Origin of the sequence: Halomonas sp. ANAO-440, assembly GCF_019915905.1 — a bacterium.
In the GTDB taxonomy this organism is placed as follows: domain Bacteria; phylum Pseudomonadota; class Gammaproteobacteria; order Pseudomonadales; family Halomonadaceae; genus Halomonas; species Halomonas chromatireducens.
Genome location: NZ_JAHXBV010000012.1, coordinates 57,672 through 115,342, shown reverse-complemented (window position 1 = coordinate 115,342; position 57,671 = coordinate 57,672). Strand labels below are relative to the sequence as shown.

At 60.5% G+C, this 57,671-nt stretch carries 49 protein-coding genes and 1 pseudogene (2 of these 50 cut by a window edge); 26 read left to right on the top strand and 24 right to left on the bottom strand.

All coding sequences use genetic code 11. The features are described 5' to 3' along the window. Positions 1-254, bottom strand: partial view of a glutathione S-transferase family protein gene (locus KZO25_RS10735; RefSeq protein WP_223136970.1) — the start only. The gene continues 751 nt to the left of window position 1, outside the view; 254 of the gene's 1,005 nt are visible here — the first part of the coding sequence; the start codon lies at positions 252-254; the stop codon falls past the left edge of the window. A gap of 89 nt (positions 255-343) precedes the next feature. Further along, entirely contained in the window at positions 344-1,261 is a 918-nt protein-coding gene (locus tag KZO25_RS10730; protein ID WP_223136957.1) for a LysR family transcriptional regulator, read from the bottom strand. Between the two features lie 97 nt (positions 1,262-1,358). On the opposite strand from KZO25_RS10730, the gene KZO25_RS10725 reads away from it, so the two are divergent. From KZO25_RS10725 to KZO25_RS10710, 4 genes are all read left to right on the top strand, one after another. Continuing rightward, positions 1,359-2,210, top strand: a complete 852-nt coding sequence (locus KZO25_RS10725) for a pirin family protein (RefSeq protein WP_223136956.1) — start codon at positions 1,359-1,361, stop codon at positions 2,208-2,210. A 256-nt stretch (positions 2,211-2,466) separates the two neighbouring features. After that, the gene (locus KZO25_RS10720) at positions 2,467-4,209 is read left to right on the top strand and encodes a peptidoglycan DD-metalloendopeptidase family protein (protein ID WP_223136955.1); all 1,743 of its coding nucleotides are present in this window, start codon (positions 2,467-2,469) and stop codon (positions 4,207-4,209) included. Positions 4,210-4,326: 117 nt separating this feature from the next. Then, complete coding sequence (locus KZO25_RS10715; protein ID WP_223136954.1) at positions 4,327-6,186, top strand: ABC transporter ATP-binding protein; 1,860 nt, start codon at positions 4,327-4,329, stop codon at positions 6,184-6,186. Between the two features lie 349 nt (positions 6,187-6,535). Next, positions 6,536-6,829, top strand: a complete 294-nt coding sequence (locus tag KZO25_RS10710) for a hypothetical protein (protein WP_223136953.1) — start codon at positions 6,536-6,538, stop codon at positions 6,827-6,829. Positions 6,830-6,882: 53 nt separating this feature from the next. Here KZO25_RS10710 and KZO25_RS10705 read toward each other — a convergent pair whose 3' ends face one another. Beyond that, entirely contained in the window at positions 6,883-8,532 is a 1,650-nt protein-coding gene (locus KZO25_RS10705; RefSeq protein ID WP_262488951.1) for a murein L,D-transpeptidase, read from the bottom strand. A 165-nt stretch (positions 8,533-8,697) separates the two neighbouring features. On the opposite strand from KZO25_RS10705, the gene KZO25_RS10700 reads away from it, so the two are divergent. The 6 genes and pseudogenes from KZO25_RS10700 (at position 8,698) to KZO25_RS10675 (ending at position 15,979) form a co-directional block, all read left to right on the top strand. After that, the gene (locus KZO25_RS10700; protein ID WP_223136952.1) at positions 8,698-9,426 is read left to right on the top strand and encodes a murein L,D-transpeptidase catalytic domain family protein; all 729 of its coding nucleotides are present in this window, start codon (positions 8,698-8,700) and stop codon (positions 9,424-9,426) included. A gap of 314 nt (positions 9,427-9,740) precedes the next feature. Continuing rightward, positions 9,741-11,093, top strand: a complete 1,353-nt coding sequence (locus KZO25_RS10695; RefSeq protein ID WP_223136951.1) for a NarK family nitrate/nitrite MFS transporter — start codon at positions 9,741-9,743, stop codon at positions 11,091-11,093. 218 nt (positions 11,094-11,311) lie between these two features. Beyond that, a complete protein-coding gene (locus tag KZO25_RS10690; RefSeq protein ID WP_223136950.1) occupies positions 11,312-12,589 on the top strand; it encodes a nitrate regulatory protein in 1,278 nt (425 codons plus the stop codon). A gap of 282 nt (positions 12,590-12,871) precedes the next feature. Beyond that, a pseudogene (locus KZO25_RS10685) lies at positions 12,872-14,191 on the top strand (CmpA/NrtA family ABC transporter substrate-binding protein). 68 nt (positions 14,192-14,259) lie between these two features. Beyond that, positions 14,260-15,114 carry a nitrate ABC transporter permease gene (gene ntrB / locus KZO25_RS10680; RefSeq protein ID WP_223136949.1) on the top strand — a complete coding sequence of 285 codons (855 nt, stop codon included), beginning with the start codon at positions 14,260-14,262 and terminating at the stop codon, positions 15,112-15,114. 13 nt (positions 15,115-15,127) lie between these two features. After that, positions 15,128-15,979: an ABC transporter ATP-binding protein gene (locus KZO25_RS10675; protein WP_223136948.1), complete on the top strand. Its 852-nt coding sequence runs from the start codon at positions 15,128-15,130 to the stop codon at positions 15,977-15,979. Between the two features lie 66 nt (positions 15,980-16,045). On the opposite strand, the gene KZO25_RS10670 is transcribed toward KZO25_RS10675, so the two are convergent. From KZO25_RS10670 to KZO25_RS10655, 4 genes are read right to left on the bottom strand one after another with little or no spacing between them, the layout of a single operon-like run. Continuing rightward, positions 16,046-16,444, bottom strand: a complete 399-nt coding sequence (locus tag KZO25_RS10670; RefSeq protein WP_262488950.1) for a hypothetical protein — start codon at positions 16,442-16,444, stop codon at positions 16,046-16,048. Then, complete coding sequence (locus KZO25_RS10665) at positions 16,431-17,819, bottom strand: acyclic terpene utilization AtuA family protein (RefSeq protein WP_223136947.1); 1,389 nt, start codon at positions 17,817-17,819, stop codon at positions 16,431-16,433. Before KZO25_RS10665 ends, KZO25_RS10670 begins: the two co-directional genes overlap by 14 nt. Further along, positions 17,816-19,735, bottom strand: a complete 1,920-nt coding sequence (locus KZO25_RS10660) for a TRAP transporter permease (protein WP_223136946.1) — start codon at positions 19,733-19,735, stop codon at positions 17,816-17,818. Before KZO25_RS10660 ends, KZO25_RS10665 begins: the two co-directional genes overlap by 4 nt. A 22-nt stretch (positions 19,736-19,757) precedes the next feature. Further along, entirely contained in the window at positions 19,758-20,738 is a 981-nt protein-coding gene (locus KZO25_RS10655) for a TAXI family TRAP transporter solute-binding subunit (RefSeq protein ID WP_066447824.1), read from the bottom strand. A gap of 202 nt (positions 20,739-20,940) precedes the next feature. Between KZO25_RS10655 and KZO25_RS10650 the strand changes: the two genes are divergently transcribed. The 9 genes from KZO25_RS10650 (at position 20,941) to KZO25_RS10610 (ending at position 33,021) form a co-directional block, all read left to right on the top strand. Next, entirely contained in the window at positions 20,941-21,852 is a 912-nt protein-coding gene (locus tag KZO25_RS10650) for a LysR family transcriptional regulator (RefSeq protein ID WP_223136945.1), read from the top strand. Between the two features lie 109 nt (positions 21,853-21,961). Next, entirely contained in the window at positions 21,962-23,068 is a 1,107-nt protein-coding gene (locus KZO25_RS10645) for a histone deacetylase (protein WP_316935683.1), read from the top strand. A 127-nt stretch (positions 23,069-23,195) separates the two neighbouring features. Next, complete coding sequence (locus KZO25_RS10640; RefSeq protein WP_262488949.1) at positions 23,196-23,615, top strand: GFA family protein; 420 nt, start codon at positions 23,196-23,198, stop codon at positions 23,613-23,615. Between the two features lie 62 nt (positions 23,616-23,677). Beyond that, positions 23,678-24,157 (top strand): peroxiredoxin, encoded by a 480-nt coding sequence (locus tag KZO25_RS10635; protein WP_223136943.1) that lies wholly within the window; start codon positions 23,678-23,680, stop codon positions 24,155-24,157. A gap of 31 nt (positions 24,158-24,188) precedes the next feature. Next, the gene (locus tag KZO25_RS10630) at positions 24,189-25,583 is read left to right on the top strand and encodes an HD domain-containing phosphohydrolase (protein ID WP_223136942.1); all 1,395 of its coding nucleotides are present in this window, start codon (positions 24,189-24,191) and stop codon (positions 25,581-25,583) included. A gap of 196 nt (positions 25,584-25,779) precedes the next feature. Next, positions 25,780-26,637: an ATP-binding protein gene (locus KZO25_RS10625; protein WP_223136941.1), complete on the top strand. Its 858-nt coding sequence runs from the start codon at positions 25,780-25,782 to the stop codon at positions 26,635-26,637. After that, positions 26,634-28,019 carry an HD domain-containing phosphohydrolase gene (locus KZO25_RS10620; protein ID WP_223136940.1) on the top strand — a complete coding sequence of 462 codons (1,386 nt, stop codon included), beginning with the start codon at positions 26,634-26,636 and terminating at the stop codon, positions 28,017-28,019. Before KZO25_RS10625 ends, KZO25_RS10620 begins: the two co-directional genes overlap by 4 nt. Next, positions 28,012-30,489, top strand: a complete 2,478-nt coding sequence (locus tag KZO25_RS10615) for an EAL domain-containing protein (protein ID WP_223136939.1) — start codon at positions 28,012-28,014, stop codon at positions 30,487-30,489. The genes KZO25_RS10620 and KZO25_RS10615 overlap by 8 nt, the downstream gene beginning before the upstream one ends. A gap of 204 nt (positions 30,490-30,693) precedes the next feature. Then, a complete protein-coding gene (locus tag KZO25_RS10610) occupies positions 30,694-33,021 on the top strand; it encodes a putative bifunctional diguanylate cyclase/phosphodiesterase (RefSeq protein WP_223136938.1) in 2,328 nt (775 codons plus the stop codon). 31 nt (positions 33,022-33,052) lie between these two features. Here the strand turns inward: KZO25_RS10610 and kynU are convergent, their stop codons facing one another. The 7 genes from kynU to KZO25_RS10575 all read right to left on the bottom strand — a co-directional run bounded on the left by kynU (position 33,053) and on the right by KZO25_RS10575 (position 40,993). Then, on the bottom strand, positions 33,053-34,270 hold the full coding sequence (kynU, locus tag KZO25_RS10605) for a kynureninase (protein ID WP_262488948.1): 1,218 nt from the start codon (positions 34,268-34,270) through the stop codon (positions 33,053-33,055). 47 nt (positions 34,271-34,317) lie between these two features. Continuing rightward, positions 34,318-35,175: a tryptophan 2,3-dioxygenase gene (gene kynA / locus KZO25_RS10600; RefSeq protein WP_066447805.1), complete on the bottom strand. Its 858-nt coding sequence runs from the start codon at positions 35,173-35,175 to the stop codon at positions 34,318-34,320. A 104-nt stretch (positions 35,176-35,279) separates the two neighbouring features. Next, the gene (locus KZO25_RS10595) at positions 35,280-35,867 is read right to left on the bottom strand and encodes an NAD(P)H-dependent oxidoreductase (RefSeq protein ID WP_066447802.1); all 588 of its coding nucleotides are present in this window, start codon (positions 35,865-35,867) and stop codon (positions 35,280-35,282) included. Positions 35,868-36,004: 137 nt separating this feature from the next. Next, positions 36,005-37,054 carry an AI-2E family transporter gene (locus tag KZO25_RS10590; RefSeq protein WP_066447800.1) on the bottom strand — a complete coding sequence of 350 codons (1,050 nt, stop codon included), beginning with the start codon at positions 37,052-37,054 and terminating at the stop codon, positions 36,005-36,007. Positions 37,055-37,116: 62 nt separating this feature from the next. Beyond that, complete coding sequence (arfA, locus tag KZO25_RS10585) at positions 37,117-37,254, bottom strand: alternative ribosome rescue factor ArfA (protein WP_223136936.1); 138 nt, start codon at positions 37,252-37,254, stop codon at positions 37,117-37,119. A gap of 84 nt (positions 37,255-37,338) precedes the next feature. Continuing rightward, positions 37,339-38,130 (bottom strand): uroporphyrinogen-III C-methyltransferase, encoded by a 792-nt coding sequence (gene cobA, locus KZO25_RS10580; protein ID WP_262488947.1) that lies wholly within the window; start codon positions 38,128-38,130, stop codon positions 37,339-37,341. A 79-nt stretch (positions 38,131-38,209) separates the two neighbouring features. Further along, positions 38,210-40,993 carry a nitrate reductase gene (locus KZO25_RS10575; RefSeq protein ID WP_223136934.1) on the bottom strand — a complete coding sequence of 928 codons (2,784 nt, stop codon included), beginning with the start codon at positions 40,991-40,993 and terminating at the stop codon, positions 38,210-38,212. A gap of 430 nt (positions 40,994-41,423) precedes the next feature. Between KZO25_RS10575 and KZO25_RS10570 the strand changes: the two genes are divergently transcribed. From KZO25_RS10570 to nirD, 5 genes are all read left to right on the top strand, one after another. Then, the gene (locus tag KZO25_RS10570) at positions 41,424-42,023 is read left to right on the top strand and encodes an ANTAR domain-containing response regulator (RefSeq protein WP_066447785.1); all 600 of its coding nucleotides are present in this window, start codon (positions 41,424-41,426) and stop codon (positions 42,021-42,023) included. A gap of 14 nt (positions 42,024-42,037) precedes the next feature. Beyond that, the gene (locus tag KZO25_RS10565; protein WP_262488946.1) at positions 42,038-43,075 is read left to right on the top strand and encodes a CmpA/NrtA family ABC transporter substrate-binding protein; all 1,038 of its coding nucleotides are present in this window, start codon (positions 42,038-42,040) and stop codon (positions 43,073-43,075) included. Between the two features lie 267 nt (positions 43,076-43,342). After that, the gene (locus KZO25_RS10560; RefSeq protein ID WP_223136933.1) at positions 43,343-44,659 is read left to right on the top strand and encodes an NAD(P)/FAD-dependent oxidoreductase; all 1,317 of its coding nucleotides are present in this window, start codon (positions 43,343-43,345) and stop codon (positions 44,657-44,659) included. Then, on the top strand, positions 44,656-47,187 hold the full coding sequence (gene nirB / locus KZO25_RS10555) for a nitrite reductase large subunit NirB (protein WP_223136932.1): 2,532 nt from the start codon (positions 44,656-44,658) through the stop codon (positions 47,185-47,187). Before KZO25_RS10560 ends, nirB begins: the two co-directional genes overlap by 4 nt. Positions 47,188-47,335: 148 nt before the next feature. Next, positions 47,336-47,707 carry a nitrite reductase small subunit NirD gene (gene nirD / locus KZO25_RS10550; RefSeq protein ID WP_223136931.1) on the top strand — a complete coding sequence of 124 codons (372 nt, stop codon included), beginning with the start codon at positions 47,336-47,338 and terminating at the stop codon, positions 47,705-47,707. Between the two features lie 103 nt (positions 47,708-47,810). On the opposite strand, the gene KZO25_RS10545 is transcribed toward nirD, so the two are convergent. From KZO25_RS10545 to KZO25_RS10505, 9 genes are all read right to left on the bottom strand, one after another. Further along, entirely contained in the window at positions 47,811-48,296 is a 486-nt protein-coding gene (locus tag KZO25_RS10545) for a VOC family protein (RefSeq protein ID WP_223136930.1), read from the bottom strand. Between the two features lie 112 nt (positions 48,297-48,408). Beyond that, positions 48,409-48,969, bottom strand: a complete 561-nt coding sequence (locus KZO25_RS10540; RefSeq protein ID WP_223136929.1) for a dihydrofolate reductase family protein — start codon at positions 48,967-48,969, stop codon at positions 48,409-48,411. Positions 48,970-49,048: 79 nt separating this feature from the next. Beyond that, positions 49,049-50,008, bottom strand: a complete 960-nt coding sequence (gene rho / locus KZO25_RS10535; RefSeq protein WP_223136928.1) for a transcription termination factor Rho — start codon at positions 50,006-50,008, stop codon at positions 49,049-49,051. 387 nt (positions 50,009-50,395) lie between these two features. Then, on the bottom strand, positions 50,396-50,626 hold the full coding sequence (locus KZO25_RS10530) for a hypothetical protein (protein ID WP_223136927.1): 231 nt from the start codon (positions 50,624-50,626) through the stop codon (positions 50,396-50,398). Between the two features lie 116 nt (positions 50,627-50,742). Beyond that, the gene (locus tag KZO25_RS10525; protein ID WP_223136926.1) at positions 50,743-52,062 is read right to left on the bottom strand and encodes a hypothetical protein; all 1,320 of its coding nucleotides are present in this window, start codon (positions 52,060-52,062) and stop codon (positions 50,743-50,745) included. Next, positions 52,055-53,077: a hypothetical protein gene (locus KZO25_RS10520; protein ID WP_223136925.1), complete on the bottom strand. Its 1,023-nt coding sequence runs from the start codon at positions 53,075-53,077 to the stop codon at positions 52,055-52,057. Before KZO25_RS10520 ends, KZO25_RS10525 begins: the two co-directional genes overlap by 8 nt. Positions 53,078-53,208: 131 nt before the next feature. Then, on the bottom strand, positions 53,209-53,556 hold the full coding sequence (locus KZO25_RS10515; RefSeq protein ID WP_223136924.1) for a hypothetical protein: 348 nt from the start codon (positions 53,554-53,556) through the stop codon (positions 53,209-53,211). Between the two features lie 2 nt (positions 53,557-53,558). Beyond that, entirely contained in the window at positions 53,559-53,963 is a 405-nt protein-coding gene (locus KZO25_RS10510; RefSeq protein WP_223136923.1) for a hypothetical protein, read from the bottom strand. Positions 53,964-53,972: 9 nt separating this feature from the next. Beyond that, positions 53,973-54,965: a hypothetical protein gene (locus KZO25_RS10505; RefSeq protein WP_223136922.1), complete on the bottom strand. Its 993-nt coding sequence runs from the start codon at positions 54,963-54,965 to the stop codon at positions 53,973-53,975. 611 nt (positions 54,966-55,576) lie between these two features. Here KZO25_RS10505 and KZO25_RS10500 point away from each other — a divergent pair. Further along, positions 55,577-55,738, top strand: coding sequence for a phage integrase N-terminal SAM-like domain-containing protein (locus tag KZO25_RS10500; protein WP_223136921.1), 162 nt, complete (start codon positions 55,577-55,579; stop codon positions 55,736-55,738). Between the two features lie 320 nt (positions 55,739-56,058). On the opposite strand, the gene KZO25_RS10495 is transcribed toward KZO25_RS10500, so the two are convergent. Continuing rightward, positions 56,059-56,829: an NERD domain-containing protein gene (locus KZO25_RS10495; RefSeq protein WP_223136920.1), complete on the bottom strand. Its 771-nt coding sequence runs from the start codon at positions 56,827-56,829 to the stop codon at positions 56,059-56,061. Between the two features lie 527 nt (positions 56,830-57,356). Between KZO25_RS10495 and KZO25_RS10490 the strand changes: the two genes are divergently transcribed. Then, on the top strand, positions 57,357-57,671 hold the start of the coding sequence (locus KZO25_RS10490) for an alpha/beta hydrolase family esterase (protein WP_223136919.1). Its footprint extends 588 nt past the window's final position; only the first 315 of its 903 coding nucleotides appear in the window; the start codon lies at positions 57,357-57,359; its stop codon lies beyond the right edge, outside the window.

The window sequence follows — 57,671 nt, the reverse complement described above, 5'->3', positions numbered from 1 at the left end:
GACATGCCGATCAGCGAATCCAGCCCCTTGAGCTTGCGCAGGATCAGGGTACGGTGAGCCCAGGGACAGGCCAGTGACACATAAAGATGATAGCGCCCTGCCTCGGCGGGAAGCCCCGGCTGCCCGTCGGGTCCCGCATCGCCATCCGCCGTGACCCAATCACGAAGCTTGGCGGATTCCCTGACGAACTCGCCGCCATGCTTCTTGGTGTCGTACCACTGGTCTTGCCACTTGCCGTCGATCAACAGCCCCATGATGAGCTCCCGGTCAGATGATGTGTCTGCCATCAGATTAAGCCGATTTCCTCGGCGCTCAAGTGCAGTTTTTGGCCGCATCAATACGACTAAATCGAATGAACCTCTCCTCTACTGCCGGGACATTCACTGGCAACCGCCCCATGAAGTACTTCGGCCATGGCATGGGTCGCCGGCCCGGCACGATCCCGGTCGCGAAAAATCAACTGAACGGGAATTTCTCGAACGCCACCGGCGGCCAGGGGCAGCGCCTTCACCTTGCCCGCCGCCATATCGTGCGTAATGCGTGTGTCGGGCAACCACGCGAAACCCAGGCCGCGCCGCACCATGTCGATCGAGGTTTCGAGATGACTAACGGTCCAGCGCTGCTCGGCCTTGAGCCAGCCGGCATCCATCGACTGGCGAAGCGCCGAGTCGCGCACCACCAGTTGGCGGTGGCGCAGCAGGTCACGCAGGTCGAGCTGTCGATCCAGCAAATGCAGTGGATGTTCCGGGTGGGCCACGGCGATGAAGCGCACCGGGGCAAGCAGTTCGCCAAGAAACCCCTGTGCGGCGAGTCCGGAAACCACCAGGTCAGCGCGGCCGTCGTAGAGCATCTCGATACCCCCGTTGAGTACCGTCTCATGCAATTGCACCCGCACATGGGGATAGGCGGCAGAGAAGCGGCGCAGCGCCACAGCCAGGGCCTGAGGAGGAAATATCTGGTCGACTGCCAGCACCACTTCCGCCTCAAGACCTTCCGCCAGCCGCCCTGCCACATCCTCCAGCGCCTCGGCGCTCTCGATCAGCTGTCGCGCTCGTCGCAGCAGCATTTCACCGGCTTCAGTGAGCCTCACTTGGCGCCCTACCGGCTCCAGAACCTGTACACCAAGCTGCTGCTCCAGCTTATGCACCGCATGATTGAGCGTCGACGGGCTCTTGTGTACCACTTCGGCAGCTCGCGCAAACCCACCGTGGTCCACTACCGCCGCCAGCATCTGCCATTGGGCCAGAGTAACGCGGGACATTTCGATATCCTCGAATGAATGCGGCAAAACTATGCGCTTAATTTTCGAAACAAGCGGCTTAAAATGCCAGCTATATACTGACACTGGAGCCACTTCCATGGCCGCTCCCCTCGAGAACCGTACCATCGCCAACCTGATTCACAGCCATCCCAGCCAGGACGGCGATGGGGTCAAGATACAGCGCATCCACGATTTCGGTGGCGGCATCGACCCTTTCCTCATGCTCGATGAACTGGGCTCCGACAGCCCAGACGACTATATTGGCGGCTTCCCCCCTCACCCCCATCGCGGCATCCAGACCCTGACCTATATCCTCCATGGGGGGCTGACCCATGGGGATCATCTCGACCATACGAGCACCATTCGCGCCGGCGATGCCCAGTGGATGCATACCGGGCGGGGTATCGTGCATTCAGAAATGCCACTGACCGACAGCCAGGGCCTGCACGGCTTCCAGCTCTGGCTCAACCTGGCCGCCAGGGACAAGCTCAGTCCGGCCACTTACCGGGACGTTCGTAGTGACGAAATGCCGCATCTCCAGGGCGACCGGGCTGAACTGATTGCGCTGGGAGGCCGCTGGCAAAACGAAGGCGGCAATGCCGTGGAAGGACCGCTTGACGCCCTGGCAGGCAAGGGTGCCGTGGGCCATGCCCGACTCTCTGCCGGAGGCACGCTGAGCCTGATCATGGCCGACGAAACCCTGGCAGTCTATGTCTTCGAGGGTGAGCTCATGATCGACGGAGAGGCCGTAGGGGCAGGACAACTGGCACGCCTCGGCAACGGGCAGCGGCTGGCTCTGCGCAGTCAGGAAGGCGCTCAGTGCCTGATCCTGGCCGGCACGCCCCACCGCGAACCCATCGTCCACTATGGTCCCTTCGTGATGAATCATCCCCACGAGATCGAGCAGGCCCTGGCGGACTACCGCGATGGCACCTTCACTGCATCCTGATGCAACAGGACCCTCCAGGTTCATTCGCTCAGCTTGAACGCTAGCCGGACAGGGGTTGTGTTTTCTGCCCCGTTACCGTTCAATGGAAATGTTGAGAAACGGTGTTTGAAAATAGAGACATGACCCGGGAGAACGTCAGAATTCTCCCGGGGTGGTCATAACTGTATATTCTTACAGTCTAGGCATGCCATATATCATGGGTTAAGGTTCCCATGCCTTTTTATATTCATGTCACTTATTTATATGGCCAAACACCATGTTGCGAATCCTTCATTCGCTGCCCCGCACGCATAAGCTATTACTGTTACCCGTTGCCACCATGGTCACAGTGCTGGGCGCACACAAGATTGTCACCCTCGTCGAGAACACACAGCGACAGGGCCAGATACCCGAAACCGTACTCTATCCGATGTCGCCCGAAGCCCAACCCGGCCTTCCCTCTCTCAGCAGCGACCGCTATTCGGTAGCCGATGCCATCGAAGTCGCTACCCAGGCCATCGACGCCACCCGCGGCTACATCCCCCTTTCCCAGTTGAAGCCCACCGAGATCATCGATCTCAACGGTGATGCACTGGCCGGCATCCCCAAAGCCCAGGCCGCCCCCGAGCTCATTGCCTCGCCGCCGAAAGCCGAACTGGACGAGGTGGTCGCCTCCACCGAGCAGGAAGCCCCCAGCGTCGAGCTGGTCACCGCCCTGGACTCCGGCGCACTGCACATGGCAATGGTCATCGGCACCCTGGCCAGCGGCATGCTGGACGATACCTACACCGATGACGAAGCGCTCGCCGCCGATGCCACCTCCTACGAGGAGTATGACGAAGCAGAGCTCGCGTTCTTCGAGGATGGCCCCATCGTCTTCGATCACGAAATGGCCGCCGACGAGCCCTTCGTGCCCGAGTGGCGGACCTATACCGTGCAGCAGGGCGACACCTTTGCCGTGCTGGCCCAGAATGAGCTGGGCCTCGGCTACAGCGAAGCAATCCGCCTGCTGGAAAGCCTGCCGGATCAGCGGATCTTGACCCATTGGCGCGTCGGCAACACCTTCGAATACCAGTTGGATGAACAGGACCGACTGCAGGCCATGCGCGTCATGCGCAACGCACGCGAAGGCTTCCTGCTGGAGCGTGAGGACGAGGGCTTCGACGTCGCCACCATTGAGCGTGCCGGCGAAGCCACGCAGCGACTGTTCGCCGGTAGCGTCAGCGGCAGCTTTGCCCGTTCGGCCCAGGCCACCGGCCTCTCCAGCACCGAAGTCGCTCAGATATCGCGACTGCTGGAGAAGAAACTCGACTTCCGGCGCGACACCCGCCGCGGTGACGAGTTCCAGGTGCTGATGGAGTCCGACATAATCGACGGTGCCAGCTTCGACTCCCGTATACTGGCGATCCAGTATGAGGGCGCGCGCATGGACCTCACTCTTGTACGCAACAGTGCCGACAACAATTACTATACCCCCGATGGGCAGAGCCTCGACCCCGCCTTCAGCCGCTACCCCTTCGAGGGCAGCTATCGCATGAGCTCCGGCTTCAACCCGCGACGCACTCACCCGGTCACCGGGCGGGTCAGCCCCCACCGCGGCACCGACTGGGCCATGCCGGTGGGTACGCCGATACAGGCGCCGGCCGACGGACGCGTCGAGAAGGTCGGCAATCATCCGGTGGCAGGTCGCTACCTGGTGGTTCGCCATGACAACGGCTACCGAACCCGCTACCTGCACCTGTCGCGCCCACTGGTAAGCCGCGGTGACCGGGTGACGATGGGCGAGCGCATCGCCCTGTCGGGCAACACCGGGCGCAGCACGGGCCCTCACCTGCACTATGAGGTCATCGTCAATAACACCGCCGTCGACGCCATGAAGGTGGAACTGCCGGAAAGTCAGAGCCTCGAGGGAGAGCGCCTGATGGCCTTCCAGCAGGAAGCCGAACCACTGCTTGCCGTCCTGCGCTCCGGGGAAACCGGCACCGTGGTCGCTCAGGCACAGGACAGCGACGCCGACTGAGGCGAAACGCCTCCGCCCTATCCGACGCCCCGCCGACCGGTGGGGCGTCGGCTCGTTCAGGATAGACCTGACTGACCAGAATGGACGCTGGCGCAGGCCCCCTTCCGGAGACGCCGCTTGTCCTCGTCATACTCGCGCAACCCAATTCCGGCCCCGCCCCCCGCAGGCAATCGCCTGAGCACCTTCTTTGGCGTGTTCCGCTACAGCCGCCGTGCGCTGGCCCTGGTGTGGCAGACCTCACGGCCGCTCACGGTGGGCCTGGCCGTCTGCACTCTGGTGGCGGGAATATTGCCGGCCGTTGCCGCCTGGATCGGCCAGCTTATCGTCGACTCGGTCGTCGACGCCATGGCCCACCACCGCGACACCGGCGAGGTCGAGTGGTGGCCGGTGCTGCGCTACGTACTGGCGGAAGCCGGCGTCATCGCCGCCATCGCCATGGCCCAGCGCGGGCTCTCGGGTCAGCAGTCGTTGCTGCGCGCCCTGCTTGGCCAGAAGGTCAATGTGATGATCCTGGAGAAGGCGGGCACCCTGTCGCTAGCCCAGTTCGAGGATTCCGAGTTCTACGACAAACTGACCCGTGCCCGGCGCGAGGCATCGATTCGTCCACTCGGCCTGGTCAACAAGACCTTTTCTTTGATGCAGAACGCCATCTCCCTGGTGAGTTTCGGCGTGCTGCTGGTGCAGTTTTCGCCCTGGGCAATATTGATCCTGTTGATCGGCGCTCTGCCGGTCTTCGCCTCGGAGGCCAAGTTTTCCGGCGACGCCTTCCGTTTGTTTCGCTGGCGCTCGCCGCAGACTCGCATGCAGATGTACCTCGAGACCGTGCTGGCCCGCGAGGACAGCATCAAGGAGGTCAAGCTCTTCGGGCTGGAGCCACTGCTGCTCGATCGCTACCGCAAGATCTTCGGCACGCTCTACGGCGAGGACCGCCGCCTGACGATTCGCCGCGAGACCTGGGGCTTTCTGCTCGGCCTGCTGGGCACGGCCGCCTTCTACGGCGCCTACGCCTGGGTGGTGGTGGAAACGGTCACCGGCCAGCTCACCCTGGGCGAGATGACCATGTACCTGATGGTCTTCAAGCAGGGCCAGGCGGCGCTGTCGGCCAGTCTCACCTCGATCAGCGGCATGTACGAGGACAATCTCTACCTGTCGAATCTCTACGAGTACCTGGAGCAGCCGGTGGCCGCCGAGCAAGGCGCCTTGACCGAGGGAGCGACTCCCGGCGACGGGATCCGCTTCGAGAGCGTCAGCTTCACCTACCCCGGCGCCGACAAGCCGGCGCTGACCCGCATCTCGCTGCACGTCACGCCCGGCGGCAGCCTGGCCCTGGTCGGCGCCAACGGTTCCGGCAAGACGACCCTGATCAAACTGCTGACCCGACTCTACGAACCCAGCGCAGGGCGAATCCTGCTCGACGGCAGCGACCTGCGCGACTGGGACGTCCAGACCCTGCGCCGGCGCATCGGCGTGATCTTCCAGGACTTCGTGCGCTACCAGATGAAGGTGGGCGAGAACCTGGGCGCCGGCGACGTGGCCTCCTTCGAGGACGAGGCCCGCTGGGAACAGGCGGCCCGACGCGGGCTTGCCGAGGGGTTCATCAATGAGATGCCGGCGGGATACCACACCCAGCTCGGGCGCTGGTTCAAGGGTGGCCAGGAGCTCTCCGGCGGCCAGTGGCAGAAGATCGCCCTCTCCAGGGCCTATATGCGCGAGAGCGCCGACATTCTGGTGCTGGACGAGCCCACCGCCGCCATGGATGCCGCCGCCGAGGCCGCCGTCTACGACGACTTCCGCGAACACAGCCGGGACAAGATGACCATTCTCATCTCTCACCGCTTCTCCACCGTGCGCGCCGCTGACCACATCCTGGTCATCGACGGTGGCGAGGTCATCGAGCAGGGCGACCACGAGTCGCTGATGGCCGCCAACGGCCGCTATGCCCGGCTGTTCCGCCTTCAGGCCAAGGGCTATCGCTGAGGCCGACGCTGCCCCAGCTACAGTTTGATACGCTCCATCAGTTGACGCTTGATCAGCGATTGGCTAAAAAGAAAGAGGTCGTCTCGAGACGACCTCTTTCCCTTTCACCAACGACACCCCTCAGGACGGATCCATCATGCGCTGGCAAGCCCGCATCGCCACAACGAGCTCACTACATTGCGTCAATGAAAACGCAATGCGAGTACGCCCGTTGCCGTGTGCCAGCCGTCGCAAGATCGACACCTGAAGGACCCTGGCCGCGGCACTTGTCGCGGCCAAGTATCACCGCCTCCGGTCATATCCTGTTCGCGCACAAGTCCCGGCCTCCTGCACCAAGGAGACCGAGATCATGGCACTACTACGTATTACCTATCGTCTGCTGCGCGCCGTGCGCACCCACTACGCCAACCGTCGTCGTGATGCCTCGCTGCGCGACTGCGACCCCCGCATGCTCAAGGACATCGGCCTGCGCTGGGAACGCGGCACGCTGGTACCGCTGCACCCGGAGCGCTCCACTGTCGAGCGAGCAGTAGATACCCTTGTTGATGCCAGAGTTGATGCCGAGGTTGATGCCGGCGCCAAGCCCGCCGCAGCCGAAAGCGCTCGTGATACCTGTCCCCGTTGTGGAGCACACCTGGCTTAGCTACGGCCCCGGTCACAGGATGTGACCGGGGCCTTTTTGCTCATCCATCGCGATTACAGCGCCAACGGCCGATCCAGCGCCTGGAGCAGCGCATCATCTCGCTCGTAGATATCGGGTCGAAAGGCCAGTTGGCCATCCTCGGACGGATGCACGGTCCAGTAGTGCAGGATCACCGGCATGCGCTCCGCAAGCCGCACGTTGCGGGTCTCCCCGCGGTCGATTTGCGCCCGCACATCGTGACCGCTGTCGGTGTCGTCGAACAGCAGCTGAGCGAACTCGCCGATATTCTCCACCCGAATGCAGCCGGAACTGGCGGCGCGCTGCTCCCGCGAAAAGAGGCCCTGGGATGGCGTGTCGTGCAGATAGACCATATGGTCATTGGGAAAACGGATCACCACCTGGCCCAACGCATTATGCGGCCCGGGAGCCTGGCGCAGCACCACATTACCAGGACGCGACCAGTCGATCTCCCAGGGATCCAGCGGTTCACCGGACGGGCTCAGTACCTGGATTCGCTCACGCCACAGGTAGCCCAGGTCTTGGCGAACGGCGGGCAGCACGTCTTCACGCAGGATCGTCGGGGGAATCGTCCAGGTCGGGTTGACCGTCATGTGGGTGATTTCGGAACGCAGCGACGGTGTGCGTCGATAGGGTCGCCCCACCACGATGCGCGAACGCCAGATTTCACCATTGGGGCGGATGTAGCTGAGCCGATAGCCGGCGATATCCACGAGCACGAAGGATTCCGGCAGGCCATGCAACAGCCAGCGGGCCCGCTCCATGTTCAGGCGAATCTGATCGATGCGGTCCTCCACCGGCACATTCAGAGCGGCCAGGGTCTGGGCACCGACGATGCCATCCACCTCCAGCAGATGGCGCCGCTGGAAGCGACGTACGGCCGCTTCGAGCTTGGCGTCATAGCGCCGTGGGTCGGCCCCATCCAGCACGGCCCCCGGGAAGGCCTCGATGGCAGCAGCCATGAGCTCGACCTCGCCCATGATGGCCAGGCGCTCCCGCAGCAGTACGACATCGTCGTCGATATCGCCCGGGCGCAGCGCCCGCTCGCGTGCAGGCAGGCTTTCCCAGCCGCCCAGCCGCTCCAGCGTTCGATACCGGGCCAGGCCGGCGCGAAGGCGCTCATAGGGCGCGTAGGCGGGACGCGCCTCGGAAAAGGCCTGCTCGAAGCGCTGGGCATCCACCGCACGGGAGATGGCCGCAGGGTCCAGCTCGGCATCCACGATGGGAATCTCCCAGTCGGGATCAATACTGTGTGGATCCACCTTGCCCCGCTGCAGATGCGTGAGTGCCGTCAGCAGCATCTGGCTGGCATGCAGGTCGAATCGCGCCTGTCTCTCGATGCCCCCATCGTTGCCCCCATCGCTATCCCCTTCGGCATAGGCCTGGCGATGGGCAGCCACCAGGTTATCGGCCTGATAGTCCTGGGGCGTGAGGCCATCGCTATCCAGCGTATGCAGCGCCGCGGCAAAGGCCGCCACCGTCTCGCCATCCTGCCAGGCCGGGCGATGACCGCGAGCGTCGTAGAAGGCCTGCAGGGCATCCCCTTCGCCATCGACCAGACGGGTGATGGCTTGCGCGACATCACCGGCACCCTCCCTGGCGTTCGTCGGCGCCTCGACCTGGCCGCCTGCCGCCATTCCTGACACAAGAGCCAGTACAAACCCGATCGTGACAAATACCCGCATGATGCACCCCTGATCCGTTGATAGACGCCCTGGCCTTCCTGGCCCATGCCTTCATAATAGTGTCTTTATCCGGAGCTCACGGATGCTGGCTCCGCACCCTCTGCCCGGGTCATGTCGCCGATGGCATTGCGCGACAGGACCTGACGAGTTGCATACAGGCTTGCCATGACTCGACACCCCACGCTATCACGACTCTCCTGCACCGCGCTTGCCACCCTGCTTTTCGCCGCGCCTGTCGCTCAGGCCGGCGGTTTCCTGGCCCAGGCCCTGCTCGCCGACCCGCAGTACGAGGCTCCCCTTGGGTTTACCCTGACCCGGCTGGCGCCAGACGCCGATCCCCATGTGCTTCGCCTCGCCGCCAGTGCCCTGGCCTGCGCCGAACCGAATGCCGAGCGCCTGGCGGTGATCGATTTTTCCCGCCCTTCGACAGAGCCACGCCTGTGGGTCTTTGACCTTGCTGAGTCGCGGCTGTTGTTCGAAGAACTGGTCTCTCACGGCCAGGGCACGGGGGATGCCATGGCCGAGGTCTTTTCCAATGTCTACGGCAGCCACCAGTCGAGCCTGGGCCTGTTTCGCACCATGAACAGCTACTACGGCCGCAACGGTTATTCGCTGCGCCTTGAAGGCCTTGAGGAAGGCATCAATGACCTCGCCTACCAGCGCGCCATCGTCATCCACGGCGCCGACTACGTCAGCGAGGCCTTCATCGAGAAGACCGGCCGGCTGGGGCGCAGCCAGGGCTGCCCCGCCGTGCGCCAGGAAATCACCTACCCGTTGATCGACAGCATCAAGGAAGACCAGTACCTCTTCGCCTACTACCCCGACTCGGAGTGGCTGGAGAGCTCCGCCTTTTTGGCCTGTCAGAATGATAGCCAGCAGCTGGCCATGAACTGACCGCCATTGCCCCCTGCGGCTGCCATCGCTTGCACAGGCCTCCGATGGCACCATTGCGGGGCATTTCCCCTTTCGCACTGCACCACACTTTCTCTTCGACTACCGTTCCCGCCGCTGCCGCAAAGCTATATTTACCCATTAAACAAATGAAATAAAAAGAAAAATAGAACAATGGCAAGCTGATTGCTTGATGCAAATCAAAGAGTGGTAGGCGTGGACCAGGCTCTCCGGGGTACGAGTGCGTCGAACCAGACCTTCAACGATGAAGGGCTCGTTCTCCGTAATCGCTACCCATCAAGCGCGAGGCCTGACCCATGGAAATCCTCAACAAGGCCAACAGGATTCGCCTGTTGAACTTCAGTACCCCGCAGATGCGGGCCTTTCACTTCTCGTGGTTCGCCTTCCATATCTGTTTTTTCGGCTGGTTCGGTATCGCCCCGCTGATGGCGGTGGTCCGTGAAGATCTCTCCCTCACCCAGACCCAGATCGGCAACACCATTATCGCCTCGGTGCTGATCACCGTGATCGTACGCCTGCTGATCGGCGTGCTATGCGACCGCATCGGGCCGCGCAAGGCCTACTCCGGCCTGCTGATCCTGGGCTCGATTCCGGTGATGGGTATCGGCTTCGCCAACAGTTTCGAGACCTTTCTGCTGGCGCGCCTGGCGATCGGTGCCATCGGCGCCTCCTTCGTCATCACCCAATACCACACCACCATGATGTTCGCACCCAACGTGGTCGGCACCGCCAACGCTACCAGCGCCGGCTGGGGCAACCTGGGTGGCGGTACCACCCAGATCCTGATGCCGCTGATCTTCTCGGGCCTGCTGATGCTCGGTGTCAGCGAGACGCTTGGCTGGCGCCTGGCCATGGTGGTGCCCGGCGTGGTGCTGTTCGTCACCGGCATCTGTTATTACCGCTTTACCCAGGATGCGCCCAACGGCAACTTCGAGGACCTGCGCGCCCGGGGCGAGCTTCCCCAGGCCAACGGCGACAGCGGTGCCGGCAAGACCTTCCTGGCGGCCGCCAAGGACATCCGCGTATGGGCACTGTTCGTGGTCTACGCCATCTGCTTCGGCGTCGAGCTGACCATCAACAACATTGCCGCCATCTACTTCTTCGATCACTTCGACCTGACGCTGGCCACCGCCGGCATGATCGCCGGGCTGTTCGGGCTGATGAACGTATTCGCCCGCACCATGGGCGGCATCTTCTCCGACCTGTTCGCCAGGAACGGCGGTCTCAAGGGCAGAGTACGCTGGCTGTTCATCGCCCTGATCTGTGAAGGCCTCGCCCTGGTCGCCTTCTCGCAGATGCATGTCCTCTCCTACGCCATCGGCATCATGCTGGTATTCAGCCTCTTCGTGCAGATGGCCGAGGGTGCGACCTATGGCGTGGTGCCCTTCATCAACAAGAAGGCCCTGGGCGCGGTGGCCGGCATCGTCGGTGCCGGCGGCAACGTGGGCGCCGTGGCGGCTGCCTTCCTGTTCCGCTCGGAAGCAATCACCTATCAACAAGGGCTGTTCTACCTGGGCCTGACCGTGCTGGTGCTGGCCTCCTGCGCCCTGCTGGTGCGCTTCTCCCCGGAGACCGAAGCCGAAGAGGCCGCCGCCTACCAGGATGCCGTGGGCGAAGACACCGGCGCCGGTGCCCTGTCACTGCGCTGATCCACCGCGACCATAGCCTTGGGGACCTCACCCGCTCGACCGCCGCTCCCTGAGCGGCGGTTTTCGTTAGGCGCCATCTCTTCCCATCGTGGCGCTTCTCATCAATGGCGATGGATTGGCGCGAATATTGCTGCTCAGTTATTGCCATTCAAAGGCATAGCCATTCAAGAACGTAGACGTGGCCCGGCCAGGGCGCCGATAAGAGGAGTACCCTGTCAATGACCCCTGCAGAAAACCTGCTGCTGGCAGCCAAGCGCTGCGAAATCGACGACCTGCTCCACCTCGCCACGATCTGCGAACTCGTGGGAGATATCAGCCATTTCATTCATGGTCTGCAGAAGGAGCGTGGCGCATCGAACGTCTACCTCGCCTCCCGGGGTGAGCGCTTCGCCGAGCGGCGCCGGGAGTATGTTCAGGATTGTCTCTGCATGGAGCAGGCCATGCGACAACGCCTGGACATCCTGGGCAAGAGCGGTGGGCGTCTCGCCACCAGCGCCCGGCTACTGAGCCGGATCGCCCATGTCTGGCACGGTCTCGACCGGCTGAACGAGCTGAGAAGCGAGATCGAGGGCCTGCGCATCCTCCCCGATGAGGCGACCGTGCTCTTCAATCGCCTGATCAGTGGCTTGCTGTCGGTGGTCTTCGACGCCGCCGATACCGCCAGGGACCCGGATATCACTCTCGCCCTCGTGGCAATCTTCCATCTGATGCAGGGCAAGGAGCTGGCTGGCCAGGAGCGCGCTTGCGGGGCTGCCGGCTTCACGGCCACCGGATTCGATGAGCCCCACCGGCAGCTGTTGCAACAGCTGATCGAAGCCCAGCAGCGTTGCTTTGACACCTACCTGGAGTTTGCCACGCCAAAGGCACGCCAGTATTGGGAGCAACAGATGCCCGGTCGCACCCTGGCCGGCATCCACCATCTGCGCGAAATGGCGTGTCGTAGCGATCCGCTGACGGAACCCGCCAGCTCCCTGGGCGAAACATGGTACGAACTGACGACGCGCCGCATCGACGCCATCAAGGAGGTCGAGGACTACCTGAACCGGGAACTGGCAACCCTGTGCCAGGAGAAGATCGTCGCCACCCATGATGCCATTGCCAACCCGGCGAGCCTGACTGCGGAACTGGCGATCGGCAGCCCCTCGCCCGCCTGCCAGCAGCTGGTGGAACTCTTTGACGGCAACGACTCCCAGGAGCTGGGCGAATTGACCGCCCATATCATGGACTCGCCCCTCAACCGCTCCCTTATCGACCTGATGCGTGCTCAGGCGAGTCGCCTGCAGGGTATCAGCGACGACCTGGAGAACACGCGCAAGGCGCTGCGCGAACGCAAGGTAGTGGAGCGTGCCAAGGGGTTGATCATGGCCAGCCAGCAGATGACGGAAGAAGAGGCCTATCGCTTCCTGCGCAAGTCCGCAATGGATCAGGGCAAGAGCATGAGCGAGCTCGCCACAACCATACTCGGGCTGTCCGACATCCTGCAGAAGCAGCCATGACACTCGGCACACGGGTGGTGCATGAAGGAGAAACTACGCACCGTTTGCGCCCCGCACCACCGGGAGATGAATTGATACGAATCATATTAAAAAATACAACATATTGATATTTAATATAAGTTCGCAAAATATACGGGCTATGGCACTGCGCATGCAAAACCTGTGTGCCCGCTGAGTCAACGACGGTTCAGCCCCTTCGAGCAATACCTCGATACCGGACAACGGCGTCTGCGTCGATTCCCGTCACCTACGGAGAATCCCCGCAGGCGCCGTTTTTGTTTCATGTTGGGAGCCATAGCCATGAACAAGATAGACAAGGGTTATTCACCTCAGCGCCGCCGCTTCCTCAAGGGGACTGCCGCCGTCGTCGGCGGCTCGGCTCTACTCACCACCCTGCCGGGAAGCTGGGCCTTTGCCGCCGGCAAGCCGGAAACCACCTCGGCCAAGCTCGGCTTCATCGCACTCACCGATGCGGCGCCCTTGTTCGTCGCCGACGAGAAGGGGTTGTTCGCCAAGCACGGCATGACCGATGTCGAGGTGCTCAAGCAGTCCTCCTGGGGCACCACCCGCGACAACCTCGTACTCGGCTCGCAGCGCAACGGCATCGACGGCGCCCATATCCTCACCCCGATGCCCTACCTGATGTCCGCCGGGGCCATTACCCCCAACAACCAGCCGGTACCGATGAGCATCCTGGCGCGCCTCAATCTCAACGGCCAGTGCATCTCGGTGGGCCGCGACTATGCCGATCTCGAGGTGCAGCTCGACACCCGGGAATTCGCCCTGGCGCTGGCCGAGAAGCGCGCCGGCGGCGACGAAGCCAGTGCCGCCATGACCTTCCCCGGCGGCACCCACGACATGTGGATCCGCTACTGGATGGCCGCCGGCGGCATCGACCCCAATCGCGATGTGTCGACCATCACCATTCCGCCCGCACAGATGGTCGCCAACATGCGCGTCGGCAGCATGGACACCTTCTGCGTCTGAGAACCGTGGAACCACCAGTTGATCAACCAGGGCATCGGCTATACCGCCAATACCACAGGCGAGCTGTGGAACGATCACCCGGAGAAGGCCTTCGCCCTGCGCACCGACTACGTCGAGGCCAACCCCAATGCGACCCGCGCGCTGCTGATGGCGATCATGGAGGCCCAGATGTGGTGCGAGGATCCGGCCAACCACGACGAGATGGCCCAGATCTGCTCGCGTCGCCGCTGGATTCACGCCCCCTATGCGGACCTGATCGACCGCATCCAGGGCAACTTCGACTACGGCACCGGCCGCGTGGTCGAGAACCATCCCCAGATGATGCGCTACTGGGACAAGCACGCCTCCTACCCCTACAAGAGCCACGACCTCTGGTTCCTCACCGAGAACAAGCGCTGGGGGTACCTGCCGCAGGACTACGACAGCCTGGCGCTGATCGAGCAGGTGAACCGAGAGGACCTGTGGCGCGAGGCGGCCGAGGCGCTGGGTGTCGGCTCGGAGCAGATCCCGACCTCGACCTCGCGCGGCGTCGAGACCTTCTTCGACGGCAAGGTCTTCGATCCCGAGGACCCACAGGCCTATCTCGACAGCCTCGAGATCAAGCGCCTTGCCTGACGGCGGCGTGCCGCCCCGGATCTCACACCCTGAAACCACACCCTGATGTCAGATCATGGAGAATCGCCATGAGCGTTTCACAGCGTGCCAACAGCGCGACCCAACCGGCCCCGGCCAACTGGGCGCCGTATCTACAGAGCCTGAAGGATGGCCTCGTCGAGCGGGTGCTGCCTCCCCTGCTGATCCTCGCCCTGCTTGGCGGACTCTGGGAGCTGCTCTGCTCATCACCGACGGCGGCCCTGCCCCCACCCTCCCAGGTCATCACCGATACCTGGAGCCTGATCGTCAACCCCTTCTACGACTACGGCGGCAACGATAAAGGCATGGGCTGGCAGATCCTCGCCAGCCTCGAGCGGGTGGCCTACGGCTACTCGCTGGCCGTGGTCGTCGGCATCAGCCTGGGGGTGCTGGTCGGCCAGTCCACCTGGGCGCTGCGCGGGCTGGACCCGGTCTTCCAGGTGCTGCGTACCGTACCGCCGCTGGCCTGGCTGCCGATCTCGCTGGCCGGTTTCCAGGACAGCGCCCCGTCGGCCATCTTCGTCATCTTCATCACCGCGATCTGGCCGATCATCATCAACACCTCGGTGGGGGTACGTAACATCCCCGAGGACTACCGCAACGTCGCCCGGGTGCTGCGCCTCAACGGCTACGAGTACTTCACCCGGATCATGCTGCCCGCCGCCGCACCCTACATCTTCTCGGGGCTGCGCATCGGCGTGGGCCTCTCCTGGCTCGCCATCGTCGCCGCCGAGATGCTGATCGGCGGCGTGGGCATCGGCTTCTTCATCTGGGACGCCTGGAACGCCTCGATGATCAGCGACATCGTCCTCGCCCTGATCTACGTCGGCATCGTCGGCTTCATCCTCGACCGCATGGTCGCCTATGTGGGCAACCGCGTGACCCGCGGCACCAGCAAGGGCTGACAGGAGATTTCCCATGACTGCACGTTATCTGAGCATCGAGCAGGTCGACATGACCTTCACCCGCGACGGCGTCGACAGCCAGGTGCTGAAGAACATCAACCTGAGCGTCGAGCGCGGTGAGTACATCTCGATCATCGGCCACTCCGGCTGCGGCAAGTCCACCCTGCTCAACATCGTCGCCGGGCTGATCGACTCCACCTCCGGTGCGGTGATCCTCGACGGCAAGGAGGTCAACGACCCGGGGCCGGATCGCAGCGTGGTGTTCCAGAACCACTCGCTGCTGCCCTGGCTGACCGTCTACGAGAACGTGGCGCTGGCGGTGAACAAGACCTTTGCCCGCAGCAAGAGCAAGGCCGAGCGGCATGAGTGGATCCTCAAGAACCTGGATATGGTCGGCATGACCGCGGCGCTGGACAAGCGTCCCGACGAGATCTCCGGCGGCATGAAGCAGCGCGTGGGCATTGCCCGGGCACTGAGCATGGAGCCCAAGGTGCTGCTCCTCGACGAGCCGTTCGGCGCCCTCGATGCCCTGACCCGCGCTCACCTGCAGGAGGAGGTGATGCGCATCCAGGAGGAGCTGCACAACACCATCATCATGATCACCCACGACGTCGACGAGGCGGTGCTGCTCTCCGACCGCATCGTGATGCTGACCAACGGCCCCTCGGCGAAGATCGGCGAGATTCTCGCCATCGACCTGCCCAGGCCGCGCAACCGCATCACCCTGGCCGACGACCCGAGCTACAACCACTATCGCCAGGAAGTACTGCGTTTCCTCTACGAGAAGCAGCGCAAGGTGGAGGACCTGGCCGAGCGTCGCAAGAAGGAACAGGACAACGCGGCACGGGAGAAGGAACGGGCCTGACGCCTGGCCCACCCAACGCAACACGGCCACCTCTGCGGGTGGCCGTGTTGCGTTGGGGACAAGCCGTCATTCCCGGGGTATCGACGATACCGGGACCTCCAACCCCAGCAGCAGAAACGAGAGCGTCTTGCCATGGCCGTCCAGGTTGAGCGCACCGTTGACCCCACCCTGCAAAACGTCATCTATCACCAGGTTCATTCCGGCCAGGCCCGGCATTGGGTAGCGCCGTACCCCGCTGGCACCGCGGTGGGCGAACAGCGCCAGCACGCGCTCCTCGGTGACCTGCTCCAGCAACAGGGCATAGTGATCCGGATCGTAGGCGAACAGCGCCAGGTTGAGGCGGTCCCCCTTGTCGCCGGCGCGGGCATGGGCCAGGCGGTGGAGTGGCACCGTGACGCTGTCGTCGAGGGGCTGGCCCGGCGACCGCTCGGAGGGTGACACCAGGGTCGGTTCAACTGGCGACATGGTAGTGACTCCTTTTTTCGAACAGCGTGGCAAAGGCTTCCACGTCACTGCGCTTGACCAGGTAGGAGGCCGTGCATACCCGCCGCTGAAAATGACGGCGCACGCCGCCGCCACCCGCCGGGCCGGCGCAGTAGAGCGCCAGCAGCTCCTGGGTGGCACGCTCCACCCAGCGGCGCTCGGCATGTTCCGCGGCCAGCCGCAGGCGGTAGTCGCCGCTGGCGCTGCCTGGCATCGTGCGCTGCAGGTCGCCGGCATCGCTGTCGAAGACGCTGGCAAGACCGACGATGTCCAGTCGCGTACGCAGCTCCGGCGGCGCACGAAACGTCAGCCGCTCGCGCAGCACCTCGGCAGCGAGCTGCGCCCGGGCCAGGGCGTTGGGTCCGGCATAGGAGATCTCCGCCTCGCCCTGCCAGCCGCCCTCGTAGCAGACCGTGGTCTTGAGCCGCTGCGGCGCCGCCTTGCCGCGAATGCCGCTGACCGCCACCCGATCGGGGCCGACCTGCCTGACCTCGACGGAAGTGAGATCCACCACCACGTCGGGCGTCAGGTAGTTGGCCGGATCGTGGACCTCGTAGAGCAGCTGCTCCTTGACGGTACGTTCGGTCACGCAGCCGCCGGTGCCCGGGGGCTTGGTGACCACCAGGCTGCCATCCTCCTCTACCTCGATGATCGGGTAGCCCACCGTTGCCAGGCTGGGCACATCCTTGCATCCCGGATCGGCAAAATAGCCGCCGCTGACCTGGGCCCCGCACTCGGCGAGATGGCCGGCCATCATGCCGGCGGCCAGGCTATCCCAGTCGTCCCAGGCCCAGCCGAAATGGTGTACCAGAGGGGCCAGAAACAGCGCCGGGTCGGCCACCCGCCCGGTCACCACCACCTCGGCTTCCAGCGCCAGCGCCTCGGTCAGCGGCTCTGCGCCCAGGTAGACGTTGGCGGAGATCAGCGTCTCTTCACCGGGCAGGTCGCGGTTTTCCGCCTCCCAGCGCTGCAGGTCGAGGCTGGAGAGGCGCGCCCGGATATCATCGCCATGAACCCGGCCAATCCGCGCCTGGGGAAAGCCAGCGCGCCCAGCCAGTTCGGCAACCACATGGCAGGCGCCATCCGGATTGGCGGCGCCAAAGTTGCCGAGGATAGTGATGCCATGGCTCAGGCAATCGCCAAGCACCGGCGTTAGCAGCTCGGCCAGCAGGGGCTCGTATCCCGCGTCGGGAGCCTCGCGCATGGCCCGATGCGCGGCGGCCAGGGTGCGCTCACCCAGGGTCTCGAAGACCAGGGCCGATGGCAGTCCGCGGCGAATCAGCTCTGCCACGACGGGAATCGCCGCATCGGTACGGTCACCGGAGAAGCCGGCCCCGCTACCCAACAGGAAGGTCATGGGTGCGTCTCCTTGGCATGGACGCCCTGGGGCTTCGGCGTGCCTGAACCCGAAGCGTGGGCCGTCGCTGAAATTCGCTGTCGGTTACGGGCATAGAGTCCCCCCAGCACCAGCAGGGCGCCTATCGTGGTCAACCAGCCGGGCGTCAACGCCAGCCCGACCACCAGCAGCAGTCCGGCCACGTCCAGGATACGACTGCCGGTGATCGCCACCCGCGACATCAGCGTGGCGAAGGCAAGCACGAACACCACGCCCTGGGAGCTGGCCAGCAGGATATCGACCCAGCTGCCGAAGCCGGCCAGGGCCGGGTAGATCAGCAGCAGGAAGGGAATGACGTAGATCGCCGCCGCCAGGCGCACGGCCTCCCCTGCCGCTGGCAGCCAGTTGGTATTGGCAATACCCGCCGCGACGAATACCGCGACACACACCGGCGGGGTGATTACCGACAGCGTGGCGAAGTAGAACACGAAGAGGTGGGCGATCAGCGGCTCGACGCCGATGGTGGTCAGTGCCGGCGCCAGCACCGACGCCACCAGCACGTAGGCAGCAGTGGTGGGAATGCCCATACCCAGGATCAGGCACACGCCGCCGACGATAAAGGCCACCAGGAACAGGGATTCACCACCGACATTGACGATCAGGCTGGCCAGGGTCACGCCGATACCGGTCATGCCGATCATCGCCACCAGGATCTGGGCACCGGCGAGCAGCACGCCGATGATCACCATGCCCTTGCCGGCATCCATCAGCCCCGAGAGCAGCTTGCCGACGATCTCGCGCAGCGGCCTTCTCGCCAGCAGGGCGAAGGGCACAAAGGTCAAGAACGTCATCAGGATGCCATAGAAGGCCGATAACTGGATCGAGCGTCCGCTGAGCACGCCGTAGAAGAGCCCGCCCAGCGCAGCCAGGATCGGAATGATTCGTTCGGGACGAAGCACTTCCGGCCAGGTGGGCAGCTCGTCGTCGGGCACTACCTGAAGGTTGCGGCGCTTGGCTACCAGGTGGATGGTCAGGAACACGCCGAGGTAGAAGAGGACCGCCGGCAGCAGTGCTGCAAGCGCGATGCGCAGGTAACTCTCGCCGAGGATCTCGGCCATGATGAAAGCCGCCGCCCCCAGGATAGGCGGAGCGATCTGGCCGCCGGTGGAGGCCACCGCCTCCACGCCGGAGGCAAAGGGCCGCGGGTAGTTGAGCCGCTTCATCATCGGGATGGTGAAGTTGCCGGTGGTGGCCACGTTGGCCACCGCACTGCCGCTGACCATGCCGAACAGCCCCGAGGCCACGGTGGCCACCTTGGCGGCCCCGCCCGGCGAGCGGCCACTGATGCGCAGCGCCATGTCCATGAAGGTCTGGCCGCCACCGGTGTGCAGCAGCAGGCAGCCGAACAGCACGAAGGCGGCGATGGTCGTGGCCGCCACGCCCACCAGCATGCCCCAGACGCCCAGGTCTCCCAGGTAGATGGTCTCGGTGATGTAGTAGACATCGAAACCACGGTGCCCCAGCGGCCCGGGAATGGCGGCCCCCAGCCAGGCATAGGCCAGCCCCGCCATCACCAGCAGCGGGAAGATGACCCCGATGGCGCGGCGCGACAGCTCGAGAATGGCCACCAGCAATACGCCGGTGAACAGCATGTCCCGTGCAGATGCCCAGGGCAGCTCCACCAGAATACGGTCATGGTTCATGGCCACGTAGCCGCAGGCCAGCACCACGCCCGCCGCCAGGATCAGGTCGACGGCCAACCCCAGCGGGCGCCAGCGCTTGCCGGCCCCCAGTGGGTAGATGACCAGCCCCAGCAGGATCACCAGCGCGAGAAAGACGCTGCGCTGGACCAGGCTCTCGAAGGGGCCGGTGGCCGAGGTGTAGAGAATCAGCCCGCCCAGCATCAGGGCCAGCACTTTGGTCAGGTTCGCGCGCATGGCAGGCACCTATCGATCGCCGTTACTGGGCAGGCTTCAGGGCATCGGGAATCTCGTGGCCCTGCTCCTCGAAGTAACGGGCAGCACCGGCATGCAGCGGCACGGTGCCCACTTCGAGGGTCATCCCAGCGAGGTCGGCGTCGCGTACCGCGGAGAAGGCGTTGGCCTGGGGCTCGGGGTTCTCCATCACCGCCTTGACGATCTGGTAGGCGGTCTCCTCGTCGAGGTCCGGGTGGGCATGCACAGCCACGCCGAAGGCCCAGGTGGTATAGGCGGCAATGCCCTCGCCGGCGCCTTCCGGGATATCGACGATGGCCACGTCCGGCATCTCGGCGCGCAGCGTGTCGGCCTGTTCATCGGAAAGCGACAGCACGCTGATCGGCGTGAAGGTGGCGATATCCATGCTCGAGCCGTCGAGGCGATTGCCGACGCCGGACTTGGCCGAGCCCATGACACGCCCGTCCTTCATGGCATCGACGATATCGGTGGTGGAGCCACGCACATAGTCGGGCGAGATGCCCAGGGTCCGCATGACCGCTTCGGTGGTCTTCTCGGTGGCCGAACCGGTAATCCCCGGGTTGAAGCGCACCCCTTCCAGCTCTTCGAGGGTGGCAACCTCGGCATCCTGGCGCATCACCACGTTCTGGGGCGCCACGGTATAGACCCACAGCAGCCGGCTATCCACGGGGCGGCCGTCGAAATCCTCGAGACCGGCATAGGCGTGGTAGCCGGTGTTGGTGGTCACCAGCCCCATGTCGATCTGGTTGCGACCGAGGCGGCGCAGGTTGTCCACGGTGGCGCCTGTCTCGGCAACCGACGCACTGACACCCTCGACCTGGCTGTTGATGATCTGGTTGACGGCGACGAAGTAGCCATAGTGGCTGGAGGAACTCGACGTCGAGCCGATCAGCAGGCGTTCGTTGGCCTGTACGGCAGACGCGGCGGCAAGCAGGCCGACGCTGGCGGCCATGGCGGTGAGCGTCGTCTTGAGTGTCGTTTTCATGGTGGCTCCTTGGCCCGGCGGTGGGCTCATTGTTGTGGTGACTTGTTGTGATGACTTGTTGTGGTGACTGGCTGTGATGAACTCGATACCGGAATGGTTGCTTGGCAAACCGGATAGAGAGGATGGAAGTCCCAGTAGCAGAATGGTGGGCGTCGACTATTTTGTATATTGAATAGTTTTTAAAGTGTGTTTTACTTTATAAATGAATCCCAGCATTCAACAGCTCAGGGCCTTCGTTGCCGTCGCCCACTCCCGCAGCCTGGCCGAGGCCAGCGAGCGCATTCACTTGTCCCAGCCGGCCATCTCTATCGCCATTCGCAAGCTGGAAGAGACGGTGGGCGGCCCGCTGTTCTCACGCAGCACTCGCCAGTTGACGCTTACCCCGGAAGGTGACGCCTTCCTGCCGGTAGCCGTGCGCCTGCTCAACGACTGGAACGAAGCCTTCGTCGACCTCGGCGAACGCTTCTCCAAGCAGCGCGGCAAGGTCACCGTGGCGGCATTGCCTACGCTGGCCGCCGGCCTGCTGCCGGGAATCATCGCCGACTTTCACGCCCGCTACCCGCGCATCAACCTGAGCCTTCACGACGTGCTGGCCGAGCAGGTAAACCAGATGGTGCGCGAGGGGCGCGCCGACATGGGGCTGTCGGTGCCGCCCCAGGATGCCGAGGATCTCGTCTTCGAGCCGGTGCTCGTGGACCGTTATGTGGCGGTCTGCCCCCTGGGACATCCGCTGCTTGCGCAGGCAAGCGTCGAGTGGGCGCAGCTGGCAAGACAGCCGTTCATCGGCATCAATCGTCTTTCCAGCTCACGCCAGGATATCGATCGCATCATGGCGGAAGTGGGCCAGCCACTGGATATCATCTGCGATGCCAGCCAGATCGCCACGGTAGGACGCATGGTGGCCGCCGGCCTGGGAATCAGCGTGCTGCCTTCGCTCAGCTTTCGCCAGATCGCCTCGGAGGGTATCGACCACCGCCCCCTGGTGACGCCGACCATCCGTCGCGAACTGGGGATCGTGATGCGTCGGCGCGATGCCCTCTCGGCGGCCGCCGCGGCGCTCCACGCCATGATCCAGGCAAGCGCAACGCCAGTGGAAGCCGTCTCTTCGCCATAACGTCCCGCCAGAGAACGACATGTCACCACTCCCTCGACTATCCTTGCTCCGTAAGGATGAAGCACTTTACTGCTCCCCCCCACCGGAGCCGTCGCAAGGAGTATTGCCCGTGGCCGATACAAACCAGGTAACCGTCTTCTACGATGAGCGTGTTCTGGCACATAAACCGGATTCCGATGCCCCCTTCCTGCCAGGACGAGTAGACCGGCGTGTACGCGAACTCCTGTCGGCACTCAAGGTTCCCTGGGTCTACCCGGAACATGCCGGGCGGCTGACTGCCATTCGACAGCTGCTCGAACTCGAACCGGTACCCGGCCTGCTATTCGAGAGTGGCAAAGCCGCCACTCGCGAGCAGCTGGGGCGAGTCCATACCAGCTCCTATCTGGACCATGTCTTTGAGCTGCGCGGCCACAATGCCTGGCTCGACGTCGATACCACCGCCGTCTCCCCCGGGAGCGTCGAGGCGGCAGAAGTGGCCGCCGGCACCACCATCGCCGCCGTGGAAGCCGTCATCGAGGGGCGAACCCAGAGCGCCTTCGCCCTGGTTCGACCACCCGGCCATCACGCCGAACCTGTTCGCGCCCGTGGCTTCTGCCTGTTCAACAACGTGGCCGTGGCAGCGGCCCATGCCAGGGCGAAGCTTGGCTGCGAACGCGTCTTGATCGTCGATTGGGACGCCCATCACGCCAACGGTACCCAGGACATCTTCTGGGCCGATCCCGACGTGATGCTCTTCGATATCCACCGCTCCTCCCCTTTCTATCCCGGCACCGGCAACCTCGAGGATGTCGGCGTGGGCCTCGGTGAAGGCACCACCATCAATGTGCCCATGCCGGCAGGATCCGGCGACCGAGCCTACCTGAAGGCCTTCGAGGATATCCTGATCCCCGCCACGGACTCCTTTAAGCCAGACCTGATTCTGGTATCGGTCGGGTTCGACCCTCACCCCTTCGACCTGGCGCTGAATGTCTCCTACGAGGGCTTCGCATCAATGACACGCATGCTGCAGGACCTGGCCAAAAAGCACTGTGACAGTCGGCTGGTCTTCGTGCTGGAAGGGGGATATCACTTGCTCTCCCTGTCTCGAGGTGTGAGAACGGTGCTGTCGGTGCTCGCCGGCGCCGAGGCCCCGGAGCCCGGCCTCACCGGCCTCGCCGAGGTGGAAGCAGCAGCCGCCTTTCATCGACCCGCCTTCTCAGCGCAGGAACAGGGTTGAAGAGGGGTCAGACCCGCGTATGGACTAACCGCTACAATGTCGCTATTGAAGCAGCCGATGTCAGAAGCAACCGGAGCCATGTGACGGCTCGCGATCAAAGCCCTGCTCAAACCGGGAGGAAGCAACGATGGAAGGGATGACCGCACGCGGAAGTTGCCTTTGCGGTGCCGTACAGCTTGGCGTAGTTGCCCGCAAGCAGAACCTGGGCGCCTGCCACTGCAGCATGTGCCGAACCTGGAGTGGCGGCCCCATGCTGGCCCTGGAATCGGTCAGCGAAGTCGAGATGGATGGCGAGGAGAACATTACGGTGTATTCCTCCTCGGAGTGGGCCGAGCGTGGCTTCTGTCAGCGCTGCGGGACTCACCTGTTCTATCGCCTCAAGACCGGCGACCACTATGCCATCCCAGTGGGCCTGGTCGACGGCGGCGAGGCCTGGACCTTCGATACTCAGATCTTCATCGACCAGAAGCCGAACTACTATACCTTCGCCAACGAGACTCACGACATGACCGGGCAGGAAGTTTTCGACGCCTATAAGGGAAGTTGAACACAGTACATTGATCTAACGCAGTCCGGCCCTCACCCCTCCCTCAAGCCTGGAGTCAATACATGCCTCTTTCCGTAGGCGACACCATCCCGAACGTCACCCTCAAGACCAACGGCCCAGATGGTCCTGAAGATATTGCCACCGGTGAGATGTTCACCGGCAAGCGCGTGGTTCTCTTCGGCGTACCGGGCGCCTTCACGCCCGGCTGCTCCAACACGCATATGCCAGGCTTCGTGATCAAGGCCGATAAGGTACTGGAGAAGGTCGATACCCTGGCCTGCCTCTCGGTCAACGACGCCTTCGTCATGGGCGCCTGGCAAAAGGACCAGAACGCCGATGCGATCCTGATGCTGGCTGACGGCAACGCCGAGCTGACACATGCCCTGGGCATGGAGAAGGACGCAAGCAGCGCTTGTATGGGCGTGCGCAGCTTGCGCTTCGCACTGATTGCCGAGGATAGCGTGGTGACCTACTTGGGAATCGATACGGAGCGCGGCGTGGTCGACAAGAGCAGCGTCGACGCAGTGCTGGCGAATCTCTAGCTTGGCGCGCAACCTGGAGCCGGGAGGGTGGATGCCGCAAACCGATAGTCACAACGACGGCTTGGACCCCGTGGAAATAGCAACGGTGTCACAGACAGGGGAAATGGCGTCGCAGCCTCCACCGGCCACGCTGCTTCTGGTCGATAGCGATGCCGATACGCTCGCACTTCTTGCCGCTACGCTGGAACAGGAGGGCTGTCGCTTGCTGACAGCCAAGGGCGGCGAAGCCGCTCTGACGGTGTTGGATGAAGAAGATATCGACCTGGTCATGGCCAACGCACGCATGCCCGACATGGGTGGCATCGACCTCTTGAACCGCATTCAACAGGGCTGGCCGCAATGCCTGCGTATATTGCTCGACAGCCAGAGCGATATGAACGCCATTGTGCGAGCCATCAATGAAGGCCACATCTACAGTTTCATCGGCATTCCCTGGAAAGCCGATGAGCTATGCCAGACGCTGCGCCAGGCCCTCGCCCACCAGCAGTCCGAGCGTGAAAGGGATCGGCTAGAGCAACTCACCCAGGAGCAGAACCGAGAACTGATCGAACTCAATGCCAGTCTGGAAAAACGCGTAGAGGCACGCAGCCAGGAGCTGGAGCAGCTTTCCGCCATGCTGGAAGCCGCCTACACAGAGCTGGAGCAAAGCCATGTCACTACCACACGGGTGTTTTCCTCACTGATCAACCTGAGGCTCCCCAGTCGTTTGCAGACCAATGCCCAGGTCGATGCCCTGGTTCAGGCGTATTGCGAAGTGCATGAACTGGAAGATGAGCTCAAGCACGACCTGCTGATGGCGGCAGCACTCTATAACCTGGGCAGATTGAGCTGGAACGACCACATGCTCACCACTCCCTCACAGCGCCTCTTCGCCGAGGACCAGAAAGCCTATCAGCGCTATCCGGAAGTCGGTGAAAGCCTGCTGATGGCGCTGAATCACCTTGATGGTACTGCCCGGATCGTGCGTCACCATCGCGAGCGGTGGAATGGTGGGGGCTATCCCGACCAGCTGGAACAGCAAGCCATCCCCTTCGGGGCTCGCCTGCTGGGCCTTGCCGTCGACTTCATTGAACTGCAGCGCGGGATGATCCTGCCGAACAAGCTGCCACGCCAGCAAGCCCTGGAGCTGCTGCGCAAGTTCTCGGGACGCGTCTACGATCCGGAGCTGTGTGCCTCCTTCCTCAAGCTATGCCTTGAACAGGCTCCCGACCTGGGGGTGATAGGGGAGTCAGTGATATCCCTGGACAGCAGCAAGCTCCAGCCCGGGATGGTGCTAGCCCAGGACCTGTACTCCGAAGCCGGGATGCTCTTGCTGCATGAAGGAAAGCAGTTGACGCGAGCCCTGATCGACAAGCTGCTTCACTTCGAGGAGGTTGAGGAAATCCGCTATTCCCTGCTGATCAAAAAGCCGGAAAGCGACGGCTGACGCCTGCCCTGCGCGGGCTGGCGACGGCAACCAATCCCCCTGCCCTGAGACGATTTTCAAGCGGCAACTGCCACACGCCGATGGACCTGCCGAGAAGCCATCTCGAAATATTCCTCAAGCCCTGCGTCCACCTGCCGATTGATAGTAAGGAAGATCATTACCATTCGGGATTGATCTACCACGACAGGGAGTCGCTATGCAGTCCAATGATACAGACCGCATGAGCCAGCTGCTCTGCGACCTGAAGCAGGCCAACCCGCAGTTGCTGCAGTCCGAAAAGCTGGCCGCCATCGGCCAGTTGGCTGCAGGAGTGGCACATGAGATCAATAACCCCATCGGCTACGTGTTCTCCAACCTCAAGACTCTGGCCGAATACGTGCATGATCTGTTGTGTATCATCGATGCCACTGACCAGGTCGGCTCCCTGGAAGAGCTCCAGGCCCTCAAGCAGAGTCTGGACTACGACTATATCCGCGACGATGCAAAAGCACTGATCGCCGAATCCGAGGAGGGTATCGAGCGCGTCAAGTCCCTGATTACCGCCTTGAAGGACTTCTCTCATATCGAGGAGGACGATTTCGTCTTTGTCGATCTGCATCACGGCCTCGACACCACACTGCACCTGGCGAACAACGAGCTCAAATACAAAGCCGAGGTCATCAAGGAGTATGCCACCCTACCGCCCGTCGAATGCTTGCCGTCCCAGGTCAAGCAGGTAGCGCTCAACCTACTGACCAATGCCTCGCAGGCCATCAAAAACCACGGCGTTATCACCTTGCGTACCGGGCACGAAGGAGAGCGCATCTGGTTCGAGGTGTCAGACACCGGTTGCGGTATCCCTCCAGAGCATCGTGACAGACTCTTCGAGCCCTTCTTCACCACCAAGCCGATTGGCGAGGGCACCGGCCTGGGGCTGGCCCTCTCCTTCAGCATCGTGCAAAAGCACGGCGGCCAGATAGAGATAGACAGTGAAGTCGGCCAGGGGAGCACGTTCCGTGTATGGCTTCCGATCAAGCAGCCCCGCAGCGTTGAACAGGAGCAGGGTCAACGATGACTGTCGAAGCCGACCAGCCCCTTCCCACTCCTGAGCCGCCTCTGCAGCCTGAGGCAACGCTTCTGCTGGTGGACGATGAGCCCAATGTTCTCTCCGCCCTGAAACGCGTGCTGAGGTCTGAAAACTACCTTGTCCTGACTGCCAACGATGGCGAGGCGGCACTGGCGATGCTGGAGCAGGAAGCGGTCGACGTGGTGATTTCCGATTGCCTGATGCCGGGGATGGATGGTGCGGAGCTGTTGAGCCGGGTCCAGCGGGTCAGGCCAGAGTGTATTCGTATGCTGCTGACCGGACAAAGCGATATGAATGCCACGGTCCGAGCCATCAACGAAGGGCATATCTATAGCTATATCGCCAAGCCCTGGGACGATCACAAGCTGCGTCTTACGCTTCGCCAAGCCGTAGCCCACCAACTGGCCGAGCGCGAACAGAAACGCCTTGAAGCCTTGACCCTGCAACAGAACCAGGAACTCGTTGAACTCAACGCCACGCTGGAGCAGCGTGTCGAGGCACGTACCCAGGAGCTCAAGCAGATCACCGATATGCTCGATGCGGCCTACGACGAACTGAAGCACAGCTATGTCATGGCCACTCGCGTCTTTTCGTCGCTTATCACGCAGCGCATGCCACGCCACCTGCATGCCAACGCCCAGGTCGGTGATCTGATCCAGGCATTCGCCGATACCCATGAGCTGGAAGACTCACTCCGCCGCGACCTGCTCATGGCGGCCGCCTTGTACAACCTTGGCAAGCTGGGGTGGGACGATCGCATGCTGACCACCCCTTCGGAGCGCCTCTTCGCCGAAGACCGCAAGGCCTATCGTCGCTATCCGGAAACCGGCGAAAGCCTGCTGATGTCGTTGGAGCACTTGCAGGGCACGGCCCGATTCATCCGGCATCACCGTGAGCACTGGAACGGCGACGGCTACCCCAACCGTCTGAAAGGCGAGGCCATCCCCTACGGAGCGCGACTTCTGGCACTGGCCGTCGACTTCATCGAGCTTCAGCGGGGAATGATCCTGCCTCGGAAAGTGCCACGACAGCAGGCCCTCGACCTGCTGCGCAAGCTGTCAGGACGTGTCTATGAACCCAGCCTGTGCCAGGCCTTCATCGCACTATGCGTCGAACAGGCACCGGATCTGGGCCAGGCTGGAAAGACCATGCTGTCGCTGGAGACACGCCAGCTCAAGCCCGGAATGATCCTTGGGCAGGATATCCACTCGGCAACCGGCATCCTGCTGCTCAATGAAGGCAAGGAGTTGACCCAGCACCTGATCGACAAGCTATGCAAGCTCGAAGAAGTCGAAGGTGGCAGCTACACGCTGATGGTCTGCAAGCCTGGGGACAGTGACCCCAGTGAGAGTGATGGGAACGATGCCTGATCGTAGCAAGCAGGAGCTGCGCGAAGCCCTGCGGCAGCGCGACCAGTTCTTCACCCTCTCACTGGAACTGTTCTGTCGGGTCGATCTCGATGGGCGGTTACTGCAGGTCAATGCCGCCTTTGAACAGCTGTTCAGCTATTCGGAGAAACAGCTTGTCGGTCACCATTACAGCAAATTGGTATTGGAGGATGACCAACCCTTGATAGATGCCGCCATTGAGCAGATCAAGGGCGGTCAGCGTATCCACGCACTGGAAGCACGGGCTCGCGATGCCCAGGGAGGCATCCACTGGGTAGAGATCAACGCCGGCCTGGGAACGGAAGCGGTCATCTATGTGGTGGCAAGAGACATCACGCAGCGCAAGCGTGACATGCAGCGGCTTCACATTCTGGAGCGCAGCATCGAATCAAGCGTCAATGGGGTCATCATCTCCGAAGCCGATCATCCTGACCTGCCGATCATTTATGTCAACTCCGCCTTCGAGAGCATCACCGGCTACTCTCGACAGGAAGTGCTGGGCCGAAACTGTCGCTTCCTGCAAGGACCCGACACCGACGCCGTGGCACGGACAATCATCAGGCGGGGTATTGCCGAAAAGCGCTATACCCACACTGCGCTTTGCAACTATCGCAAGGACGGCACGCTCTTCTGGAACGATCTTCATATCTCCCCGGTGCTCGACGAGAGCGGCGAGGTCAGTCACTTCATCGGTGTACAGAACGATATTTCTACCCAGCGTGCCTACGAATCGCGCCTGGAACACAATGCCACCCACGATTCCCTCACTGGGCTTCCCAACCGTGCGCTACTGGAGGAGCGACTGCAGCAGTGCTATCACCATGCGCGACACCATGTAGGAAGTGTCGCCCTCCTCTATATCGACCTGGACGACTTCAAGTCGATCAACGACAGCCTCGGGCACGAGCTGGGCGATCAGATACTGGTCGAAGTGGCCTCTCGCCTGGTCAAGCAGGTACGCAGCAACGATACTGTAGCCCGCTGCGGCGGCGATGAGTTCGCCATCCTGCTGGTCGACCCGGGTGATGTCCCCCTCATCGTCGAGCGGTTGCTGGCCAATGTCGCTAGGCCCTACTGGATCGAACAGAGTGAGATGCACCTGACCGCCAGCATCGGCATCGCCCTGGACTCGAATGGCGTAACGAAACCCTCGCACCTGATTCAACAGGCGGATCAGGCCAAGTCACAGGCCAAGCGTCAGGGTCGCAATACGTTTCAGTGGTACACCGAGGGACTCAACAAGAGGGTGAGCGGGCGAGTCAGGCTGCGCAACGCCCTGCAGCATGCCATCGACCAGCAGCAGTTCGAGTTGCACTACCAGCCGCAAATCCAGGATACCAGCGGCAGAATCCTCGGCTTCGAGGCACTAATCCGATGGCATCATCCCGAGCGCGGCTACATCCTGCCGGCTGAGTTCATTGGACTGGCAGAAGATACCGGGCAGATCATTCCCATGAGTGAGTGGGTGTTGCGTACCGCCTGCCGCGACAATGTTCGGCTCAATGCCTTGGGGTTCGAGGAGTACGTCATGGCGGTCAATGTGTCGCCCATGCAGTTCCAAAGAGCCAATTTCGTAACGGGCATAGTGGATACGCTGAAACAAACAGGACTCGCGGCCCCACTGCTCGAGCTCGAGCTTACCGAAAACATTCTGATGGAAAGCACCACGAAAGCCATCGAAATTCTACAGATGCTGCGCCGCCTGGGCATCAGTATCGCCCTCGACGACTTTGGCACCGGCTTCTCCAGTCTCAGCTATCTGAAATACCTGCCCATCGACAAGATTAAAATCGATCGCTCTTTCATACGGGAAGTCATAAGCGATCACCGCGACGCCGCCATCGTCCAGGGCATTATTTCCATGGCCAACCAGCTGCAGTTGAAGGTTCTTGCCGAAGGGGTGGAAACCCAGGCCCACTATGCCTACCTCAGCAAGAAAATGTGCGATATCTATCAGGGCTACTACTTTGCCCGCCCCATGCCCATCGATGAACTGATCACCTTTCTGCACGAAAACCAGGCCGCAAACCAGCTGCAGCAGCAAGACCAGAATGACAGTGCCAGTAGCCAGACCCTGCTGCTGCTCGACGATGAGCCCAATATCCTGCGCTCGCTGAACCGCGCGCTAAGGCGTGAGGGCTACCGCATCCTCGCCACCACGAGCCCGCACGAGGCCTTCCAACTGCTGGCCACCCAGGAGGTGCATGTCATCATCAGCGATCAGCGCATGCCAGAGATGAGCGGCACGGAATTCCTCAAACGCGTCAAGCAGCTCCATCCCCAAGCCATCCAGATCGTGCTGTCGGGCTACACCGACCTCAAGACCGTGACCGCTGCCATCAATGAAGGTGCCATCTACAAGTTTCTCACCAAGCCATGGGACGACGAGGAGCTTAGGCTGGTGGTTAAGCAGGCCTTTCGCGAGGCAGCCCTGCTGAAGGTTCGTATGTAAAGCATCAAAGCACCCACGAGCCGATTGAGCGAGAAGACCCCATCTGAGGCTCACTTCACTCGGCATGGAGGCGAAACCGTTGAGCGGAGGCATCCCGCTCAAGAACAAGATTGCTACTGTAAGAGATATCTGAACAGAGAGCCGGCAATGCAAGCATGGACGAAAGCCCCCCGTAGCAAGACATACCGAGGAAAAGCGGTTGGCTTGACCCTCGCACTGTTGCTTGTGGCAGCGCTGGCTGCCGGCTTCAGTGTCGCCGTGGTCCAAATCCAGTCGGCCATAGCCGCATACATTGGTGGTCAAAGCGCCTGGTCCAGAGCGCAACTGGCTGCCGTCTATAACCTCGACACCTACGCGGAAACCGGGCATCCCGATGCGCTGCAGCGCTCCCGGGACTGGCTTGCCGTTCCTCTGGGGGGGCTCGACGCACGTCGCGCCCTGGATGCCACGCCGGTGGATCTCCCTGCCGCAAGGGATGGTTTGCTGCGGGGGCTGAATCATCCCGATGATATCGGCCGCATGATCTGGCTGTACCGACTCTTCGCCGAGTACCCCCTTTTCCATGAGGCGGTGCATATCTGGCGGGAAAGCGACACGTACCTTCTCGAGCTTGTCTCCCTCACTGACCAACTGGCGGATGAATGGCAGTCTGGCGCCCCCTCGATGGCGGAAATTTCGCGACTGCGGACACGCCTGCAGGAAGTCAATCGCGGCCTGACTCCCCTCACTGAGGACTTCCGCCGCGCAATGACCGATGCGTCCCGCGAAATGAGGCGGGTACTATCCCTCTTGAGCGTCGCATTTCTGCTGGTGATGTGCTTGATCGCCGGCCTGTTGGGATGGCACCTGAGCCGTGTCATCACGGCCGCTGAACACAAGTTCCGGGTCACCTTCGAGCAGGCTGCGGTGGGCATGGCCCAGGTAGATGACAAGGGCTACCTGATCGATGTCAACCAGGCCCTGTGCGGAATTCTGCACTATCCCAAAGAGGCACTCCTGGGCATGCGCTACCGGGATCTCGTCTATCCCGAGGATTGGGATATCGGTCGTCAGCAAAGAGCCGATATGCTCGCAGGAACCATCAACAGCTACACCCTCGAGCAGCGTTTCCTCTGTCGCGCGGGAGACACAGTGTGGGTCAAGCTGACCGCCTCCCGAATGCTCGACGATACTCGCCGCGCTCCTCTTTACGTGGTGATCATCGAGGACGTCTCAGAGTCCCGCCGCCTCTCTGTCGAGCTCGACTATCAAGCGACCCACGACGTTCTCACCGGCCTGCCAAACCGGCGCAGTTTCGAACGCAGCCTTGCCGAAGCGCTGAGGCAAGCACGCACCGAGGACTCGACTCACGCGCTTTGTTTAGTCGACCTCGATCAGTTCAAGATCGTCAACGACACTTCGGGGCACGTGGCCGGAGACCAGCTGCTGCGCCAGACCGCCGACCTGCTCCATAGCCACCTGCGAGAAGGCGACCTGCTCGCCCGGCTCGGTGGGGATGAATTTGCCGTCATTCTCGAGAACTGCGATGTCGAGAAAGCCTGCCAGGTCACCGAGAAACTTCGCGCCATCGTGAGCGATACCCCCTTCTCCTGGGAAGGGACTCTCTACATGCCCGGCTGTAGTATCGGTGTGGTCCCGATCACCGCCTCCAGCAGCGATACCGGCAGCCTGCTACGTACGGCTGACATCGCCTGCTATCTGGCCAAGGAGCAGGGACGCAACCGCGTGCATTTGCTGCAGGAGAACGATCGTCAACTGGCAGAGCAGCGTGGAGAGATGGAGTGGCTTGGTCGTATCCGCAGCGCCCTGGCCGAGCAGCGCATCTTCCTCGACGCACAGCGCCTGGTGTGTCTGGCTCGCCCCGACAGCCTGCGCTATGAAGTCCTGGTCAGGCTGATCGACGAAAACGGCGCGGTCATACCGCCCGGGGATTTCCTGCCGGCAGCAGAACGCTTCGGAGCGGCGCACCAGATCGACCGCTGGGTCATCGAGCACGTCTGCCAACAGCTGGCTGCCCACCCACAACACCTGGCCCGCCTCGAGGTCTGCCATATCAACCTTTCCGGGCGCTCTTTCGATCACGCCGATTTCCACGACTTCGTGGTGGAGACCCTGGATCACTATGCACTGCCGCCAAGCAAGCTCTGCTTCGAGATCACCGAGACAGCCGCGGTGAGGAATCTGCACGATGTCACGACTTTCATGGAAAAGCTGAGCAAGCGCGGATGCACCTTTGCACTGGATGATTTCGGAGCCGGCCTCTCTTCCTTCGGCTACCTGAGATGCCTGCCGGTGGACTGTCTCAAGATCGATGGGCTCTTCGTGCGCGACATCGCCAACGACGAAACCGACCTGGCCATGGTGCGGGCCATCAATCAAATCGGCCAGACCCTGAACAAGATCATCGTCGCTGAATTCGTCGAGACCGACGAGGCCCTGGAGCTATTGCGCGAGATGGGAGTGCATTATGCACAGGGCTACGGCGTGCATCGGCCCTGCCGTTTCAAGGCGCTGCTAGCCGAAACGTCATGAGCACCGCACCCCCCACAGCGACCAGTAAGGCTCAGGTCACCGCACTGCGCTGCTTGTACTGTGGCGCATCCCACTCGCCCGTGGCCATGATGTCCGCCAAGGCCTGAACGGTGTCCCAGATATCCACATGGCGGACATAGAGCGGCGCGAAGCCGAAACGCAGGATATCCGGAGCCCTGAAGTCGCCGATGATATTGCGGGCGATCAACGCCTGCATGATCGGGTAGGCGTGCTGATGGGTGAACGATACCTGGCTGCCCCGTCGCTCGGCGTCGCGAGGAGAGGCCAGCGCAAAGCCCATGCCCTCGCAGTGGGCCTCGACCAGCTGGATGAACAGCTCACCGAGGCGCCGGGACTTGGCCCGTACCTTCGACATGTCGGCCGATGCCTGCAGTTCGACACCCACCTCCATCACCGCCGTGCCGAGAACGCCAGGCGTGCCGCACAGGCCCCGCTTGATCGAATCGGCTGGCTGGTAGTCGTCACGCATGGCGAAGGGCTCTGCATGTCCAAACCAGCCGCTGAGCGGCTGGTGGAAATCATTCAGGTGACGACGCGCCACGAACAGGTAGCCGGGTGCCCCCGGGCCACCGTTGAGGTACTTGTAGCCACAGCCCACGGCAAAATCCGCTCCCACGCCATTCAGATCCACAGGCACCGCCCCGGCGCTGTGGCTGAGATCCCATAGCATCAGGGCGCCGACCTCATGGGCCCGGGCGGTGATGGCGGCCATGTCGAACAGCTCGCCGGACTTGTAGTGCACATGGGTGAGCACCACCAGGGCGGTGTCCTCGTCAATGTGGGATGCCAGCACCTCCCTGGGCGCCGTTTCCAGCCGCACCTCGCCCTGCAGGAACCCTTCAAGTCCCTGAAGCATGTACAGGTCCGTTGGAAAATTCCCCGGCTCGGAGACGATCTTGCCTCGCCCCGGGCGCATGCGGATCGCCGCCGCCGCCAACTTGAAGAGATTGACCGAGGTGGAGTCGGCCACCACGACCTCACCGGGCGCGGCACCGATCAGCCCAGCCACCTTGTCGCCAACTCGCGTGGGCAACGACACCCAGTCGTGGCGATTCCAGCTGCGAATCAAGCCCTGGCCCCACTCCTGCTCCACCACCTCGGCCGCCCTGTTTCGGGCCTCCCGGGGCAGGGCACCAAGGGAGTTGCCGTTGAGATAGATCAGACCCTCTTCCAGTACGAAGCGGTCACGATAGTCGGCCAGGGGGTCGTCGCGATCGAGCCATATCATGTCAGCTCGACTTGTTGGTGTTGCCGGTTCCATGGGCTCGAGGCTCCTCACATGCTGGTCCTCACCGACCACAGTTCGGGGAAGAACTGCAGGTCCAGGGCCTTGACCAGGAAAGAGACACCGCCCGTGCCGCCGGTGCCAGGCTTGTAGCCGATGATACGCTCCACCGTCTTCATATGGCTGAAGCGCCACTTGTGAAAATTGTACTCGGTATCGACGAGCTTCTCGGCCAGCTCATAGAGATCCCAATGTGCTTCCGGCTCGCGATAGATCCTGGCCCAGGCCTGCTCCACCGCATCACAGGGTTGGTAGGGCTGCGACCAGTCGCGGTCGATGCAGCCGCGGGGAAGTGAGAAACCACGACGCTCCAACAGCTGCAGGCTGATGTCGTAGAGGCTAGGCGCAGTGAGAACCTCGTTCAGCCGCCGGTAATGCTGCGGATGACCGCGGTGGACTTCGACCAGCCTGGGATTCTTGTTACCGAGCAGGAACTCCAGTTCCCGGTACTGATAGGACTGAAACCCCGAACTCTGGCCCAGGCTGTCGCGAAAGCTGGCATAGTCCGCCGGCGTCATGGTGACCAGCACCTCCCAGGCATGAATCATCTGTTCCTGGATGCGAGCGACCCGCGATAGCATCTTGAAAGCGGGCGCGAGCTTCTCTTCAGCAATGTGCGCCGCTGCGGCATGGGCTTCATGCAGACACTGCTTGAGCCACAATTCGGAAACCTGATGGATGACGATGAACAACATCTCATCGTGCTGATCGGAACGCCGCTGCTGGCAGGCGAGCAGCGGCTCCAACTGCAGGTACTGCCCATAACTGATGTCCTGGTCCCAGTGGACCCCTTCACCGTCCAACTCCACCGTCCGGCCTTCCGGCGAACGGGCATCTCGATTTGCCATACTTCGGGCACTCCCTGCTCACGCTGCGGTATTGGCTGTCCCCCCATGGTATTGCCAGTCCACGCAGACCGCCAGTGCCCAAAAATTCGATGCCGGCTATCACCCTACTCCGCGTCGGCGCCATACTCATGCATCTTGCGAAACCATTTCGCACGCCCCTGTTCACTCATCGACTCAACTCTGCCGATCAGGGTTTCGTGAACCGGGGAGAAGCCAACGAAACCGAGCACATTGCGCTCCAATGACTTGATGCTATGCGCACGGTAGATATGTCGATAGACCAGTGCAGGCATGCCCATGGTGACAACCAGCCGCACCGATCGGCCAGACAACCGTTTCTTTCCCAGCGGATTGCCCTCCACGTACTCGAAGGCGAAGCCAGGGCGCATAACCTGTTCAAGGAAGGCTTTCACAAGCGCAGGCATGTCAGCGAGCCAAAGCGGGAAAAACAGCACCAGATGCCGACACCAGGCAATGGCATCCTGTGCCTCCTGCAAGGCAGCCGGGAGTGGCTCCTCCTTCCATGCCTTCTGGCTACGCAGCAAGGGAAAGTCGAGTTCGCCGATATCGACCACCCGTACCTCATGTCCATGGGATTCCGCACCTGCACGGTAGTGCTCGGCCAGAGAGTGGCAAAGATGAGCTCCACCGGCATCGGGATGCCCCTGGAGAATCAGGATACGCGTTGTCATTGCAGCGGTTGCCCCCCGGTGATTTGCAAGGTCGTGACCATTCCACACTACTTACAAACCGGCCCTTCACGCCGACCGCCGTCAAGCATAAGGCTTTACCTGGGGGGATACCGCATCAAAGCCATCAACGCGTTCGATCATTTTCCTAGCACGTCGACTTTATCGCCCAGCACATCCTCGATATAAAGCATCTGGATGGCAACCACCGCTACCACGGCGAGTGGCGTTGCCAGTATAACGCCGGCCAGGCCGGCAACCGCCGCGCCGGCGAGCTGCACGATGACGGTATAGGCCGGCGGCAGCCGTACCACTCCCTTGGCGGCAATGGGCATGACCACGTTCGACTCCAGCGTTTCCACGATGAAATAGAGAATGATGGCATAGAGCGCCAGCTCGGGTGACGTCAGAAAAGCGATCAGCACGGTGGGGATCATGCCCAGTATCGGCCCCAGATAGGGAATGAAGGTGAGCAGGCCGGCAATCAGGCCCAAGGCGCCGGCCATGGGCACGTCCATGAAATACAAGCCAATACTGATAGAGATGCCGACGAAGAGCATGGAGATAAGACGGCTCAGCAGCCACAGGCGCAGGGCCCTGCCCTGGATGGCGAGGACTTCCCGCCAGCGCCCGCGACGGGCCGGTGGAAACAGCAGCAGCATGTTGCCCAGGTACATGGAAGGGCTCAGCACCAGGTAGAAACCGATCAACAGGATCAGGAAGAAGCTGGCGATGGCACCGAAAGTGGAAGTGAAGAGCGCGGTGAACTGCTCCAGCAGCGGATTGATGAGCTGTCCCGGCTCCTCCACTTCCTTGAGCGCCGCTTCGATACCCGGCAGCTCCAATAGCGTGACCGCCAGCTCCTGCAGCGCCTCCGGTAGCTGCTGAATCAGCTGCGGCAGCTGCTCCTTCATGGGGGGCCCAATCACAAAACCTAGCACCACGGACAGAAGCAGGATCAGGACAAAGGCGAGGGAAAGCGTCCAGAAGCGCGACAGCGGCAGGTAGCGAGCCACAAGCTGGGAGACACCATCGATGGAAACCGCCACGAGTATGCCGGCGAACACCAGCAGCAAAACATCGATCAGTTGACCAGCAAAGTAAAGCAGGATCGCCACCAGAGCGACCAGCCCCACCGCGATCAGTACCCTGCGCGTAAACAGTGAGAGATTACCCAGCCCATCATCCATGTCAGCTCCCTGCTGTAGGTGTCAGGCATCCTGCCCTGATGGAAGTATCGCGAAACAGCCGCTCAAGCCGCTTGGCGATACTCCCGCCCCTTGCGGGAGTAGCTCCCCTTGCCCTTCTTGGGCTTCTGCTGTTGCGTGCGGAACATCGGCGTACGCAGCTGTGCCTTCAGCGCGTTGTCACGAATCCTGACTTTCTTCATCATCATCTCCGGTTGAGTGGCACGCCCGCCTGACCAGACCAAGCGTGGCCCGATCAAGCATGGCACACCCCTGAGACTAGCAGATCAGGAGGATGTTTCGTTCAGCGACTTTGCCGCCGCGGGGCTGCTGGCGACCAGGCTCACCACGCTGCCAACCACGATCAGGCAGGGCGAAGGCAAGGGCTGCGCCGCCAGTTTCGCCGGCATATCCGCCAAGGTGCCGGTGAGCGCCTGCTGGTCGGCATGGCTGGCGTTGGCGACCAGCATGATCGGCCAGTTATCGGGCAGCCCTGCCAGGCGCAAACCGGAACAGATGGTTTCCACCTTGGAGAGGCCCATATAGAAGATAAGGGTCTCGTCCCGCCGGGCCAGATCGCCCCAGTCGGGCTCGCCACCCTCGCGGCACAGTTGGGCGGTGATGAAGCGCACCTGCTGGGCGTGGCCGCGATCGGTCAGCGGGATACCCATGCCGGCGGCGGCGGCCGACGCCGCCGTGATACCGGGTACGATCTCGGCGGGCACATTGGCCTCGGCCAGGGCGGCAAGCTCTTCACCCATGCGCCCGAAGATGCCGGGGTCGCCGCCTTTCAGGCGTACCACCGACTTATCCTGCCCCGCCAGCTTGACCATCAGCTCACCGATCTCGGCCTGAGGCACGCTGTGATGACCCCGCGCCTTGCCCACATAGTAGCGTTCTCGTCCGGGGGGAATCAGCGACAGTACCTCATCGCCGATCAGGCGGTCGTAGACGATGGCGTCGGCCTGCTGCAGCAGACGGGCGGCCTTCAGCGTCAATAGCTCCACGTCGCCGCTCCCGGCACCCACCAGGTAGACACGCCCCGGCTGGCAACCGCCGCGCAGCGCCAGGGAGGGCATGCTGCCACACTCCCTGGCGTCTCCCAGGCAGCGGAAAGAGCGACCGAGGCCAAAGCGTGCCAAACCCGCGTTCAAGGCATCACGCGATAGTAACGTTTTCAGACTTCGGCTCAGCGCTCGCATGGGCCCTCTCCTCGTCGGCACCTTCTTGGGCATTTCCTTCCGCTCTTGCTTCTTCAATCAGGGACTTCAACTCGGGAATGCAACTGCCACACTGGGTGCCGCAGGCCAATCGGGCACCCAGCGCCTCGACGCTGTCGTCACCACTGCGAATGGCATGGCGAATGGTACTCTGGCCCACCTGATGGCAACTGCACACGACAGGTCCGCTGTCGGCGGCACCATCGTCACAGCCGGCCAGCAGCCGCCGCTGCCGCGCCGCATCCAGGCGTTCACCCCGCGCGGCCTCCTGGAAACGCTCATCGAGCCAGGCAATGCCGGGCAGCTCGCCGGGGGGGCCTACCATCAACCACCAGCGCAGCTTGCCATCGGCGATGCCCGCCGCACGCAGGCGACCATCGCCCGGGTCCTCGCACCACAGCGTCGGCGCCACCGGTAGATGCTCGGCCAGCCAGGCCTGCCAGTCGGGCATGTCATTACCGCTCTTGCCGCCTGCCAACTGCCAGCGCTGACAGTCGGATAGCGGTATACGAGCCCAGTAGCGCGAGCTGTCGCACCATGCCGCATCCAGCGTCAGGTCGTCGGCTACTATCAGCGTAGCTTGCCAGCTCGGCGCCAGCGGCGCTATCGACACGGCCCCGTGCTTCGATTCCGGCTGACCGGAAACAGGATCGCAATGGGGCGCCAGCAGGCTGCCCATGCGGGCGGCGCCGCTGAACCGGCCGGTCCAGTGCATGGGCACGAACACTTCGCCACGCCGCTGCGCCTTGGATACCCGCACGCGCCCCACATAGTCCCCACCCGCTCCCTCCAGCCGCGCCAGCGCCTTGTCATCGATACCGTAGTGGTGCGCATCGTCGGGATGGAGCTCGATGAAGGGTTCGCTGCGGTGGTTCATCAGCCGTGGCGCACGGCCGGTGCGGGTCATGGTGTGCCACTGATCGCGCACCCTGCCGGTATTGAGCCTCAGCGGACGAGCCTCGCTCAGGGCCTGCTCTGGCCCCCGTGGGTGTACCGCAATCAGTCGCGCCTTGCCATCCGGGGTGGCAAAGCGCCCATCCTCGAACAGCCTCGCCGTGCCGCTCGGCGCACCCCGCGTCACCGGCCACTGGATCGGCGCCAGGGCATCATAGGCGTCGCGGTCGAGCCCGGTCAGGCCGGAGATATCGAACAGCCGGCGGCCCTCGCCGGGGCCTTCACCATTCTCGAAGCCGGAGAGCCGGGCATGCTCGTCGAAGATCTCGCTGGGGTGTTCATAGGCAAAGGCTTCGCCGAAACCGAGTCGCCTGGCCACCTCGCCGATGATCCACCAGTCGTGACGGGCCTCTCCCGGTGGCGGCAGCAGCCCGCGCTGGCGGGAGATACGCCGCTCGGAGTTGGTCACGGTGCCATCCTTCTCGGACCAGCTCGAGGCCGGCAGCACGATATCGGCAAAGGGGAGCAAATCGGTGTCGGCCATGCATTCGGAGACGATCACCAGCGGGCACTTGGCCAGTGCCGCACGCACGCGGTTGGCATCCGGCAGGCTCACCACCGGGTTGGTGGCCATGATCCACACCGCCTGAACCTCGCCCCGCTCGATGGCCTCGAACAGCTCCACCGCCTTGTGGCCTGGCGCGTCGGGCAGGGTGGGCTCCAGCGATTCTGTCGTCCAGAAGCGTGTGACCCGTTCGAGGGCGTCCGGCGTGTGGTAGTCCATGTGCGCCGCCAGCTGGTTGGCCAACCCGCCCACTTCGCGGCCGCCCATGGCGTTGGGCTGGCCGGTAATCGAGAAGGGCCCCGCCCCCGGCAGGCCGATCTTGCCGCCGGCCAGATGGCAATTGATGATGGCGTTGCACTTGTCGGTGCCGCTGGAGGACTGGTTGACGCCCTGGGAGTAGAGCGTCACCACGTGGAGGTGGCTTGAGAACCAGTAGAAGAAGGTTTCCAGCCGCTCCGGGTCCACATCGCAGTCGGCGGCAATGGCCTCCAGCGAGGTGTCGTCCTCGCGGGCCGCCGCCAGGGCCTCCTCCATGCCCTGGGTATGGTTGTCCAGGTAGACCCGGTCCAGCTTGGAACGGTCGTCCATCCAGGCCAGCAGGCCATTGAACAGCCGCGCATCGCTGCCGGGAGCGAGGCCGAGATAGAGGTCGGCGATCTCGCAGCTGTCAGTGACCCTGGGGTCGATCACCACGACACGCATCAGCGGATTGATCTGCTTGGCCGCCTTGATGCGCTGATACAGCACCGGATGGTTCCAGGCCAGGTTCGATCCCACCAGTACCACCAGCTCCGCCTCCTCCAGGTCCTCGTAGTTGCAGGGCACGGCGTCGGCGCCGAAGGCGCGCTTGTAGGCCGCCACCGCCGAGGCCATGCAGAGCCGCGAGTTGGTGTCCAGGTGCGGCGTCCCCAGGAAGCCCTTGAACAGCTTGTTGGCGACGTAATAGTCCTCGGTGAGCAGCTGACCCGAGAGGTAGGCCGCCACGGCATGGTAGCCATGGTCGCGGCGTGTGGCCTGAAGCCTGTCGGCCACGGCATCCAGTGCCGTGTCCCAGTCCACCTCCACGCCGTCGACCCGGGGACGCGTCAGCCGGCCATGCTCACCCAGGGTCTCGTGCAGCGCCGAACCCTTGACGCAGAGCCGCCCGAAATTCGCCGGATGCGTGCTGTCACCGCTGACGCCGATGATGCGCTCGCCGTCGACTTCCGCCTGCACGCCGCAGCCAACACCGCAGTAGGGGCAAGTGGTTAGAGCCTGGTGCATGACGATCTCCTGTAACGCATGTTCGCAAAATGCAAACGCCCACCCGCCGACTCTTTAGAAGAGACGGCGGGTGGGCGTCGTTGCCGATGAAGCGCGGTGGGCGCCTCTTGCTGCTTTGCCCAGCGTTGAGCATTTTCTATACAGGATGAAGCAATCTTTGTGCCAGGCGAACGGCATCTGCCAGTATTCCGGCTCCCTGATGGCCTTCTATCGTTCCTGACATCGAGCCACTGCCCCAGGATCTCTCACCCCAACTGCCATGCTGCACCACGGTAGTGCCGAAACGCCGCGCATCGGGCCGGATAATCGCAAGACACACCGCCAGGCCGTCAAGACCCGGCCCGCAGGACTTGGCGTGCCGCGGAGTTGCAATATCTGGAATGTATCTTGCATCGCAGCGTAGAGATGCAACGTGACTAGCGAGACTGCCATGCCCCCACCGCTGAATGTGCTGCTGGTTGATGATGAAGTCGTGCGCGCGGCCATGGTCGAGGAGGCCCTGGTCGCCGATGGACACCGTGTGGTCTGCCGCCTGACAAGCCCAGCCAGCCTCAACGAGATGGTCGCCCGGCACCAGCCCGACGTGGTGATCATCGACATGGAATCCCCCGACCGCGACACCCTGGACAGCATGGCGCTGCTCAACCGCGAGAACCCGCGCCCGGTGGTCTTCTTCGCCGACCAGCACGACCCGGACATCCTCCAGGCCGCCCTCAAGGTCGGCGTCAGCGCCTACGTGGTCGACGGCCTGATTCCCGGCCGGGTCAAGGCGATCATCGAGGTGGCGATTGCCCGCTTCGATGCCTTCCAGTCCATGCGCCGCGAACTGGAGAAGACCCGCAACCAGCTCACCGAGCGCAAGCGCATCGAACGCGCCAAGGGGCTGTTGATGAAGCATCAGGACTGCGACGAGGAGCAGGCCTATCGCATGCTGCGCAAGCTCGCCATGGACCGCAGCCAGCGTATTGCCGAGGTGGCCGACAGCGTCATCGATATCCTGGAACGCCTGAACACGCGCTCGCCTGACTGAACAGAGGTCTATTCATGAATCCGCAGGACATGCACACCACACCCGAGCTGAATCACCTGACCCTGGGCTTCGTGCCGCTGCTGGATGCCGCCCTGCTGGTCATCGCCCGTGAACGGGGCTTCTTTTCCGAACAGGGGGTCGAGGTATCGCTGTCACGGGAGAACGCCTGGTCGACCCTGCGCGACAAGGTGGCCGCCGGGCTGCTCGATGGCGCCCAGATGCTCTCGCCCATGCCGCTGGCCATGAGTCTCGGGCTGGAGCGGGCGCCCTGCGACGCCCTGGCGCCGATCACCCTGAGCCGCAACGGCAATGCCATCGTGCTGTCGGAATCCCTCTGCCAGCAGAGCGGTGCCGCCCTGGGCAGCGACCCGGCCGACAGCGCACGCGCCGTCGGCGCCTGGCTCGGTCAGCACAGCGGCCCTCATCGCCCGCGGCTGGCCATGGTCTACCCCTTCTCGTGCCAGCACTACCTGCTGCGGGAGTGGCTGAGTCTGGGCGGCATCGATCCCGACCGCGACGTGGAACTGATCGTCCTGCCGCCCCCGCGCATGGTGGCGGCCCTCAGCGAAGGCCAGATCGACGGCTTCTGCGCCGGCGAACCCTGGGGCAGCCTGGCCGCGCACCAGGGTGTCGGCCAGCTCGTGGCCAGCGGTGTACAGCTATGGCCCGACCACCCCGAGAAGGTATTGGGCGTGACCCGATCCTGGGCTCACCACTACCCCGCCACGCTTGCCGCCCTGACCCGGGCGCTGGTGGCGGCCAGCGACTGGCTCGCCGACTCTCCCGACAACCGCCACCAGGCGCTGGAGTGGCTCGCCCTGCCGCCCTACCTGGACCGCTCGGTGAGCCATCTCGACACCCTGCCCCTGGACGTCACTCCGATTCACCAGCGGCTGTTCGGCCCCGGGATCCTGCGCCCCGACGTGGACGCCATAGGTCGGATTGCCGAACAGCTGGACCGCTCCCTGCGTCACCTGGATCGTGCCCTGGACATCCCGACGCTCCACGAGTGCTACGCCCCTGTGCATTTCGATGCTGCCATGCACCAGTGACGTGCAGGCGGCCGACCTGAAACGGCTGAGCGCCGGACACCCCTTCTGGAAAGGCATTCCCAAGAGTATGAAATAAAACAATAAAACTGACATCAAGAGAATCTTGGCCAGCTTCTTGATTGGTACTCATCAACTACGCGATCAATGGCGGTCGCTCTCGAACAGTAGCAACGGGCGAAGACGCTCCAGCACACCCCAGGCGGGGTCGTGATGGAGCGTCTTCTTTTTGTGCCGCTGCTTTCTTACCCGCTTCGGAGGTGTCACTACATGCACCCACAGTCCGCACTCCAGTCGGTCACGCTCGAGCATCTCGTGATCATCGGCAACGGGATGGCTGGCCACCGGCTGGTTGAAGCCCTGGCCAAGCGGCCGGCCCTGTCACTGCGTATCACCGTGATCGGCGAGGAGCCGCAGCCAGCCTACAACCGTATCCTGCTCTCGCCGCTACTGGCCGGCGAGATGGAGCGCGACGCGCTGACGCTGCGCGATGCCGACTGGTATGCCGAACAGCGGATCGACCTGGTTCTCGGTGAGCGGGTCACCAACATCGACCGCCAATCGCGCCGCCTGACCACCGACGCCGGTCGCACCCTCGACTATGACCGCCTGGTGCTGGCCACCGGCTCACGCCCGGCGATGCCGCCCATTCCCGGGCTGGAACTAGCCGGCGTCCACGTCTTTCGCGACCTGAACGATGCCGACGCCCTGACACGTGCCGCGCAAGCCGGCGGCAGTGCCGTGGTGATCGGCGGCGGCCTGCTGGGCCTGGAAGCCGCCGAAGGCCTGCGGAAACAGGGCCAAGCCAAGCGCGGCATGAACGTGAGCCTGATCCAGCGTGACGACCGGCTGATGAACCGTCAGCTGGACATCACCGCCGCCCGGTTGCTCGAAGCCGAGCTCTGCAGCCGCGGCCTCGACATCCATACCGATGCCGGCCTGGACCACCTGACCGGAGACGACCAGGGCCATGTCACCGGCGCCATGCTGAGCGACGGACAGTGGCTCCCGGCCGAGTGCGTGGTGGTGGCCATTGGCATCACGCCCAACAAGGAGCTGGGCCAGGCGGCCCGGCTCGAGGTCAACCGCGCCATCGTCGTCGACGAGACCCTCACCACCTCCGACCCGGCCATCCACGCCCTGGGCGAATGCTGCGAATTCCAGGGCAATACCTTCGGCCTGGTGGAACCCATCTGGAAGCAGGTCGAGGTCCTGGCCGCGCATCTGGCCGGCGAGCCGACGGCAGGCTACGTGGAGACGCCCTGTGCCACCAAGCTCAAGGTGAGCGGCGTATCGCTCTACGCCTTCGGCCCCACCGAGGCGGAACCCGACCACGACGTGCTCACTTACCGCGACCCGCTGCAGGGCGACTATCGCCGCCTGCTGCTGTGCGACGGGCGCATCGTCGGTGCCGTTCTCTACGGCGATACCGCCATGGGGCCCTGGTACTTCGAACACTCGCTGGCCGGCACCGACCTCGGCCCCTGCCGTCAGGCCCTGCTGCTGGGCGCCGCCGATGCCGACGCCCTGCTTCACGAACACGCCAATCCAGACTCTCCGGAACGCCCCGTCAAGGAGGCCGCATGAACACGCCTAACGCCACCAAATCCCAGTTGATCGTCATCGGTAACGGCATGGTCGGCCACCACCTGGTCGAGCAACTGGTCGAACATGGCGCCACCGAGCACTACGAAATCACCGTGTTCGGCGAAGAGCGCCACCTGGCCTACGACCGGGTTCACCTCTCCGAGTATTTCAGCGGCCGCGACGCCGACTCGCTGGCCCTCTCCACCGCCGAGTACTACGCCGAGCACGGCATTGCTCTTCGCTTGCACGAGGCGGTCACCGCCATCGACCGCGACAAGAGCGAGGTGACGACACCCCAGGGCCGCTACGCCTACGACCGCCTGGTGCTGGCCACCGGCTCCTATCCCTTCGTGCCGCCGATCCCCGGCAACGACCGGGAAGGCTGCCTGGTCTACCGTACCCTGGAGGATCTCGACGCCATTCGCGCCATGGCCGAAACCGCCAATACCGGCGTGGTGGTGGGCGGCGGCCTGCTCGGCCTGGAAGCCGCCAACGCCCTGCGCGGCCTCAACCTGGACACCGCCGTGGTCGAGTTCGCCCCCCGGCTGATGCCGATGCAGGTCGACAGCGAAGGCGGCGAGCTGCTGCGCGAGAAGATCGAGTCGCTAGGCGTGCAGGTGCTGACCGGCCGCGCCACCCAGGAGATCGTCGACGGCGAGGCCAGCCGCCACCGCATGGTGTTCCAGGACGACAAGGTGCTGGAGACCGACCTGATCGTGTTCTCCGCCGGCATTCGCCCCCGCGACGACCTGGCCCGGGACTGCGGCCTGGAGATCGGCGAGCGCGGCGGCGTGGTGATCGACGACCGCTGCCTGACCAACGACCCGGCCATTCTCGCCGTGGGTGAGGTGGCGCTGTGGAACAACAGCATCTTCGGCCTGGTGGCCCCCGGCTACCAGATGGCCAAGGCCGCCGCCGCCACCCTGCTCGCCACGGCCAGCGGCAGCCAGGACGGCAGCTTCAAGGGCGCCGACATGAGCACCAAGCTCAAGCTGATGGGCGTGGACGTGGGCTCCATCGGCGACGCCCACGGCGACCGCACCCCCGGCGCACGCATGTTCCGCTTCCTGGATCCGATCAAGCAGCAGTATCGCAAGCTGGTGGTCTCCAGCGACGGCAAGCGCCTGGTCGGCGCCATGCTGGTGGGCGACAACAGCTACTACGACACCCTGCTGCAGTACTACGCCAACCGCATGGACCTGCCCGAGGACCCCGCCGCGCTGATCCTGCCCTCGAGCGAAGGCGCGCCCACCCTGGGCCCCGACGCCCTGCCGGAAACGGCCATGATCTGCTCGTGTCATAACGTGACCAAGGGCGACATCTGCGCGACGCTGGATGCCGGCGCCGTCGACCTGGGCGCGGTGAAGGGTGAAACCAAGGCCAGCACCGGCTGCGGCGGCTGTGCTGCCCTGCTCAAGAGCGTGGTCGATCACGAGCTGGAAGCCCGCGGCGTGGAGGTCGACAAGTCGATCTGCGAACACTTCGCCCACACCCGCCAGGAGCTCTACGACATCGTCCGCGTCGAGGGCATCAAGACCTTCAGCGAGCTGATGGAAAAGCATGGCTCTGCGGAGTCTCATAGGCTCGGCTGCGATATCTGCAAACCGGCGGTAGCCTCGATCCTCGCCTCCTGCTTCAACGAGCCGATCACCGACGCGGCCCACATCCCGCTGCAGGACACCAACGACACCTTCATGGCCAACATGCAGAAGAACGGCACCTACTCCGTCGTTCCCCGCGTGCCGGGCGGCGAGATCACCCCCGACAAGCTGGTGGTGCTGGGCCAGGTGGCGCAGAAGTACGCGCTCTACACCAAGGTGACCGGCGGCCAGCGCATCGACCTGTTCGGCGCCCGCCTGGAAGACCTGCCGGCGATCTGGGGCGAGCTGATCGAAGCCGGCTTCGAGACCGGCCACGCCTACGGCAAGTCGCTGCGTACCGTGAAGTCCTGCGTCGGCAGCACCTGGTGCCGCTACGGCGTGCAGGACAGCGTGGGCATGGCGATCCAGCTGGAGCACCGCTACAAGGGCCTGCGCGCCCCGCACAAGATCAAGTTCGGCGTTTCCGGCTGCACCCGCGAGTGCGCCGAAGCCCAGAGCAAGGACATCGGCGTGATCGCCACCGAGAACGGCTGGAACCTGTACGTGTGCGGCAACGGCGGCATGCGCCCGCGCCACGCCGAACTGTTCGCCACCGACCTCGACGACGAACAGCTCTACCGCATCATCGACCGCTTCCTGATGTTCTACATCCGCACCGCCGACCGCCTGCAGCGCACCTCGGTATGGCGCGAGAACCTGGACGGCGGGCTGGACTACCTCAAGGAAGTGATCCTCAAGGACAGCCTCGGCATCGGTGAGGAACTCGACCGGCAGATGCAGACCGTCATCGACGCCTACGAATGCGAATGGGCCAACGCCATCAGCGACCCGGAGAAGCTCAAGCGCTTCCGCAGCTTCGTCAACGACGCGCGCCCGGACCCGGACATTATTTACACCACTGAGCGCGGCCAGCTTCGCCCGGCCTAATGGAAATCGCTGCGCGAGCGAATCGCGTTGTTGCGCGGCACCCCGAAGGCTCGCCTAACCCCACGTTATGTCTCGCCTTCGGTCCGCCGCGCGCCTAGCGCTTCATCCCGCTCGCCGATTTCCCGAAACGAATCTGGAGATTAAAAAAATGAGTTCAGCAATTGCGGCCAAGACCATGACCCAGACCTGGCAAACCCTCTGCACCCGCGCCGACCTGGTGCCCTACTCCGGTATTGCCGCCTGGGTGGAAACCCCGGAAGGCCCGGCACAAGTCGCCATATTCTATTTGCCGGGGTACGAGCAGGAGCTATACGCCATCGACCACCACGACCCCTTCTCCCACGCCAACGTCATCGCCCGCGGCATCGTCGGTGATATCAAGGGCCAGCCCGTCGTCGCTTCGCCGATCTACAAGCAGCACTTCCGCCTGGAAGACGGCCAGTGCCTGGAAGACGACAGCGTAGCACTGCGCAGCTGGAAGGTGAGCTTCAAGGGCGATGAGGTGTGGATCGAGGCGTGAGGTTTCAGCCATTGGAAAAGAAAAAGCCGCCGACGCTGGGATAGCGTCGGCGGCTTTGGGTAAGTCGCGAATGTCGGCTAATTGTCGGTAGCCTACCTTCATCTCAGCCGCGAAAGGCGGCCTCGATCTTGGCGATGTCGATCTTCTGCATCGTCATCATGGCATCGAATGCCCGCTTGGCGGCGGCGCGGTCGGGGCTGGTGAAGGCTTTCGTCAGCGCGATCGGCGTAATTTGCCAGGAGATGCCCCACTTGTCCTTGCACCACCCGCATTGGCTCTCCTCCCCGCCATTGCCGACGATGGCGTTCCAGTAGCGATCCGTCTCCTCCTGGTCTTCGGTCGCCACCTGAAACGAGAACGCCTCGCTGTGCTTGAACATAGGCCCACCGTTCAGCCCGAGGCACGCAACGCCTAGCACGGTGAACTCCACCGTCAATACGCTCCCCTCCTTCCCCGCTGGGTAATCCCCAGGCGCTCGATGCACCGCGTCGATCGAAGAATCAGGGAATGTCTCGGCATAAAATTGCGCGGCTTCCTCAGCGGCGTCATCGTACCAAAGGCAGATCGTGTTCTTTGTCATGTGCTTCATCATTAGCTCCCTTCAGTGGGTGATTGCTGTGGGTGGCAAGCTAATGTCGAACGGAGCTGATCGAAATCGACAGGGGTGGTGGTTAACGCCCGGCTCACGGGCCGGTTTGGAGTTAGCCGCTCTCGCGCCGGTAGTGCATGGCGACCGCGCCGCTGCGGAGCGGCTTCGCCGAGATCAACTCGAGCCGTCGCGTGCCGGGCAGCCCGCTCTCGTACAGGGTCGGGCCGTGGCCGGCGATCCTGGGGTGGACGAGGAACTTGTACTCGTCGATCAGATCCAGCCGGTCCAGCTCGGTCGCGAGCTTGCCGCTACCGAGGAGCACGCCGGCAGGGGTCGCGTCCTTGAGCTTCTGCACGTTCATGCACAGGTCACCGGCGATGTGGTGGCTGTTGGTCCACGGGAAGTCCGTTCGCGTCGACGACACCACGTACTTCGGCTTGGCCTCCAGCTTGACCGCCCACTCGCGCATCACTGGCGCCGCCTCCTCATCGCCGCGAGCGACCGCCGGCCAGTAGCCCTCCATCATCTCGTAGGTGACGCGGCCCCACAGCATCGCCCCACTCTCATCCATGAGGCGGGTGAAGAAGGCGTGTGTCTCGTCGTCGGCGATGCCTTCCTCGTGGTCGACGCAGCCGTCCAGGGTGACGTTGAGACTGAAGGTTAGAAGTCCCATGCCATTTACTCCGAGTTTGGTGTCACTCTAAATTGTCGCTTATCGACGAGTTCCTTGCAGCGGCTACCTACATTTCTCTCTAACCATTAGGCTGGTGAAAAATATCTAATAGCTCGGCATTCGTTGGATATTTTTCCAATAATTCAAGTAACTTCTGCGCACCTTCTGCTGGCTTAAGATTTGTCAAAGCTCTACGCAACGCCCTTACTTTTTCAATATCTCTTGCATCAATCAAAATCTCTTCTCGACGGGTGCTGCTTTTGGCAATATCTATCGCAGGAAAAATCCGTTGATTTGCCACTTCCCGTGATAACACGATTTCCATATTGCCCGTGCCCTTGAACTCCTCGAAAATCACCTGATCCATACGGCTTCCCGTATCCACCAGCACGGTGGCCAGAATGGTGAGCGATCCGCCGTTTTCAATCTTTCTCGCGGCGCCAAACAGTTTGCGTGGTATTTCCAACGCTCGGGTATCCAGCCCACCCGACATAGTGCGACCATTGCCTCGCTGCTCGGCATTATGAACCCGCGAGAGTCTCGTAAGAGAATCAATCACAATCATGACATCATGGCCGTCGCCTGCTTGCTTACGAGCTGTCTCAAGAAGCTTATCCGCCACACTTACATGTTGTGTGTAGCTTTCATCTGAAGACGATGCATGTACTTCTGCCGCAACACTGCGCTTAAAATCTGTCACTTCTTCAGGGCGCTCATCAATAAGCAAGGCATACAGCTTTATGTCAGGATAAGCTTCTGCCACGGCCTGACAGATATGTTTTAACATCGTCGTTTTGCCAGAGCCTGGCGGCGCAACAATCAACCCTCGTTGCCCCATCCCAATTGGTGTAATTAAATCCATCGCTCGCACACTACGCTGATTAGAACCTAGCTCTAAATAAATGCGTGGGGAAGGATGAATAGCGACTCCATTTAAAAAACGTTTTTCGGAATCTTCAGGGAATTGATCTGCAACTTCGTCGGCGGGCTTGGCATCTATCTGCTTTTTCACTTTCAAAGCTAGTATTTTTCTCGCCATAATGTCGATGAATCACCTTGAATAACCTGAATTTATAGAATAACTGCATCATAGACCAGCCGACCTGTCGCGTCGTTGCGATACCTGGGATGGAAAACCGACAAGTCGAGTTTATGCTCGATCAGGTAATGCACTGCGTGCTCAAGGGTACCGGGTTGGAGCTGATTTTGGTAGTGGATTCACCACCATGGCGTTTTGATCATGGTTGTAGAGCTTGAAGCGGGGCATGATGACCACTCCTAGGCTGTTTTTCCGATCCTACCAAACCGACGGAGGCTACGGGCTTTTTCTACAGCCTCAACGCTTGCAGCATGCACGCCCACGGAATGGAGCCGAAGTTGCAATGTAGTGGGCGTCGCCATGCCTGCACTTTTTATGACCGAATTCTCAGAGCTTATTATTGCCTCGGTCATCACCAGATTTTTCACCAGTTTTGCTCGGCCAATTTGGGTTCTGTGCAGCCAACATATAGATCTCATCATCCATACTGTGCATCTTAGAAAAGTGAGATATTGGCCCCACTTTTCCGGGCTCAATCTGGGACATGCAGTAAATGTCAATGTTGCCGTATTTGTCTTCGATCTGAGCAAGCTCTTCGATTAGCTTTCTTACTTTCATACGATTATCTCCTAGTTAATCTTTGTGGCCACTGAATGCACGTGCCATAACGCCCGCCATCACCGGTGACAAAACCACAGCGAAGCGGCGGTTTTGGCATCCGGTGAATGGCTTGGTTATGTGTTTTTTCCATAATACTCGCTGAGAAGCTTTTTAGCGGAAGAAACCAACCTTGCATCCTTTTTATTTTGTGTAGCTGAGATGAGCAAACCCACAGATTTATTTTTTATCGTCAAGTCACCAATTCCATACTTATCGACAACTTTTATCCAGTTTGATCGTGGTTTCTCGAGCAATATTTTCTCTAATATTCGCGTGTCGCTTGGTAAAACATTATTAATGTAGTAAGACCATCTTTCGTCTGTCACCTTGCTTAGAATTCTTGACGCTTCAGGTTCGGCCGACCACGCTACCCCATAGGTATTTCCTAGAACCACTGATAAAAGTGCAGTAATACAAGCTGGTAAAGCAGGAGTGGGGATTGTGCTACCAAGTTTACCTAACTCTTTTACTGGAGCAGCTTCGTTGTAGAAATTATTCATACCGTCGTGGGCTCTAAGGACAGAAGTCGCAGCCTTAACGAAGGTGTCACTACGAAGATTCTCGGGTACATAGTCAAAGCCACGAACCTTTGATAGCGCGCTTTTCAACCCAGAAACCGTGGATGTTTTTCCATCAGCATAGGTCTCTGCATAGGTGTGACCAACCTGCCACTTCTCTGACTCTCTTAGCTGAGGCCATACAACCGGGAGCAATACATTAATATTTGCAAGGACATGTTCAAGATTAGCACCAACATTTTTCTTCGCAGCACTCATCAAAACGCTAACAGTAAGCTTTAAGAAAAAATACGGCGAGCTTTTTAGCATCTCAACTCTTTGATCTTCTTGAGTTAAAGTCTCTCCTTCGAGGGCTTCTCTGAATTCCACGAACTTTTTGGCGACCTCTACTTTTGGTCTACCAAGAACAGCTTTTACACATATTTTTAATGATGAGAGCGCTTCAGTTTCGTCGATTTCTTCAGAATCTGACTCATCAATATCCAACTGGGAGAAGTGCGTGATAATCTCGTGTGTATGGCGTAGCCGAAGTGCATCCGTTTGGGTAACTATACCAAGTTCTTCAGCTAATTTAATCGCATCCTTGGCAGTTAGTATATCTTCAACATCATCATCTTCATCGAGATTAGGCCTGTCTAGCATTTCACCAATAAGTGTGATGCCGACTGTTGACAACTCCTTTTTCAAGGCTGTTATTGTTTTGCCCCACAGGTAGCTAACCGCCATCTCAAAATGATTAGACTCGAAAGCTGAAACAATTTGCTTTCTATCTTTGTTAGAGAGTTGGGCCGCATAGCTAGAGATCTCCAATGGCGTCTTCGCTGTAGCTGGCAAAATTTCACTTGTCTCTTTTTGCCAAAGCACGATATCAGTCATTATGACCTCCAAAAAAATCTGACCATCCATCTTGAGATTGCATAAATGCTGCTCTCAATCCACTTCCAACTTTTCCCTTTAAGGTGGAAAATGCTCTCTTTCTAGCGCCGCCTATCACATTATCTTTCTTGCTTGACTTAACAAAGCAGTTATACCCAAGAAGCTTTGCAGTGCTGTCAAAAATAAGAATCCCGTCCGAATTTAACATGCCTTTTAAAAGACTTGCTTTACTTTCTATGTAGGAAGCCGGGATATCGTTTTTCTTCAACGACGCTATAAGAATGGGAAAATCGATTGGCTTATCTAATATTACACCATCATCTGATAAGAATTTTGGTGCTCTTTTCATATTTGTTACTGCGATCAAGCTCCCATGCGACTGCCTTAAAGATTCAAATAGGAGCTTCTTAAGAAAGCTAGTCGTAGCTTCCTTGTGCTCGGGATCTACTGATTCGCAAATTGTCGACACAAGGTCATTTAGATAATGGAGAGGCGGTTTGGCATTTTCTTTTCTATGGTCAAGAAAAATATAGTGATATTCACCGTTATTCGATCGCACCTCGACACATTCATCCGCAACCTGAAAAACTTTAACTAACTTAAAGTCTTCTTCAGGCGTCATTAGTACGTCGTCAACAAGTACTGAAATTGGACTTTCAGACCCCCTGAACAGGCCATATTCAATGTTGTCACTATTATTCTGTATATATAGGAGCCAGCCTTCTGTCGCCAAGGGTGCGCATTTTTTTAGTGACTCTTTGATACCATCGACATCAGGCGACGAACTCCCGATCTTCAGCGCCTCACCACCTGGCAATAAGGTTCTTATCTGTTCAATATTATTTGTAATGTAGACCTTGGGACAAAGCTTCACTCCTTCCTCTTGGTATCTTGCTAATTTAACGATCAACTCGACAAGATTTAGAGTGTCTCCCAGAATTGGCAAAGCGGAGGCGTGGCAAAACTCTGCGACACCACCGACTAGCTGAGATCTAAATGTTATATTTTCTGCCATGCTTTAAAATCTCACCTCGTTCGGATGCCTCTCACTGTCTAAGAAATACACATAACGCCCGCATTTGTGGTTGTTTTGGAGCGCAGCGGAAAAACAGTCCGGCAACATGCGTTTGTTAGGCGATTTATTGCTCAAACTGTAAACCATACGTGATTCGAACCGTCCCAACCATAATGCTTTTCATGAAACGCTTTCATGGCTGCAACATACTGGGAAAGAATTAATGTAACATCACTTGCCTGGGGAACATCGTCCTCATCCAGAACATCAAGAAAATCAATTGATTCTTCATCAGCCAATACAATCCTGATTTTTCCTAGAAGCCGATTTACTATCTTTAACTTACTTTTACTTACTGCTGAACCAGGTTTCTTCTTTGAAATTTCTTTGAACTCTGAATACATGGCCTCAAGTAAAGGTGTCATAGTATCGTGTGTTCTAGCTTTTTCTTCGGTTGTACGCTCTTTGTCTCTATTCATTATCAGTCCTTCAATTTCTTTGGCTTTACTGTTCGAATCAAGACCATACCATCATCATCAACGTTATCATCTTCACGACCTTCAATACGCCAAAACCAATACCCACCTTTAATAATTACATTATCCGCCCTTAATTTCTCGAAGCATTGCAGATATTGTGAAAGTATAAAAACGACATCGCTGTTTTGCGGTATATCATCCTCATCAAATTCATTAAAGTCTTCAAAGGGTTTGTATTTATCAGATAAAAAGCCATTACTTTGTGAAATTAAGCTATTTACAAACTTCAATTTAAACTTGTTAACCGCGTCATTTGGATTCTTTTTTGAGAGAAGGGATACTTCTTCATAAATACTCAGCAGTTGCCCTGATAGTTTCTCAAATGCATCGACATTATCTCTATTCATTGTTTTTCCTTAAGATGGGCACGAGCGCCGGAATTCAACATATTTCTTTTTAAGAATCTCAATTGGCGCACGCTGTTTGCTCTCATAGACGTCAACCATTAGTTTTAAATCATCATCCGTGATAGCTATTATGCACTTTCTTTGGGATGACCATAAATCAATGGTATTTGTAAGCATTGCTTTAGGCAAAGGGTTTCTAGTTAGAAATATACCAAATCTACCAATATTAGATTGTAGGTACCGGTTAAGCTGGTTTATATGATCGCGCTCAATTTTTTTAACATTTTTCATTTCTATGACAAGTTGTCGATTTTCATACTCAACAAAAATTTCATCAAGAAAGTCAACGTCTCTATTGTTATAAAAGATTAGATCACGAATATGCCGACCGGATTCAGTTCTGCTTTGCGTCTGGGCAAAGTCTAGATGAGGATAGAATAATGTGGCTAAGAGATCTGCTGCCAAATCCTCATACTTCATATCAGCCCCATCCTCTTTTCCTGTATTAAGCTTAAGAAGCTCGTTTAATTTTCTTTTAGCTGACAGGACTGGTATCTGACTAAATAGCGGATCATTTTTGCAGTCTTTTGCTGTCCTATCTTTATACTTTACGTATTCTTCAATGACTCCATAATTTTCTCTGTTGAAGTTTAATACTTTAACTCTTTCTTGTGGCTCGTTCGGATTGAATATCTCATCTCTAGGGCAATGAGACTTAAAGTAATCTTCAAAATTAATCCAAGGGTTGAACCGAAGCCAACGCTTTGGCGTGAATATTAACGGCTCTCTGGTCTTTGGATTTACTGGAAGAAATAGCTTTTGATTAAAATCGAATGAGTTAGCTTGATAGTTATATACCGAGTCTAGTATAACTCCCTCGGTAGGTATGTCATTGATTTCACATTGTTCAATTGTGAAATCAATAAGAAACGATTTTATATAGTTACAAGAAATATCGCTTATTCGATCCTTAGATATTCCTGATATATAAAGCTGAATCATTTCAAAATGAGTGAAACCAAACTGACTGTATTCTGGAATATCTTTGAATAGATTAAGAATTTCGCTTGCTTGTTTGGGACCTATCTTTAACCCTTTACGTGTTTTTGAAACACCTAGGCCAACTTCAGGGCATTCTGATAGATTAATAAGGGTTTCAACTGCTTCGCTTTCACGCCCTTTTTTATCAGATAATTAAGGTGGTTAAACGAGTTTGTAATAGCTGTATGCAATGATTGATCTTGCATAGATGGCGATTTCCACAATAGAAATGGATCGACATATAGTGGAATGTCTTCGTCAAAAAACTGTATCGCAAAATCTAAATCAGATTGCGACTTATGTATTCCATGATGGTCGGTTAACCTTGGTCGGAATATTTCCATATGCTCTCAATTATTTTTCGCCTAACAGTGATTGGACCGCACGTCCTGATATTGAATGAACATCATGCGAGTTCAACAATATTATCTGACGCTCTTCCTTTCTCCCAATTCATTGATTTTTCTCTATCCTAAGTATAGCTCGGCCGCCTATGCAGAATTCGCGCGCTTGTGCGGTTTGCCGGAACCAATAATACTGTATGCATATCCATTTCCTGAAGGAGCTGCCAAATGGATACGCACAACAAGCCACCGAAGCTGATGGACCGGGTGAAGGCTACCATGCGTGTGAAGCGCTACAGTCCACGTACCAAGACAACCTACTGCTACTGGATACGCTACTTCATTCGCTTCCATGGCGTGCGCCATCCTTCCAGCATGGGAAGCTCCTAGGTACGCGCCTTCCTGGAGCACCTTGCGATGGGGCGCCATGTGGCAGCCGCCACGCAGAACCAGGCGCTGAATGCGCAGCCCTCTGGGATAAGGGAGGATCGAAACATTCAGGCACGCTACCGCCAGGGGATGCTGCTCACCAGCCCCCTCCCTGGCGGTTATTGGCCGCCGGCATGCCTCCACCGGGTTGAAAACCCGCTTCGAAACATGTGCTTATATGCAGCTAACCAAATGAACCATCGGCCTGCGTTGCCGCCTCTTGAGAAAAAGAAGCGATCGATGCAGGTCCGCATTGAGTCTCCCTCGCCTGATACCCAGCGCTATGCCACATCCTGCACCTCCCGACACTTAGGATAGGCCGAGCATCCCCAGAATCGGTTGCCGGCGTTGGCGTCCCGCTTCGATGTGCGCAACACCATGTCGCTGCCACACTTCGAGCAGGTTCGTTCAGCGCTGGACTCGAACCGGGCCTTGAGCTGCTTCACGTGCTGGCGATGCGTTTGCCGGTTGGGCGCCAACCGGCCGGTTGTAATGCTTTCCAATACTTCCTGGACCTGAGAATCCGACAGCACAGGCTCCCGGAACAACTTGATGTAGCGCACATAGCCACCACCGATGGTGACGTTGCCAGGCATCCTGGTCTTGAAGACGGCGCTGCCGGAGAAGACCACCAACGAGTGAATGGTGTCCGCCGGCACGTCGAGCAGGGCTTCCAGCGCTTTCACATGCTTGTAGTTCTGACGCAGCGGGTTCTGGAACTTGAACGACTTGCGGTAGATCTTCTGGGTCCACTGCGCCTGTCTTTCGCTGCCAAAGATCCAGCCCGTCATGTGCTTGGTTTCGATGACGAATATGCCGTAGCGGGAGACGAGTACGTGGTCGATCTGGGTGGTGCCGTCGGGCGTGGCAAGCGTAACGTTATGGATGCCTCGGTATTCATCCGCCGGCAGCCGCAGCTTGGCGATCAGCTTGACGAAGGCTTCGCCGAAGATGCCCTTGAACCAGCGAGACTTGAAGATGCTGAGAAGCACGACGACGGGAAGCACCCACCACAGCGGCCTTGCGGCTTCAAATATGATCGCGTAATCCAAGATGTCATCTCAGCTGTGGGGTCCCGGCTTCAGGCCTTTGCTTCAGCCCACTTAGCCCCAAGCTAACGGTTTCATACGTGTAAATCTACGTAACGCGGCTGATTTTTGACCTAGGTCGCGTCAGCATGGGAAATGGCTTACGCCATGTAAGCAATTCCTTACATGGGTGGTTTTCAATTCTCGCCAAAGGGGAATACAAAGCGCAGCGGCGCGGGTCCGGGATTGACCGTCTTCCCCGTACCGCTGCCGTACTCCAGCACGCAGCTATCCGGGCGCAGGGACTTTGGTGATGGCGCGCTTTTTCTGGTGCGCACTTTCGTCGCGAATGAGGCGATTGGCGCAGCGCGTAGCACTTTTGTTGGCATGAGAGGGCAAGCCGCCAGCTTTCATGCAGCGCGCCGGCTTCGCAAAGGTCACTCCATGCTAGACTGGCCCGGAGGCCAAAGGCCTCGACTGCCCGCTTCCGTCCGCTGTGCGGACGTTCGATGGGACAGTTTCATGCGCTCTACTCATGGCAAGGAGGCCATATGTCAACATCTTCAGATAACGGCAATCGACTGACGGATTTAAAACAATTCGGTACTGACCCCGGGTCATTGCATGCGGATACCTATATCCCGGAAAACTTCCCGACGAACGGACCGCTCATCGTCGTGCTACACGGCAGCACCCAGTCTGCCGAAAGCTATGATCACGGATCAGGCTGGTCTGCTCTCGCCGACGAATGCGGGATAGCGCTCCTATATCCGGAGCAAAGAAAGACCAACAACCCCCTTAGCAGCTTCAACTGGTTCAAGTCTGGCGATACCCACCGCGGCGGCGGTGAACCTCTCTCTATTCGC

Excerpts from the sequence above, each read along its gene's own strand:
- KZO25_RS10730 (WP_223136957.1), bottom strand. The coding sequence starts at position 1,261 with ATGTCCCGCGTTACTCTGGCCCAATGGCAGATGCTGGCGGCGGTAGTG.
- KZO25_RS10725 (WP_223136956.1), top strand. The coding sequence starts at position 1,359 with ATGGCCGCTCCCCTCGAGAACCGTACCATCGCCAACCTGATTCACAGC.
- KZO25_RS10720 (WP_223136955.1), top strand. The coding sequence starts at position 2,467 with ATGTTGCGAATCCTTCATTCGCTGCCCCGCACGCATAAGCTATTACTG.
- KZO25_RS10710 (WP_223136953.1), top strand. The coding sequence starts at position 6,536 with ATGGCACTACTACGTATTACCTATCGTCTGCTGCGCGCCGTGCGCACC.
- KZO25_RS10705 (WP_262488951.1), bottom strand. The coding sequence starts at position 8,532 with ATGCGGGTATTTGTCACGATCGGGTTTGTACTGGCTCTTGTGTCAGGA.
- KZO25_RS10700 (WP_223136952.1), top strand. The coding sequence starts at position 8,698 with ATGACTCGACACCCCACGCTATCACGACTCTCCTGCACCGCGCTTGCC.
- KZO25_RS10695 (WP_223136951.1), top strand. The coding sequence starts at position 9,741 with ATGGAAATCCTCAACAAGGCCAACAGGATTCGCCTGTTGAACTTCAGT.
- KZO25_RS10690 (WP_223136950.1), top strand. The coding sequence starts at position 11,312 with ATGACCCCTGCAGAAAACCTGCTGCTGGCAGCCAAGCGCTGCGAAATC.
- ntrB (WP_223136949.1), top strand. The coding sequence starts at position 14,260 with ATGAGCGTTTCACAGCGTGCCAACAGCGCGACCCAACCGGCCCCGGCC.
- KZO25_RS10675 (WP_223136948.1), top strand. The coding sequence starts at position 15,128 with ATGACTGCACGTTATCTGAGCATCGAGCAGGTCGACATGACCTTCACC.
- KZO25_RS10670 (WP_262488950.1), bottom strand. The coding sequence starts at position 16,444 with ATGTCGCCAGTTGAACCGACCCTGGTGTCACCCTCCGAGCGGTCGCCG.
- KZO25_RS10665 (WP_223136947.1), bottom strand. The coding sequence starts at position 17,819 with ATGACCTTCCTGTTGGGTAGCGGGGCCGGCTTCTCCGGTGACCGTACC.
- KZO25_RS10660 (WP_223136946.1), bottom strand. The coding sequence starts at position 19,735 with ATGCGCGCGAACCTGACCAAAGTGCTGGCCCTGATGCTGGGCGGGCTG.
- KZO25_RS10655 (WP_066447824.1), bottom strand. The coding sequence starts at position 20,738 with ATGAAAACGACACTCAAGACGACGCTCACCGCCATGGCCGCCAGCGTC.
- KZO25_RS10650 (WP_223136945.1), top strand. The coding sequence starts at position 20,941 with ATGAATCCCAGCATTCAACAGCTCAGGGCCTTCGTTGCCGTCGCCCAC.
- KZO25_RS10640 (WP_262488949.1), top strand. The coding sequence starts at position 23,196 with ATGGAAGGGATGACCGCACGCGGAAGTTGCCTTTGCGGTGCCGTACAG.
- KZO25_RS10635 (WP_223136943.1), top strand. The coding sequence starts at position 23,678 with ATGCCTCTTTCCGTAGGCGACACCATCCCGAACGTCACCCTCAAGACC.
- KZO25_RS10630 (WP_223136942.1), top strand. The coding sequence starts at position 24,189 with ATGCCGCAAACCGATAGTCACAACGACGGCTTGGACCCCGTGGAAATA.
- KZO25_RS10625 (WP_223136941.1), top strand. The coding sequence starts at position 25,780 with ATGCAGTCCAATGATACAGACCGCATGAGCCAGCTGCTCTGCGACCTG.
- KZO25_RS10620 (WP_223136940.1), top strand. The coding sequence starts at position 26,634 with ATGACTGTCGAAGCCGACCAGCCCCTTCCCACTCCTGAGCCGCCTCTG.
- KZO25_RS10615 (WP_223136939.1), top strand. The coding sequence starts at position 28,012 with ATGCCTGATCGTAGCAAGCAGGAGCTGCGCGAAGCCCTGCGGCAGCGC.
- kynU (WP_262488948.1), bottom strand. The coding sequence starts at position 34,270 with ATGATATGGCTCGATCGCGACGACCCCCTGGCCGACTATCGTGACCGC.
- kynA (WP_066447805.1), bottom strand. The coding sequence starts at position 35,175 with ATGGCAAATCGAGATGCCCGTTCGCCGGAAGGCCGGACGGTGGAGTTG.
- KZO25_RS10595 (WP_066447802.1), bottom strand. The coding sequence starts at position 35,867 with ATGACAACGCGTATCCTGATTCTCCAGGGGCATCCCGATGCCGGTGGA.
- KZO25_RS10590 (WP_066447800.1), bottom strand. The coding sequence starts at position 37,054 with ATGGATGATGGGCTGGGTAATCTCTCACTGTTTACGCGCAGGGTACTG.
- arfA (WP_223136936.1), bottom strand. The coding sequence starts at position 37,254 with ATGAAGAAAGTCAGGATTCGTGACAACGCGCTGAAGGCACAGCTGCGT.
- cobA (WP_262488947.1), bottom strand. The coding sequence starts at position 38,130 with ATGCCCTCCCTGGCGCTGCGCGGCGGTTGCCAGCCGGGGCGTGTCTAC.
- KZO25_RS10575 (WP_223136934.1), bottom strand. The coding sequence starts at position 40,993 with ATGCACCAGGCTCTAACCACTTGCCCCTACTGCGGTGTTGGCTGCGGC.
- KZO25_RS10570 (WP_066447785.1), top strand. The coding sequence starts at position 41,424 with ATGCCCCCACCGCTGAATGTGCTGCTGGTTGATGATGAAGTCGTGCGC.
- KZO25_RS10565 (WP_262488946.1), top strand. The coding sequence starts at position 42,038 with ATGAATCCGCAGGACATGCACACCACACCCGAGCTGAATCACCTGACC.
- KZO25_RS10560 (WP_223136933.1), top strand. The coding sequence starts at position 43,343 with ATGCACCCACAGTCCGCACTCCAGTCGGTCACGCTCGAGCATCTCGTG.
- nirB (WP_223136932.1), top strand. The coding sequence starts at position 44,656 with ATGAACACGCCTAACGCCACCAAATCCCAGTTGATCGTCATCGGTAAC.
- nirD (WP_223136931.1), top strand. The coding sequence starts at position 47,336 with ATGAGTTCAGCAATTGCGGCCAAGACCATGACCCAGACCTGGCAAACC.
- KZO25_RS10545 (WP_223136930.1), bottom strand. The coding sequence starts at position 48,296 with ATGAAGCACATGACAAAGAACACGATCTGCCTTTGGTACGATGACGCC.
- KZO25_RS10540 (WP_223136929.1), bottom strand. The coding sequence starts at position 48,969 with ATGGGACTTCTAACCTTCAGTCTCAACGTCACCCTGGACGGCTGCGTC.
- rho (WP_223136928.1), bottom strand. The coding sequence starts at position 50,008 with ATGGCGAGAAAAATACTAGCTTTGAAAGTGAAAAAGCAGATAGATGCC.
- KZO25_RS10530 (WP_223136927.1), bottom strand. The coding sequence starts at position 50,626 with ATGAAAGTAAGAAAGCTAATCGAAGAGCTTGCTCAGATCGAAGACAAA.
- KZO25_RS10525 (WP_223136926.1), bottom strand. The coding sequence starts at position 52,062 with ATGACTGATATCGTGCTTTGGCAAAAAGAGACAAGTGAAATTTTGCCA.
- KZO25_RS10520 (WP_223136925.1), bottom strand. The coding sequence starts at position 53,077 with ATGGCAGAAAATATAACATTTAGATCTCAGCTAGTCGGTGGTGTCGCA.
- KZO25_RS10515 (WP_223136924.1), bottom strand. The coding sequence starts at position 53,556 with ATGAATAGAGACAAAGAGCGTACAACCGAAGAAAAAGCTAGAACACAC.
- KZO25_RS10510 (WP_223136923.1), bottom strand. The coding sequence starts at position 53,963 with ATGAATAGAGATAATGTCGATGCATTTGAGAAACTATCAGGGCAACTG.
- KZO25_RS10505 (WP_223136922.1), bottom strand. The coding sequence starts at position 54,965 with ATGATTCAGCTTTATATATCAGGAATATCTAAGGATCGAATAAGCGAT.
- KZO25_RS10500 (WP_223136921.1), top strand. The coding sequence starts at position 55,577 with ATGGATACGCACAACAAGCCACCGAAGCTGATGGACCGGGTGAAGGCT.